The 51914-nt window shown below is 66.4% G+C and carries 41 protein-coding genes, 1 tRNA gene and 1 pseudogene; 19 read left to right on the forward strand and 24 right to left on the reverse strand.

Features of this window, described 5'->3' with window-relative positions:
* Positions 1 to 395 precede the first annotated feature (395 nt).
* The 5 genes from PCA_RS16675 to PCA_RS16700 all read left to right on the forward strand — a co-directional run bounded on the left by PCA_RS16675 (position 396) and on the right by PCA_RS16700 (position 9996).
* Complete coding sequence (locus PCA_RS16675) at positions 396 to 1760, forward strand: TniQ family protein (RefSeq protein WP_181303746.1); 1365 nt, start codon at positions 396 to 398, stop codon at positions 1758 to 1760.
* 1471 nt (positions 1761 to 3231) lie between these two features.
* Positions 3232 to 3645, forward strand: a complete 414-nt coding sequence (locus tag PCA_RS16685) for a very short patch repair endonuclease (RefSeq protein ID WP_343204544.1) — start codon at positions 3232 to 3234, stop codon at positions 3643 to 3645.
* A 468-nt stretch (positions 3646 to 4113) separates the two neighbouring features.
* The gene (locus PCA_RS16690; protein ID WP_181303748.1) at positions 4114 to 5208 is read left to right on the forward strand and encodes an RNA polymerase sigma factor RpoD/SigA; all 1095 of its coding nucleotides are present in this window, start codon (positions 4114 to 4116) and stop codon (positions 5206 to 5208) included.
* Positions 5201 to 8257 carry a helicase C-terminal domain-containing protein gene (locus PCA_RS16695; protein ID WP_181303749.1) on the forward strand — a complete coding sequence of 1019 codons (3057 nt, stop codon included), beginning with the start codon at positions 5201 to 5203 and terminating at the stop codon, positions 8255 to 8257. The genes PCA_RS16690 and PCA_RS16695 overlap by 8 nt, the downstream gene beginning before the upstream one ends.
* Positions 8254 to 9996 carry a hypothetical protein gene (locus tag PCA_RS16700; RefSeq protein ID WP_181303750.1) on the forward strand — a complete coding sequence of 581 codons (1743 nt, stop codon included), beginning with the start codon at positions 8254 to 8256 and terminating at the stop codon, positions 9994 to 9996. Before PCA_RS16695 ends, PCA_RS16700 begins: the two co-directional genes overlap by 4 nt.
* Here PCA_RS16700 and PCA_RS16705 read toward each other — a convergent pair.
* On the reverse strand, positions 9951 to 11585 hold the full coding sequence (locus tag PCA_RS16705; protein ID WP_181303751.1) for an NERD domain-containing protein/DEAD/DEAH box helicase: 1635 nt from the start codon (positions 11583 to 11585) through the stop codon (positions 9951 to 9953). The two genes, PCA_RS16700 and PCA_RS16705, sit on opposite strands and share 46 nt — an antisense overlap.
* An 87-nt stretch (positions 11586 to 11672) precedes the next feature.
* Between PCA_RS16705 and PCA_RS16710 the strand changes: the two genes are divergently transcribed.
* Positions 11673 to 12728 (forward strand): DNA cytosine methyltransferase, encoded by a 1056-nt coding sequence (locus tag PCA_RS16710; protein WP_181303752.1) that lies wholly within the window; start codon positions 11673 to 11675, stop codon positions 12726 to 12728.
* Positions 12729 to 13193: 465 nt separating this feature from the next.
* Here the strand turns inward: PCA_RS16710 and PCA_RS16715 are convergent, their stop codons facing one another.
* Both PCA_RS16715 and PCA_RS16720 read right to left on the reverse strand, forming a co-directional pair.
* Positions 13194 to 13814 (reverse strand): hypothetical protein, encoded by a 621-nt coding sequence (locus PCA_RS16715; RefSeq protein WP_181303753.1) that lies wholly within the window; start codon positions 13812 to 13814, stop codon positions 13194 to 13196.
* A 1097-nt stretch (positions 13815 to 14911) separates the two neighbouring features.
* Positions 14912 to 14984 (reverse strand) — tRNA-Ile (locus PCA_RS16720).
* 131 nt (positions 14985 to 15115) lie between these two features.
* Between PCA_RS16720 and PCA_RS16725 the strand changes: the two genes are divergently transcribed.
* The gene (locus tag PCA_RS16725; protein ID WP_181303754.1) at positions 15116 to 15487 is read left to right on the forward strand and encodes a nuclear transport factor 2 family protein; all 372 of its coding nucleotides are present in this window, start codon (positions 15116 to 15118) and stop codon (positions 15485 to 15487) included.
* Positions 15488 to 15580: 93 nt separating this feature from the next.
* Here PCA_RS16725 and rpoD read toward each other — a convergent pair whose 3' ends face one another.
* Both rpoD and dtd read right to left on the reverse strand, forming a co-directional pair.
* Positions 15581 to 17452, reverse strand: a complete 1872-nt coding sequence (gene rpoD, locus PCA_RS16730; protein ID WP_181303755.1) for an RNA polymerase sigma factor RpoD — start codon at positions 17450 to 17452, stop codon at positions 15581 to 15583.
* Positions 17453 to 17599: 147 nt separating this feature from the next.
* A complete protein-coding gene (gene dtd, locus PCA_RS16735) occupies positions 17600 to 18040 on the reverse strand; it encodes a D-aminoacyl-tRNA deacylase (protein WP_181303756.1) in 441 nt (146 codons plus the stop codon).
* Between the two features lie 82 nt (positions 18041 to 18122).
* Between dtd and PCA_RS16740 the strand changes: the two genes are divergently transcribed.
* Positions 18123 to 19028 carry a lipid A biosynthesis acyltransferase gene (locus PCA_RS16740; protein WP_181303757.1) on the forward strand — a complete coding sequence of 302 codons (906 nt, stop codon included), beginning with the start codon at positions 18123 to 18125 and terminating at the stop codon, positions 19026 to 19028.
* Positions 19029 to 19032: 4 nt separating this feature from the next.
* On the opposite strand, the gene PCA_RS16745 is transcribed toward PCA_RS16740, so the two are convergent.
* The gene (locus tag PCA_RS16745; RefSeq protein ID WP_181303758.1) at positions 19033 to 22875 is read right to left on the reverse strand and encodes a glycosyl transferase family 36; all 3843 of its coding nucleotides are present in this window, start codon (positions 22873 to 22875) and stop codon (positions 19033 to 19035) included.
* A 111-nt stretch (positions 22876 to 22986) separates the two neighbouring features.
* Here PCA_RS16745 and PCA_RS16750 point away from each other — a divergent pair, with 111 nt between their 5' ends.
* Positions 22987 to 24312 (forward strand): glucoamylase family protein, encoded by a 1326-nt coding sequence (locus PCA_RS16750; RefSeq protein ID WP_181303759.1) that lies wholly within the window; start codon positions 22987 to 22989, stop codon positions 24310 to 24312.
* 21 nt (positions 24313 to 24333) lie between these two features.
* Positions 24334 to 25284, forward strand: coding sequence for a phosphogluconate dehydrogenase (NAD(+)-dependent, decarboxylating) (gnd, locus tag PCA_RS16755; protein WP_255436943.1), 951 nt, complete (start codon positions 24334 to 24336; stop codon positions 25282 to 25284).
* A gap of 21 nt (positions 25285 to 25305) precedes the next feature.
* Here the strand turns inward: gnd and PCA_RS16760 are convergent, their stop codons facing one another.
* From PCA_RS16760 to PCA_RS16770, 3 genes are all read right to left on the reverse strand, one after another.
* Entirely contained in the window at positions 25306 to 26316 is a 1011-nt protein-coding gene (locus PCA_RS16760) for a nitronate monooxygenase (RefSeq protein ID WP_181303761.1), read from the reverse strand.
* Positions 26317 to 26323: 7 nt separating this feature from the next.
* Positions 26324 to 27595: an O-acetylhomoserine aminocarboxypropyltransferase/cysteine synthase family protein gene (locus PCA_RS16765; RefSeq protein WP_181303762.1), complete on the reverse strand. Its 1272-nt coding sequence runs from the start codon at positions 27593 to 27595 to the stop codon at positions 26324 to 26326.
* Positions 27596 to 27748: 153 nt separating this feature from the next.
* Positions 27749 to 29518, reverse strand: a complete 1770-nt coding sequence (locus tag PCA_RS16770) for an SLC13 family permease (protein ID WP_181303763.1) — start codon at positions 29516 to 29518, stop codon at positions 27749 to 27751.
* Between the two features lie 165 nt (positions 29519 to 29683).
* Here PCA_RS16770 and PCA_RS16775 point away from each other — a divergent pair, with 165 nt between their 5' ends.
* On the forward strand, positions 29684 to 30622 hold the full coding sequence (locus PCA_RS16775) for a patatin-like phospholipase family protein (RefSeq protein WP_181303764.1): 939 nt from the start codon (positions 29684 to 29686) through the stop codon (positions 30620 to 30622).
* Positions 30623 to 30626: 4 nt separating this feature from the next.
* On the opposite strand, the gene PCA_RS16780 is transcribed toward PCA_RS16775, so the two are convergent.
* The 9 genes from PCA_RS16780 to xth all read right to left on the reverse strand — a co-directional run bounded on the left by PCA_RS16780 (position 30627) and on the right by xth (position 38225).
* On the reverse strand, positions 30627 to 30995 hold the full coding sequence (locus PCA_RS16780) for a DUF488 domain-containing protein (RefSeq protein ID WP_181303765.1): 369 nt from the start codon (positions 30993 to 30995) through the stop codon (positions 30627 to 30629).
* 65 nt (positions 30996 to 31060) lie between these two features.
* Positions 31061 to 31777 carry a glycosyltransferase gene (locus PCA_RS16785; protein WP_181303766.1) on the reverse strand — a complete coding sequence of 239 codons (717 nt, stop codon included), beginning with the start codon at positions 31775 to 31777 and terminating at the stop codon, positions 31061 to 31063.
* 208 nt (positions 31778 to 31985) lie between these two features.
* Positions 31986 to 32852, reverse strand: a complete 867-nt coding sequence (locus tag PCA_RS16790; RefSeq protein ID WP_181303767.1) for a ParB/RepB/Spo0J family partition protein — start codon at positions 32850 to 32852, stop codon at positions 31986 to 31988.
* 9 nt (positions 32853 to 32861) lie between these two features.
* Entirely contained in the window at positions 32862 to 33743 is an 882-nt protein-coding gene (locus PCA_RS16795; protein WP_181303768.1) for a ParA family protein, read from the reverse strand.
* Between the two features lie 46 nt (positions 33744 to 33789).
* Complete coding sequence (gene rsmG / locus PCA_RS16800) at positions 33790 to 34425, reverse strand: 16S rRNA (guanine(527)-N(7))-methyltransferase RsmG (RefSeq protein WP_181303769.1); 636 nt, start codon at positions 34423 to 34425, stop codon at positions 33790 to 33792.
* Between the two features lie 181 nt (positions 34426 to 34606).
* On the reverse strand, positions 34607 to 35065 hold the full coding sequence (locus tag PCA_RS16805) for an SPFH domain-containing protein (RefSeq protein WP_181303770.1): 459 nt from the start codon (positions 35063 to 35065) through the stop codon (positions 34607 to 34609).
* Between the two features lie 359 nt (positions 35066 to 35424).
* On the reverse strand, positions 35425 to 36258 hold the full coding sequence (locus tag PCA_RS16810) for a pirin family protein (RefSeq protein WP_181303771.1): 834 nt from the start codon (positions 36256 to 36258) through the stop codon (positions 35425 to 35427).
* Positions 36259 to 36759: 501 nt separating this feature from the next.
* Positions 36760 to 37449 carry a YecA family protein gene (locus PCA_RS16815; RefSeq protein ID WP_181303772.1) on the reverse strand — a complete coding sequence of 230 codons (690 nt, stop codon included), beginning with the start codon at positions 37447 to 37449 and terminating at the stop codon, positions 36760 to 36762.
* Complete coding sequence (xth, locus tag PCA_RS16820; RefSeq protein ID WP_181303773.1) at positions 37446 to 38225, reverse strand: exodeoxyribonuclease III; 780 nt, start codon at positions 38223 to 38225, stop codon at positions 37446 to 37448. Before xth ends, PCA_RS16815 begins: the two co-directional genes overlap by 4 nt.
* A gap of 267 nt (positions 38226 to 38492) precedes the next feature.
* Here xth and PCA_RS16825 point away from each other — a divergent pair, with 267 nt between their 5' ends.
* On the forward strand, positions 38493 to 38702 hold the full coding sequence (locus PCA_RS16825) for a cold-shock protein (protein ID WP_077480516.1): 210 nt from the start codon (positions 38493 to 38495) through the stop codon (positions 38700 to 38702).
* 123 nt (positions 38703 to 38825) lie between these two features.
* Positions 38826 to 39527, forward strand: a complete 702-nt coding sequence (locus tag PCA_RS16830; RefSeq protein ID WP_181303774.1) for a GPP34 family phosphoprotein — start codon at positions 38826 to 38828, stop codon at positions 39525 to 39527.
* Positions 39528 to 39569: 42 nt separating this feature from the next.
* Here PCA_RS16830 and PCA_RS16835 read toward each other — a convergent pair whose 3' ends face one another.
* Entirely contained in the window at positions 39570 to 41630 is a 2061-nt protein-coding gene (locus PCA_RS16835; RefSeq protein ID WP_181303775.1) for a M3 family metallopeptidase, read from the reverse strand.
* A 103-nt stretch (positions 41631 to 41733) separates the two neighbouring features.
* On the opposite strand from PCA_RS16835, the gene PCA_RS16840 reads away from it, so the two are divergent.
* Both PCA_RS16840 and PCA_RS16845 read left to right on the forward strand, forming a co-directional pair.
* Positions 41734 to 43455, forward strand: a complete 1722-nt coding sequence (locus PCA_RS16840; protein ID WP_181303776.1) for a patatin-like phospholipase family protein — start codon at positions 41734 to 41736, stop codon at positions 43453 to 43455.
* Positions 43456 to 43598: 143 nt separating this feature from the next.
* Positions 43599 to 44129 carry a gamma carbonic anhydrase family protein gene (locus tag PCA_RS16845; protein WP_181303777.1) on the forward strand — a complete coding sequence of 177 codons (531 nt, stop codon included), beginning with the start codon at positions 43599 to 43601 and terminating at the stop codon, positions 44127 to 44129.
* Between the two features lie 6 nt (positions 44130 to 44135).
* Here PCA_RS16845 and PCA_RS16850 read toward each other — a convergent pair whose 3' ends face one another.
* From PCA_RS16850 to aroE, 3 genes are all read right to left on the reverse strand, one after another.
* A complete protein-coding gene (locus PCA_RS16850) occupies positions 44136 to 44690 on the reverse strand; it encodes a hypothetical protein (RefSeq protein WP_255436940.1) in 555 nt (184 codons plus the stop codon).
* Between the two features lie 118 nt (positions 44691 to 44808).
* Positions 44809 to 46551: a peptide-N4-asparagine amidase gene (locus PCA_RS16855; RefSeq protein WP_181303778.1), complete on the reverse strand. Its 1743-nt coding sequence runs from the start codon at positions 46549 to 46551 to the stop codon at positions 44809 to 44811.
* A 183-nt stretch (positions 46552 to 46734) separates the two neighbouring features.
* Positions 46735 to 47562, reverse strand: a complete 828-nt coding sequence (aroE, locus tag PCA_RS16860) for a shikimate dehydrogenase (protein WP_181303779.1) — start codon at positions 47560 to 47562, stop codon at positions 46735 to 46737.
* 80 nt (positions 47563 to 47642) lie between these two features.
* On the opposite strand from aroE, the gene PCA_RS16865 reads away from it, so the two are divergent.
* Positions 47643 to 47924: a hypothetical protein gene (locus PCA_RS16865; RefSeq protein ID WP_343204546.1), complete on the forward strand. Its 282-nt coding sequence runs from the start codon at positions 47643 to 47645 to the stop codon at positions 47922 to 47924.
* Between the two features lie 175 nt (positions 47925 to 48099).
* Here the strand turns inward: PCA_RS16865 and PCA_RS16870 are convergent, their stop codons facing one another.
* Positions 48100 to 49584: a RimK family protein gene (locus tag PCA_RS16870; protein ID WP_181303780.1), complete on the reverse strand. Its 1485-nt coding sequence runs from the start codon at positions 49582 to 49584 to the stop codon at positions 48100 to 48102.
* A 241-nt stretch (positions 49585 to 49825) separates the two neighbouring features.
* Between PCA_RS16870 and PCA_RS16875 the strand changes: the two genes are divergently transcribed.
* Positions 49826 to 50299 (forward strand): N-acetyltransferase, encoded by a 474-nt coding sequence (locus PCA_RS16875; RefSeq protein WP_181303781.1) that lies wholly within the window; start codon positions 49826 to 49828, stop codon positions 50297 to 50299.
* A gap of 318 nt (positions 50300 to 50617) precedes the next feature.
* Here PCA_RS16875 and PCA_RS16880 read toward each other — a convergent pair whose 3' ends face one another.
* Positions 50618 to 51307, reverse strand: coding sequence for a hypothetical protein (locus PCA_RS16880; RefSeq protein ID WP_181303782.1), 690 nt, complete (start codon positions 51305 to 51307; stop codon positions 50618 to 50620).
* A 126-nt stretch (positions 51308 to 51433) separates the two neighbouring features.
* Here PCA_RS16880 and PCA_RS16885 point away from each other — a divergent pair, with 126 nt between their 5' ends.
* The gene (locus PCA_RS16885; protein ID WP_181303783.1) at positions 51434 to 51619 is read left to right on the forward strand and encodes a lipoprotein; all 186 of its coding nucleotides are present in this window, start codon (positions 51434 to 51436) and stop codon (positions 51617 to 51619) included.
* A gap of 10 nt (positions 51620 to 51629) precedes the next feature.
* Positions 51630 to 51914, forward strand: a pseudogene (locus PCA_RS17730) (diaminopimelate epimerase); the annotation flags it as partial.

A 51914-nucleotide genomic window follows, 5' to 3' on the forward strand; every position in this document is an offset into this window, starting at 1 on the left:
CTCTCGCCCGTCACCTACGCCATGGCATCATCAACCACCTCTACTTCCGGGTGACTCGGAAAAACGAGGACGCTTCAGTACGGATATGGAAAGAGGCCTTTTAGCGCAAGGAACGTTACTTCTTGAGGGGAGCCTAGGTTGTGTTGGCCAACTGTCTAGGTGGCTCAGGCAAGCCCTGGTACGGGCGCAGTTGGACGGTGCGAAGCTGCTAACCCAAGCGCATCTTAAAACCAGCGCTCTCCCGCAATCACAGTTTGCTGCCCTACATCGCGAGATCGAAGCGGGAGAGGCCAAGCTGGCCTCTTACTCATCCGGCGAGTTTCAAGCACCCTTCCCGAGTACAACGGTAGCCGAGACCACAAGGCGTCGCCCGGGAACGCGCAAGCCACGGCGCCATGAGCGTGATGCACGGGTTGGCGATGCAGCTCCTTAGAATCCCGGTGGCTTGCGATGAGGGACGAGCCATTGAATCACTACCCTCTTACATCATCCGTCTGGCTCAACAACATGTGATTCCGGCGGGCACCCTGATCACTCGCTTGACGGAGGCGCATCCCATCTCCGGCACAGCAAGCGCAAAGGCGCAGAGTGCACCGTTGGCCTGCCTGACGAGACCGAATCGGACTACCGCCGACGTCGTTCAGATGGTTGCTCTGGCCACAGGCACCGAGCCTATTGTGCTTCGAAGGATGACCTACCTTTTCCTAGAGCAGGCGCTTGGGCGGACGGCAGGTGCATACGCGAAACGCCTTAGATGGTGCCCGGCTTGCCTTAAAGCAGACGTAGATTCCGGCCAGCCGGCCTATCTTCGTCTTCTATGGTCGTTATCTGCGGTGGAAGCATGCGAGATACACGGATTGCGTTTGCAGGAGCGCTGCACGCATTGTGGCCACATCCCGCGGGGTTATGCTCAATGGACTTGCTTAAGCCGATGCCAAAAGTGCAAGAAACAACACGAAGACCGGTCACACTCGAAAGTGTTACCCTCGATACAGCAGTTCGGCCTGGACCTTGCTGATCTTGTGGATGCAATAAGCCGACGCGCTGATAGCTTTCCTCGGGGCGGGGTAACTGCAGGTGTCAAGAAAGTCTTTGACGCAGTGTGGGAGGCCGAGCAGGAGATACGTCTGTGGAACAAGCTCTCCCGCGATCAGTGGATAAAATTGGCACTACAGGACGAGCCAATCAGTCTCACGGCAGCTAGGCAATTGTCCTCGTGTCTCGACGTGCCGCTTCCCCTTTTACTCGAAGGTCATGTTGGCACGGCCGTCTTCAAGTTTGTGTTGGAGAATCCTCCTCCAGCGCTAGCGCGAACGAGTGCGAAGCGCGTAGACCCTAGGAAACTACAGATAGCTTTTGAAGCCATCCTTGCCGAAAGTCATGAGCCGCCTTTGTCGCTCAAGGCCATCGCGACTACCCTCGGCGTCGCACAAAACACGCTGCGAAATCACTTCCCGCGCAAATCGGCCTTGGTTGTCGCCAACTGGTCTGCTTACCGAACGAGTAGACCCGAGCGCTACAAGAACGAAGCGATAGCCGCTGCGAGGTCGCTCTTGTCGACATGGCATGACACTCAAACAGAGCTTCTGACCAAGAAGTCGTTCCTACGCGTTCTACTAAATCGTTCTTCGCTTCCAAAGAACTTACTGCGTGCAGTCATCGAATTCGTCTTAACCGAACAATCCGCCGCCCGACTTATTCTCCATGAGCTAGATGCAGAGACTCGAAATCCACTTGCAAACCGCGCTCCGTTTGCTTGAGGTTCACCCGCACCGAGTTCGCTGCTGGCGGAAGTGGTCATCGTTGCAAATCACCCACGAGGCCATGAAGGCTTGGACAAAGTATCGCGAGCACGGTATGACTCGCCACAGACAACCTAAGTCAGACGTGTGTGGCGTGACTCGACGGGCACAACGGTCTATGGCGAGCTCCTCGCCGGCAGCTGTTTCAGGCCGCTTCCCACGATAGTTTGCAGCTGCATCGAATGTTGTACCGTCAGAGCGGAGCACACCAGTGAATCGAAAAACGCCCGAGTGGGAACTATATGAGCGGGTGGTGGCACGAATGCTTGTAGATCAGTTGGAGACCGATCTTTGCGTTACACCAAACGCGCGCATTGTCGGAAGGGTCACCGGAGTACGCAGGCAAGTCGATGTGCTGATCGAGGCACGGCATGACACCGACAACAGTCGCCGCTTAATCGTGGATGCAAAGAGGAGAGCCCGAAAAATAGACGTCAAGGACGTGGAGAGTTTTCGGGGGCTGATGGAGGACGTGGGTGCGACCCACGGGTATCTTGTAAGCCCAGCCGGCTATACGAAAGCGGCTGAAAAAAGAGCGCAGGCTGCTGTCTCCATCCGTATCTTGCCGTTGGATCACCTGAAGGACTTCGATCCGTCGACATGGCCACGTTGCCAGAGGAAGGGTTGCAAGCACGGTCGCGTTTTCTGGGATGGCTATCCTGAACTCACCATGGTCCTTCAACCGCTTCACGCTTCAGAACCTGTGCATTACCCAGCTGTGCACTATGTGGGAAAGTGCGACCGCTGCGGAAGGTTTCATGTGCAGTGTCTCGTTTGCAATGATATCTTGGCGCCATCGGAAGCCGATAATGATTGCGGCCATCAGTGCAGTTGCAGACCTCCTTGGTTCTGGCTCGCCTCCATCGAAGAGGACGATGATGGTTACGACTCGGCTGAGTTGCATGCGTGCCTGATGACTGGCCAAGTCATAACCGTCGACCGGCGGTCGCTCTAAGTTCGACAGTGAGCAGCCATTTCGCTAGACGCGCAAAAATAATCTGCTTCAAGAAAGGCGCTCTTCGACCAGAAGAAGACCCATGCGTGAGCAGGTAGGTTTGCTCACGATATGTCTGACTTCTATGGGAATTGATGTCCAAAAATCGGACAACTATGCATGGAGGAGCAAAGCGTAACCTATCCTCACATCCACCCAAGCAATGGCGGGAAGATGTCGTTGCTGGTTCCAAGAGGTCGACGCGACTACTACTCTCTGGTACTTGATACAGATGCACGTGCTGCGGGCAAATGCGTCGCGCAGACTTGTGGACATTCCCGACCACAAATCAGATAGCCGTTGCTTGACCTACCCGCCCCTATGGCGAGAACGCCGCTCACTACGAACACAGCAGAGTATTCCGCGGGAGACTGTGCCTGGCGTGCTCTAAAGTACACCGGTGCGGAGGCTTAAAATCGAGTAAAAGGTATTCCCGTGGATAAGGTCTCCCCCACGACAAGAAGCCGGATGATGCGTGCCGTCGGTCGACGCGACACCAAGCCCGAGCTTCTTTTTAGGTCTGCTGCTCATAGGCGAGGCTTCCGCTTTTGCATCTGTCGAAAGGATCTCCCCGGATGCCCGGACGTGGTCTTTCCGCGGCTACGCCTTGCTGTGTTCGTGCACGGCTGCTTCTGGCATAGACATCCAAGTTGCCCTAGAGCGACCACCCCGACAACGAACCAACGCTTCTGGTCCGATAAGTTCGATGCGAACGTGGCTCGTGATCGAAGAAATCGGAAGCTTCTCGAACAGCGCGGGTGGGCCGTCATCGAAGTGTGGGAGTGTGAACTGGCTACTCTGGAAAGCGCCTTCCGGGTCGTAGACAAGCTGCTTCCCCGAGCGTATTGATGGCATGGAACGTATCTATCGTCTAGAGTTGGCAAAGGAAGAGTGCTCGTCAACGGCAGGGGGCCGCACGTGCGCAAGACATATCACGCATGGAGGCCACCGGTGCTCCATGCAAAAGGGGGGAAGCCACGCGGCCCTCTTGCGATAGAGCAAGGGGGCACTCCAAAGAGTCTCGGCTATGTTCCGAGCCCCTTCGGCTTCGACTCACCATCCGTCAATGTCGATTACGCGGTCCGCCCAATAGCCCGGGCGGTCGAGTGTTGGCTCGGAAGCTTAAAAGGCACGACAGGTACCCACGCATCCTTGCGATCTCCAGCCCCTATCGGCCTCCCACTGGCAAGCCGAGGACCCTCTTCTTTATCGGAGCCCCATGGTTGCGCCGACAAGAGCGTCGACGATGAAGCGATCGAATCCGATGACGTAGCAGCTCCACAGTCCAGCGTTCGCGCAAGTTTGCTCGAAAGAGCCATGGCAATTCTTTTTGCCGAGCGCGGACGGGCCGGACAACCTCTCCAGCAGGCGTCCCTTGAGCGGGTGTACTCGCTTCTCAAGCTTGAACCTACGGAGATTTTGCGGATAGCAAAGGATGCGGAAACTGCTGGACTCATGGGCCCAGTACAGGTCGATGATACGGAAGATGAGGCGGCTGAAGATGAAGAGCAAGAGAGACAGCTGGCTGGGTTGCTCGACCGACTCTTGCATCATGAACTCTTGGGTGCCGAGCAAGAGCGCAAGCTCGGACGCGCAGTGCAAAAAGGACGAAAATTTGAAGCCCAGATAGCGAGCGGACAGCTGCCGGCAACCCCAGAAGTCTTACGAGAACAGGCACACGGCCTCAAGGCACGAGAAGCGCTCGTGCTAGCCAACACCAGACTTGCGATGGATATCGCCCGCCGTCATGCCAATCATGCCGTGGAAATGGAGGACCTCCTTCAAGAGGGAATCCTTGGCCTTATGCGTGCGGCGGAAAGTTACGATCCGGACCTTGGATTTCGATTCACTACCTACGCAACTTGGTGGGTAAAGCAGTCAATCCTTCGTGCCATCGGCAATACCGGACGGGTCATCCGACTCCCTATTCACCGGGTTGATCAATTGAAGGCGTTGCGACGTGTCCTACGTCGGCTCCAGGCACAAGCGCCCGCGAGAAGAATTCGGCCGCAGCAGATCGCAGATGAGCTCGGTTGGCCAATAGAGAAAGTCGGAAAGCTGATGGTGCTTGAAGCCGAAAGTTTTGTGCCATTGGACCTGTCCGATGGAGAAGGGCCGAGCCTTATCGACCAGCTTGCTTCTTCCGAGCCTACGCCTGAGGCCTTGGCGATCGAAGTCGACTTCGAGAACTTCATGTCCGTATGGATTTCAGCATTACCGGAGCGCGAAGCAGACATCCTACGGCAGAGGTTTGGTCTGGATGGTCAGAGCCCTGTGACCTTAGAAAGCGTAGGTAAGCAATACAACCTTACACGTGAACGGATCCGGCAGCTGGAAAGCAAAAGCTTGAAAAAGTTAGCTCACCCGGCAAACAAGATGGTCGCGGAAGGAAGGGAATTTTTAAATGACTGAGCACTCGCAGACGGTCAAAAATGATTATTTCAGCAGAGCAATCAAATGGCTGCAGCATGAAATCATCGTAGACGCGAGGGGTGACCGAGCTAGAGAGAGTGATAGTCAGCCTTCGAGCCTGTTCTGGTTAGGTCGATTGTCGCCTGAGATTGATGTCAGCAATGTCGATGACGACCGGTTCGAGCGCTTGGCTCCCTGTGCTATTGGCCTGCGCATACGTCCGTCCCAAGCTGGACCTTGGTCTTTCGGCGTGAGTGCAACCTTCGTCGTATGGTCGAAGCCGGAGCGCGGCGGCACATGGCAAAAAAGTGGGCCTATCAGTGTGAAGCGCGAGATCACAGTCGAAGCAGACTTGGTTACCTCTCGCACGCTTAGTGAGCCCCTCAAGCAAGCCATCGTTCGGGAAACGGGTCGTGAGGATCTTGCAGCAGCGATCGATATCTCGCTTGAGACTCGAGATGGGCGACAGGAGCTTGTCATCCAACTGGTCAATACGTCTGAAAGCAACGAAAAGGCTCCACAGGATCGGAATCTTTACGAGGCCTGCCTGGAGGTGGGTGGACTCACAACCACCCCGTTCGAACTTGAGGGGCTAGAAGACGCCTTCCGATATGACCGGGAACTTCCCGCGATAGGCTTAAACGCGGCTGTCCTGGATCGAGGCGGCAGGATCGCTACCAGCGATGTTCCCGAAGCTACACGATTCCGTCCGACGTTCGTCCCACCTGGGATTGACGAAGCAACGCTATCCTTCGTTCGCCTGGCGGAAGACCCTGTCCAGACGGCAACTTTGCTGCACGCCGCCCATAAGGCATGGGGCCTAGTGCATTGGAGCGAGCAATCTCTTTCGGAGCGTGCAGCAAGGGAAAGGTGGTCCTCCGAAATGGTCGAGGCTGCGGCTGCGGGCCGAACGGCCTTTTGGGAGGAGAACGCTAGATTGGAGCAGGGTCTCCGGCTGCTTGCGGAGGAGGAGGAGCTGAGGCGGGCCTTCAAGCTGATGAATGAGGCGATGGAGATATCCGCGAACGGGAGGTATCACGGCTGGCGCGCATTTCAATTCGGCTTTCTCGTGGCCAATCTAGCTTCGTTGATGGAGCCATCGGAAGCCGAAATCGCAGACATCGTGTGGTTCGCGACTGGCGGTGGGAAAACCGAAACCTATCTTGGTCTGTTGGTCACGGCAATGTTGCTTGATCGCATGCGCGGCAAGCTTTCCGGGATAACTGCATGGAGCCGGTTCCCTCTGCGAATGCTTTCTCTCCAGCAGACGCAACGCTTTGCCGACGCGATCGCGGCCGCCGAGCTTGTTCGCCGACGCTACTTGATCGGAGGCGACACTTTCTCGCTTGGTTTTTTTGTCGGTCAAGGGGCGACCCCCAACGAGTTCAAGGCGGATCCCAAGGAGGACGAGCCGAATGCTTACGACGACGAATCGAACAAGCGATTCCTCATCCTGGATCGGTGTCCGTTCTGTCGTAATACTAGTGTCGACATTGCGTTCGACCTCGAAACCTGGACTTTGCAGCATCGGTGCACAGCGCCGAATTGCGAATGGCCCGAGCAGGCATTGCCGTTCTACATCGTTGATCAAGAAATTTACCGCTTTCTACCGACCGTGGTCGTCGGAACGCTCGATAAGGCTGCGTCAATAGGTATGCAGGCGGCTATGCGGGGCTTCATTGGGAACCCGCTCGGACTGTGTACAGGAAAAGGACACGGCTTTACTTACGCACCTCGCAGCAGCAGGCCTTCAGGTTGTCTCGTACCCGATTGCGCACATGCAGTCACGCCAATATCTAAAGATCCGCGCTTCGCCCCGTCGCTTCGTCTGCAAGACGAGCTGCATCTTCTCAGGGACAGTCTTGGAGCCGTGGATGCCCACTACGAGGCCCTCTACGACCATCTGAGCGCAGCCACCTCCGAGAGAAAGCCGAAGATCTTGGGGTCGTCTGCAACGCTCGCGGGATACGAACATCAAGTAGATACCTTGTACGGGAGGCGGGCGAGAGTCTTTCCTCAACCTGGCCCTGCCCCAGGTGTCGGTTTTTGGACTTCGGACTCCGGCCAGCTGATGCGGCACTACATTGCACTGGCACCGCGTGGCGCTACGGTCGAGCACGCGGTCGATCGCATCCTAACCGTACTTCAGCGCAGCATTCGACGGCTTCTGTCCGATCCCGAAGTGACGTGCCCAGAAATAGGCATACCTGTGGCAATGGCTGGGGAAATCGTTGATCTCTACGGGACCGACGTCGTTTACGGAAACACTCTGCGTGACCTGGATGCGATGACTCGATCCGCAGAGACGCAGGTGCTTGTGGAGGGAAAAGTTACGCAAGCATCACTTACTGGGCGCACGGACTTCGAAGAGGTGCGCCAGACGCTTGCCCGACTCGAAAAGCCACCCGCTCAATTTGATGAGAGGCTCCATCTGATCATGGCGTCCTCAATGATGTCACACGGTGTCGACATCGACCGGCTGAACGTTATGACCATGGTCGGCTTTCCGTTAGGCACAGCAGAATTCATTCAAGCCACGGCCCGTGTAGGGCGCAAATATCCAGGGCTCGTGATTCTGGTGCCCAAGATGGGTCGAGAGCGGGACGCTGGGATTTACCGGACTTTTCCTAAGTTCGTGGAGCATGCCGATCGGTTGGTCGAGCCCATCCCGATTACTCGGCGAAGTCGAAGGGTTCTCCAGAGGACTTTGCCTGGTATGGAACTGGCTCGAATCCTGATGTTGGAAGAACCTGCAGCTGGTAAGTCCCTCGTCATGGCTAGAGCCCTGAAGCAATTCCGGGCTGACGAGAATTTCGACCCGGATGCCGAGGCGGAAGCCTTGATGGAAGCACTAGGCCTGATAGGTGAACTCAATGAGGCACTTCGTAAGGATGTTGCTGAATGGGTGGATGTCTTTATGCGGAACATCAACGACCCGCCAGCTGACGTGAGGTTCAGCTCGGAGGCCAGTCCCGGAAGTGGGCCTATGCGCTCACTTCGTGATGTCGAAGAAAGTGTGACCGTCTATGGCAAGGAGGATCTGCGATGAGGGATGAGCGTAGCGCGTCGCAAATTCAGTTTGGATTCCTTCCTCAGCAGACCGTTGATGTGAAGGGAGGCATATGGAAGGTCGCGTATTGGAACGACGCAATTCCCGAACATTCGGTAGATGCCAACGCTCTTCGCAAGGAGTTGTTACGAACGATCTCGCCTTGGACTCATGCTCAGACGGACAGCGGGTTTGCGGCACACCTGCGCGGTAACTACGCCCTGGAATTGCGTAAGTTGAACCGGGATCGCGGAGTAACACTCAAGCCCTTTCCCGCCATATGGATGTGTAGAGCCCCCAACTGCGGGAGGCTGCATCGACAAAAGGTCGGCAAGTGCCAGTGCGGGTCGTCCGGCAGTCGCGCGCAACTGCCTTTTGTGGGGTACCACGAATGTGGCGCGCTTCGAGAACCCCAACTGCCGATGTGCCCTGAGCACAGGCAGGTTTCCATCCAGTATCCGGGTACGTCTTCGGCACGGGATATCCGTTTCTATTGTCCTGTTTGTAAGAAGACCCTGCGCCAGGGGCTCGCGAACAACGTTCCTTGCGAGTGTGGCCACGGCCGGATGAGCTACAACGTTCATCGAGCCGCAAGCGTATACACGCCGCGCAGCGTCGTGATGGTCAACCCGCCTACAACCCATCGAATTCAGCAACTTCGGGACGCCGGTGGGGAAGCGCGTGCACTGGAGTGGGTCCTCGACGGCATGACCGAGCGAGATGCCACCGATGCGGGTACGACGGCTGAGTCTTTGCGTCAGCAGCTCCGCGCCAACAACCTGCCTGAAGCGCTTGTAGACAGAATGGTCCAAGAAGCAATCGGCTCCGGAGCATTAGCCGGTCCGCCTACATCGCTTGAACTCGACATTCATCAGAAGGAAGTCGCCGAGGCTGAAGCCGTTCTTATGGCCATGGCTGCCGCGCAGTCGCGTATGACACTGGAGGATCTGAGGAAACGTGCCCCCCCCATCTCGCCGTCGGGCGTGCGGTACCACGAAAAATACGGGCGAGCGATCCGGACGGCAGGCATGGAAGCGGTTGAGCTATACGACCGCTTTCCAGTGATGGTCGGCCATTACGGATATACCCGTGGCGGAACCGCTCCCGGGGAGTCGACACTACGCCCCTTCAGGGACAAGAACGGGACCTACGCCGTGTATGGCGAAGTCGCCGAGACGGAAGCACTTCTGTTTAGGCTTTCACCGCTGCGCGTGTGGGATTGGATCGCTAACCGTGGTCTTGCAACGGGTGAGGCGCCTGGGACAGCACGCGAAGCCAGAGCCGCAATATTAAAGTCCGCCGACATGCCGGAATGGGGATACCAGGGAAATGAGCTTGGTTCGGCATTGCTTACAATGATCCATTCGATGGCTCACCGCACGCTTAGGATCCTCGCGGTACACGCGGGCATTGAACGTAACACACTCTCCGAAATGTTGGTGCCAAGCCACTTGGGCTTCTACATCTACGCCGCGGCAAAAGGAGACTTCGTTCTAGGAGGGTTGCAGGCAGTTTTCGAATCTGACCTCGATACATTCCTTAGGGCGCTGGTCAATGATGAGCACCGATGTGCTCTTGATCCAGGTTGTGAACGTGGAGGCGGGGCATGCACAGCATGTCTCCACATCGGAGAGCCGTCTTGTCGGCTCTTCAACCGCCACCTATCGCGAACTTCCCTCTTCGGGGCTGACGGCTATCTGCGGCCCGCAGCTTCAGTAATGGAGCGGGCTGCAGGGTGATCTGAAGGCATCAGTATCACGGCCGCTGCCCTCGCGCGACTGAGGCCGACGAAAGCGGCCACCAATCCTGAGGGCACATCGTGAGACCGGGAGAGAACGAGAAGAACAACGGGTGACTCAAGGCCCTTAAAGCGCGATACGCTTTCGCAAACAACGCCATCTCCTCCAAAGCCGACAACTGGTTGTTCACCGACATAGGCGTTTCGGAGCCGTTCTGCAAGGCGAGGTTCGTCGACGAGGATCGTGAGCTCTGATGCTTCGACTTCTTGGTCTTCCATCAAACGTTGACTCAGCTCCAGCACTAAGGATGCCAGGTCGTCCCCTGGTCCGTAAGTGATCGTGATCACCGGAGCTCCTTCAGCAGCACCTGGCGGCGAAGCGGTTCCGAAGATCGCATTCATGCAACGAACAATCGGCGCTGAGTTTCGGCAGTTGTCAGATAGCTCTAGCTCTCCGAAGTGCTTCAAGCCACTGTGCCAGTCGCGACGCCAGAGTTCCTGGCGGTCGTCGGCAAACACGTACATCGGGCCGTGTTCCGGATCGGACAGCCCCGCTGAGAGCGTCTTGAACCAGAGAGGAGAGAAGTCCTGGCCCTCATCAACGATTACAGCATCGTAAACACCGCTCTTGGCGGCAAAGGTGGCTTCCAGCTCTTTGGCGGCCTCGACGTCCCACCAGCTTTGATCCGGCACTGAAGGAGTCGTCATACCGGCTTGCCGCAAAGCCGAAGTACAGAGGTGATGAAAAGTAGAGACCTCCACTCCAAGGCAGCTGGCAAGATGGTGCCGGATCACACGCGACAGCAATTCGTTGTAGCAGACCATCAGAACCCGCGCCCCTTGCTCCGAAAGAAGGCGAGCTCGTTCGATAGCCAGCAGCGTTTTACCTGTACCGGGCCCTCCTGATACCAACAGTCTGGAAACGGCCCGGAGTCTGGCGAAGCCCCGTTGCTGCGACTCGGTAAGCCGCACGATCTCGGCCTCCGTTTTCCGGAGGCCTATACTGAGAGTGCGTTCGATGGTCACGGTTGGCGCCAATAGGGTGACCAAGCGGTCGAGTTGGCCTGAGGAGAACGGCCGGGACGCACCCCAATGTCTGAAGACGCGGAGTAGCGCCTCTTCGATGGCCGTGAGGTCGCTTGAAAATAAAGTGATTTCCGGGGTGGCCACTGGCCCGAGACAGACGTGCGTCTCTACATCAGGAAAGGCTACTGCATGAACAATCGGTATTTGTGCCAGGGACTGGTCGAACGATGAGAGAAACGCCAACAACGCGTGCTTAGAGTGAGTAGCTTGAACGTACGGATTCTTGATGGCGTGACTATGGCCGTGCCGGTCTACGGAGGTCCAGCGACCGTCCTCGATGACGATTCCTCCTCCCTTTACTTCAAGGACGACAAGGCCGTGCTTACGGTGAGCGACCAGGAAGTCTGCTTCACCGTCACCTTGGCGGCCTGCGCGCAGCGACTGCCAACGGACTGAATGAAAGACGATCCAATCGTCGCTTAGTCGTGCCAAAGCACCGAGCACCTCCCGCTCGGACTGGGGCGGGTGGGTGGCGCCCTCGTCAAGCTTGTATACGATCGCCATCCGTAGTCGCCTCCCCCTCGAGATTTTGTTCGGGATAGGGTAGCCTTTTTGCCAGCAACCTGAAGGCGCCAGCATCTCTCTTACGACATGGAAAACCCTCGCATCAAGGCAGTGGATCTATTTTGTGGTGCGGGTGGCCTGACACATGGCCTCGCGAGCGCTGGTGTTGACGTGCGCGTCGGCGTCGATCTCGACCCGGACTGTCGATTCCCTTACGAAGCCAATAACGCGGCTTCGTTCATGTGTGCCGACGTAAGGGCGTTGTCCGGAAGGCACTTCAGCAGCTTTCTAGAAGGTGCTGAGCTGACTCTTCTTGCTGGTTGCGCGCCATGCCAGCCGTTCTCTACATACAGTCAAGCTCGTGATCCGAAAGCCAGCAGTGACTGGGGCATGCTCCTTGAGTTCGGCCGACTGGTTTCCGAAGTGAAGCCAGACCTCGTAACAATGGAGAACGTGCCACAGCTTGCAGACAACGACGTGTTTAGAGACTTCGTCGCTAAGCTTGAGGGATATCACACATGGTGCGGCGTCGTAGACTGCGCAGAATATGGTGTGCCGCAGCGGAGGCGCCGACTCGTGCTACTCGCGTCACGACTCGGCGAAATTTCGCTGCTCTCTCCGCAAGAGGTCGGCGCCCGCCGACGGACGGTGCGGTCGGCAATAGCTGATATGCCGTCGCTCGCTGCTGGAACGTCGGATCCCTCCGACTCTATCCATGCTGCGGCAGGTATGTCCGAGTTGAACCTCAAGCGAATCCGGGCATCGCTGCCTGGAGGCAGCTGGCGTGACTGGCCGAAGTCCTTGCGCGCAAGTTGTCACCATAGGTCGACGGGTACTGGCTACGGGGCCGTTTACGGGCGCATGGAGTGGGGACGGCCCGCTCCAACAATGACGACCTTGTGCCATGGATTTGGCAACGGGCGCTTCGGCCACCCTGAACAAGATCGGGCGATAAGTCTTAGGGAGGCTGCGATTCTGCAATCCTTCCCAAAGCGATATAAGTTCGTTCCTGAGGGCGAACGAGTGCGCTTCACGTCGGTGGGGCGCTTGATCGGTAACGCGGTACCCCCACGCCTCGGACAGATCATCGGACGCAGCTTCTTCTCGCACGCTCGCGCTAACCCGAAAGCCAGACGGGCTTGACCTCTAGCCCGTCGTGGAGCACTACGAAGTTCTCTAGTTCGTGACTCTACGGATCACTGATGGTGCCCGGTTTGGGTTAAAGCTAGAGTGCCAAAGGTATTAGGCACCCCCCGCGCCCTCGCGTGCGTCCGTACTGCGTTGCGCCGGAGAGGATGACCATGATGCGACGTCGCTGTCGACCATCTCTTCGTGAGTGGAACATAGCGGTTGACCTCAGCCGGTTCGTCATCTTGTATAGCAAACCCAACCAAAGGTTGCTCTGCGCGTGACGTATGCCCGCTATGGAGCCCAAGCGAAAACCTGTGCGGAAAGCCATAGTTTGGCCGAAGGGTACCTGCGAGCATCCAATAGCCGGCAGTCAATATATGCTTTACGGTCGTGGACAAGTACGCAACAAGACAAATCGCTCGTATGGTCAAATTTGTTGCCGACCGAAATACTGAAATTACCTTTCCGTCATTTTATTCAGAAAGGCACATCGTCCGCGGTCGGCGGCTTTGGTTGCGTTGTTTGTCTCGCTGTTGAGGCGGCTTGATCCATCGGGTCAGCTCGACGATTTCCGACGAAGTCACCAAGCAAAGCGTAGAAGTTGACGGGGTGTCCACCGGACGCCGATGACTTTTCACCCATGTGAACATGAACAAGCCGATGGTTCACCAAGTGATCTATGCCTTGGCGTACATATCGAGCTTGCATTCCGCAGTATTCGCGAATCTTCTGATGGGCAATTCTCGCTATGTTGGTTGAATTGTTTCGGAGAGCAAGAAGCAAAATGAGAATTTTTATTGCGCTAAGAGCAGATTCACCTCGATTTGGAAGTTGCCCAAGTGCGCCCCGAACCTGCTCGGGAACCTTAGTGAACGGCGCATTCGAAGTTCCTTCGAAGCCGGTCAATGTATATCGATAGGTGCGACGTGTTCGGTCGACGAGAACCAAGCCAGCATCTTCAAGAATGGCGATTCCATGAACCACCATAGGTCTTGAGCATCCTGTCATAAGTTCAAAGCTGGTGAGCGAGATATCTGTCGATTTCGTTTTGAAATCCAAGACGGACGCAATTGCCAGATAGCACTTGAGCGCCGCCACGTGCTTTCCGGTCGTAGACCCAGCTTTAAACCGGTTCAACCCACCTTCGCGGAAGACCCAGGCGGGCGGGAAATGTCCCCAGCTCATTGGTCACCCCTCTTCTTCTTACGCGTGACAACTCTGCCGACGACGTCCAGTGCTTTCCAGGCGACTAGCAGGGCCAAGACACAAACGATGGCCAGAGCGGCCTCAGGCTTATCGTTGCTCACCATGGACAGGATTTCGTTCATCGGCATGACCAGGGTTGTTGTAATGGACGCACCCTAGGGTATCTACGGCGATGCATCTAGATTGAACACTATCATGTCGCAACAATAAATATTAATAAAAACAATGTTTTATGTGAAAATACACCATCCATAGATAGTAAATGGCACAACCAATTTGGTCATAAAAGGCGGCCTGCCATTTACCATTCGATGGGTTTTTACGGTGCATCGAAACTCGGCTGTGTAAGCGACATTTACCCTCAAGCCGCTGCGTGGGGCTGGTTAGACGCCTGAATGCTCGACATCGAGCGTAGATCGCATGTGGTTGGTTGAGGGTGGCACGCCTCTGCTTACGACGATCAGCTGCCTGGTTTCGAGTCAGTGGCCTCGAACATCATTGGAACAAGGCGCCGGATTTCCGGCCGTCATCGCAGGTTTGGCAGCGCTGTTCGCGGTTTCTAGGCACTGCGGATGGCTGCGCCGGCGCCACAGATGAGGGGGCTGCTCAGCCGCTCATCACGGCTGGTCTATACCGCACGCTTATAGGCGCAGAACAATCAGATATGCCGCAGGAATTTCTGGTTCGGATCGCCCCGGCAGCACCTGCGATGCTGCCCACCGCTTCGGCGTTGCCGGCAAAGCTGTAACAGTGCCTGATCGATGGCGCCAGCGTGGCTATAGGCACGCTGGCCGGCAGTCAAACTACGCTTTACGGTTACGGCCATTTTGTGGTTTCAAGCACAAACCCCTTATCGCTAGCGACAAGCACCTGGCCACGACTGGCTATGGCCGAAGCAGCAAACTATGGTTCCGAAAAACCATAGTTCGTTCTTTCCGCTCAAACTATGGTTTCCCGAACAAACACCATGTGGTTTGCAGCTGGCTGAATGGGCCCACCAGGATTCGAACCTGGAACCAAGGGATTATGAGTCCCCTGCTCTAACCGTTGAGCTATAGGCCCGTCGTGGCTGCGCGGGGCAGTGCGGCATGGTAGCGGCGGGGGGCGCGGGCGTCGAGCGCGCGGGGCTGCTGACAGAACGTTGTCAGTGGGTGGGCATAGTCTGGCGGCTCCATCCCCCTGGAGACACCCGCATGAATACCGAAGCCGTGGCGAAACGATTGGTCGAGCTGTGCCGCAAGGGCGAATTCGAGCAGGCGCAGCGGGAGCTGTTCGCGCAGGATGCCGTGAGCATCGAGATGCCGGGCGCGCCGTCGGGCGCGCTGGGCGATGCGAAGGGACTGGAGGCGATCTACGAGAAGGGCCGCCAGTTCGGCGCCATGGTGGAGGCGATGCACTCCAGCGAGGTGAGCGATCCGGTGGTGGCGGGCGACTGGTTCAGTCTGTCCATGGCGATGGACGTCACGTTCAAGGAGCGGGGCCGCACGCAGATGGCGGAGCTCTGCGTGTACCACGTGCGCGACGGCAAGGTGGTGAGCGAGCAGTTCTTCTACGACATGGGCTGAGCGGGCCGGATGCGACGACGGCCGCTTGCGCGGCCGTCGTCTTGCCCTCTCCCCGGCCCCCTCCCGCATGCGGGAGGGGGGAACTCGAAGCGATCAATCCACGTCGAGGAAGGAGCGCAGCTGCTCGGAGCGGCTGGGGTGGCGCAGCTTGCGCAGCGCCTTGGCTTCGATCTGGCGGATGCGCTCGCGGGTGACGTCGAACTGCTTGCCGACTTCTTCCAACGTGTGGTCGGTGTTCATGTCGATGCCGAAGCGCATGCGCAGCACCTTGGCCTCGCGCGGCGTGAGGCCGGCGAGCACGTCGCGCACGGTTTCCATCAGGCCGGTCTCGGTGGCGGAGTCGATCGGCGAGCTGGCGTTGCTGTCCTCGATGAAGTCGCCGAGGTGGGAATCCTCGTCGTCGCCGATCGGGGTTTCCATGGAGATCGGCTCCTTGGCGATCTTCAGCACCTTGCGGATCTTGTCCTCGGGCATGTCCATTTCCTTCGCCAGCTCCTCCGGCGTGGCCTCGCGGCCGTACTGCTGGAGCATCTGGCGGGAAATGCGGTTGAGCTTGTTGATCGTCTCGATCATGTGCACCGGGATGCGGATGGTGCGCGCCTGGTCGGCGATCGAGCGGGTGATCGCCTGGCGGATCCACCACGTCGCATAGGTCGAGAACTTGTAGCCGCGGCGGTATTCGAACTTGTCCACCGCCTTCATCAGGCCGATGTTGCCTTCTTGGATGAGGTCGAGGAACTGCAGGCCGCGGTTGGTGTACTTCTTGGCGATGGAGATCACCAGGCGCAGGTTGGCCTCCACCATTTCCTTCTTGGCGCGGCGGGCCTTGGCCTCGCCCGAGGCCATGGCGCGGTTGATTTCCTTGATGTCGGTGAGCGGCAGGAACAGCTTGTGCTCGATCGCGGCGAGCTTCTCCTGCTCGGCGTCGATCGCCTCGCGGTGGGTCTTCACGTTGGGCGACCACTTCTGGCGCTTGCGGCCCAGCTCGGCCGCCCATTCGAGGTTGCCCTCGTTGCTGGGGAAGGCCTTGAGGAATTCGGCCTTGGGCATCTTCACGTGCTTGACGAAGATGTCCATCAGCACGCGCTCGTGGTGGCGGATGTCGCCCACCACTTCGCGCAGCTTGCGCACGAAGCCGTCGATCAGCGCGCTGGGCAGCTTGAGCTTGAGGAACTCCTCGGCCATCTGGTCGCGCAGCTTGATGATCTTCTTGTCGGTGATGCCGGCAGCCTTGGGCGCGGCCTTCTGGAACTTGCCGTAGTGGTCGCGCAGCAGTTCCATGCGGCGCTTGACCTCCTCCGGGTCGGGGCCGCTGGTGCCGGCTTCCTCTTCCTCGGAATCGTCGTCGTCGTCTTCCTCGTCGCCCTCGGCGTCCTCGCCGTTCTCGGCGGCGGCGGCCGCGGCTTCCTCGGCCTCGATGCGCGCAGCGTCGGCGGCGGCTTCCAGGTCCAGGAAGCCGGCGAGGATCTCGGACAGGCGGCGCTTGCCGTCCAGGTGCTGGTCGTACTCCTCCAGCAGCAGCTCGATGGTCAGCGGGAAGCTGGCCAGCGCCTGCTGCACCTGGGACAGGCCTTCCTCGATGCGCTTGGCGATGGCGATCTCGCCCTCGCGGGTGAGCAGCTCGACCGTGCCCATCTCGCGCATGTACATGCGCACCGGGTCGGTGGTGCGGCCCACCTCGGCGTCGACGGCGGAGAGCAGCGCGACGGCTTCCTCGGCGGCGGCCTCGTCGTCGCCGGTGTTGCCCGGCGCATTGTCGGCCAGCGGGTCGGCGTCCGGCGCGGCGTCGTGCACTTCGATGCCGACGCCCTTGAGCACCGCCATGATGTCCTCGATCTGCTCCGCGTCGACGATGTCGTCGGGGAGGTGGTCGTTGATCTCGGCGTAGGTCAGGTAGCCCTGCTCAAGGCCCTTGGCGATGAGCGCCTTGATTTCGGACTGTTGCTCGTGGACTTTGCTGTTCATTCAACGACCGCCGCAGGGTTCAAGAACCGGACATTATAGCGATGTGCTGCTTTTTTGACCAGTTTTCAAGTCGGAAAAGTTCACCGGGGCACACGCAAAAATCGCGCCAAATCGCGGGCTTGCGCGCCGGTTGAGGTTTCTAGCCATTCAGCCGGTGTCGAGCCGGAACGTCACCGGCCCGTCGTTGACCAGGCTCACCACCATATGGGCGCCGAAGCGTCCGGTTTCCACCTGGGGATGCGCGGCGCGGGCCAGTTCCAGAAGTCGCCCGAACCAGCGCCGGCCGTGTTCGGGCGCCGCCGCGCTGGTGAAGCTGGGGCGCATGCCGGAACGGGTATCGGCGGCCAGCGTGAACTGGCTCACCAGCAGCAGGCCGCCGCCGGTGTCGGCGAGCGAGCGGTTCATCTTGCCGGCCTCGTCGGAAAACACGCGGTAGCCGAGCAGGCGTTCCAGCATGCGCCGTGTCTGCGGCTCGCCGTCGTGCGGCTCCACCGCCACCAGGGCCAGCAGGCCGGGGCCGATCGCACCGATGGTTTCGCCTTCGACCTCGACACGGGCGGAGAGCACACGCTGGATCAGGGCGATCATGACGACTCGGCGGCAGGCGGAGCGCGCAGCATAAGCGCGCGGCGCGGCCGGGGGAAGCGGCCGCATCCCTTACACTGCGTCGATGCGTGCCGACATGTATCTCGTCCATCTCCTGCTGCGCCTGCTCGCCCTGTTGCCGTTGCGCACCTTGCAGGCCGCCGGCGCGCTGCTGGGCCGCATCGCGCTGTGGCGGCGCACCCGTACCGCACACCACGTGGCGGTGAACCTGGCGATCGCCCGGCCCGGGCTGGACGAGGCCGCGCGCGCCGCCTTGCTGCGCGAGGCGCTGGCGGAGAGCGGCAAGTCGGCCACCGAGATCGTCAAGATCTGGGGCGGCGGCGCCGAACGCGCGCTGCGGCTGGTGCGCGAGGTGCGCGGCGAGGCGTTGTTCGACGCCGCGCTGGCCGCCCGCAAGGGCGTGATCATCGCCGCGCCGCACCTCGGCTGCTGGGAGCTGCTGAACTACTGGCTGTGCCGCAAGACGCCGATGGCGATCCTGTACCGGCCGCCGCGCATCGCCGCGGTGGAGGGCCTGCTGCGCAAGGTGCGCGGCGCGCTGGCGCCGGAGCAGGTGCGCGCCGAGGGCGCGGGCGTGCGCACGCTGTACAAGCGGCTCGCCGCGGGCGGCACGGTGGGCATCCTGCCCGACCAGAAGCCGCGTGCGGGCGAGGGCGAGTTCGCGCCGTTCTTCGGCCGCGAGGCGCTGACCATGGTGCTGCTGCCGCGCCTCGCCGCGCGCACCGGTGCCACCGTGCTGTACGCGTTCGCCGAGCGCCTGCCGCGCGGCGCGGGCTACCGCATCCACTTCCTGCCTGCGCCCGACGGGCTGGCCGACGCGGACCTGGCCACCGCCTGCACCGCGCTGAACCGCGGCGTGGAAGCCTGCGTGAACCTGGCCTTCGCCCAGTACCAGTGGCAGTACAAGCGCTGGTCGGCCGACAACCGGCCCAGCCCCTACGACCGCGGCAACCACGCCCGCACCGATTGACCGCTCAGCCCAGCAACACGCGCACGCGATGGTCGCCGCCGTCGTCCGCCAGCGCGAAGGGTTCTTCCGGCGGCAGCGCCCGGCCATCCAGCTCCAGCACGCGCACGCCGCGGCAGACGCCGCGCGGATTCTCCACGCGTATCGCGTAGCGGGTGGACTGCTGCGCCCCGCGATGGCGGTAATCCAGCTCGAAGCCGGACCAGTGCTTCGGCACGCAGGGATCGATGCGCAGGCGGCCGCCCTGCTTGCGGAAGCCCAGCATCGCTTCCAGCCCCGCGCGATACAGCCACGCGGCCGAGCCGGTGTACCAGGTCCAGCCGCCGCGGCCGGCCAGCCCGCCCACCGAATACACGTCGGCGCAGCTGACATAGGGCTCGACCCGGTAGTGCGCGGCCGCGTCGGCGCCGTCGCCGTGGCGCACCGGGTTGAAATAGCCGAACAGCTCGGCCGCGCGACCACCGTCGCCCAGCGCGACCCAGGCGAAGATCGACCACACCGCGCCGTGCGTGTACTGGCCGCCGTTCTCGCGCACGCCGGGCGGGTAGCCGCGGATGTAGCCGGGGTTCTCCTTCGCGTGGTCGAACGGCGGCGTGAACAGGCGCGAGAGCCGGTGTCCGGGGTCGACCAGCTCGCGCTGGTTCGAGGCCATCGCCTGCGCCGCGTGCGCCGGCTCGGCGGCGCCGGCCAGCACGCTCCACGACTGCGCGATGCTGTCGATGCGGCAGGCGTCGCTGCCGGCCGAACCCAGCGGCGTGCCGTCGTCGTAATAGCCGCGCCGGTACCAGGCGCCGTCCCACGCCTGTTCCAGCGCGGCGCGCTGGGCTTGCGCGTAGTCGCGCCAGCGTTGCGCGCGGGCGCCGTCGCCGCGTGCTTCGGCCAGCGGCGCGTAGGCCTCGATGGTGGATATCAGGAACCAGCCCATCCAGCTGCTTTCGCCGCGGCCGCCCGCGCCCACCGCGTTCATGCCGTCGTTCCAGTCGCCGGTGCCGATCAGCGGCAGGCCGTGCGCGCCGCGGGTGAGCGCGGAATCCAGCGCACGGGCGCAGTGTTCGTGCAGCGCGGGTTTCTCGTCCGACGTGCCGGGCTGGAAGAACGCATCGGTGGCGCCGTCGGGAATCGCCGCGCCGGTGAGGAGCGGCACCGCTTCGTCCAGCACCGCGGCGTCGCCGCTGACCCCGACGTAGTGCGCGGCGACGTGCGCCAGCCACACGCGGTCGTCGCTGACGCGGGTGCGGATGCCCTGCCCGTTCGGCGGCAGCCACCAGTGCTGCACGTCGCCCTCGGCGAACTGGCGGCCGGCCGCACGCAGCAGGTGTTCGCGCGCCAGGTCCGGGCGGCTCACGCACAGCGCCATCACGTCCTGCAGCTGGTCGCGGAAACCCCAGGCGCCGCTGGCCTGGTAATACGCGGTGCGCGCCCACAGGCGGCAACCGACCACCTGGTAGAGCAGCCAGTCGTTGAGCATCAGGTCCAGCGCGCGGTCCGGCGTGCGCACCTGCACCGCGTCCAGCAAGCCGTTCCATTGCGCGGCGACGGCGGCGAGCACGGCGTCGATGTCGATGCTGCGGTATTTCGCCACCAGCGCCTGCGCGCCGGCCGCGTCGGGGGCGTCGCCCAGCAGCCAGCGCAGTTCCAGTTCGGTGTGCGGCGGCAGCTCGATGCGCAGTTGCAGGGCGCCGCAGGGGTCCAGCCCTGCGCCCAGCCGGCCGGACAAGGGCGCATCGCCGTCCAGCGCGGCGGGTCGGTCCAGCGCGCCCAGCGGGCCGAGGAAGGCCGCGCGGTCGCCGCCGATCGCCTGCTGCGCGCCGCCGAGGTCGGCGAACGCCACGCGCTCGCCGAAGTCCGGCCGCCAGCGGTTGCGTGCGAACAGCGCGCCGGTCCGCTCGTCGCGCGCGGTCTGCACGAACGGCGCGGGCACGGAACCGTTCGGGCCCAGCGCCCATTCCACGTATGCCGTGAACGACAGCCGCCGCGGACGCGGCGAACGGTTCGCCAGCCGCACGCGGGCGAGCTTCAGCGCGTCGTCCACCGGCACGCATTGCAGCAGTTCCAGCGCGATGCCGTGGGCGTCGGTCTCGAAGCGGCTCCAGCCCTTGCCGTGGGTGGCCGCGTACTTCGCGCCGGCCACGCGTATCGGCAGCGCGGTGGCGCTCCACAGCGCGCCGTTGTCCTCGTCGCGCAGGTACAGCACCTCGTGCGGGCGGTCGCTCACCGGATCGTTCGGCCACGGCGTCAGCGGGTTCTGCTGACTGTTGATGGCCCAGGCGTAGCCGCCGCCTTCGGCCGAGACCAGGAAGCCGAACGCGGGATTGGCGATCACGTTCACCCAGGGCTGCGGCGTGCAGCGATCGTCGTCCAGCTCGATGCGATAGGCGCGGCCCCCGTCCACGAAGCCGCCGCAGCCGTTGGGAAATTCCGGCGATGCGTGGTCCGCGGTCGGCTCGCGTGCCGGTGCGGTGGCACGCAGCGGCGAGGCGGGTGGCGCAGCGGCGGCGGCGACGGCGGGCGACGGCACGGCTTCGCGATCCAGCAGCAGCCGCGCCACGCAGGCCAGTCCGTCGCGCAGCACGTCGGCCATCGCGCTTTCCCGCAGCGCGAACAGCTCGGCCCTGGGCAGCGCCGATGCCACCTGCAGTTGCGCCTGCTGCGCCTGCACCAGCGGCTCCAGCTGCGCCTGCAGGGCCGCATCGCCCGCATCGAGCAGCACCACGTCCACCGCGAAACGCTGCGCACGCCAGAAGTGCTGTGCCCGCAGCAACTCCTGCGCGCACGGCAGGTCGTCTTCGCCGTGCAGTCGCAGCAGCGCGATCGGGCGGTCGCCGGAAATGCCCGCGGCCCACAGCGTGGGGGCGCCGCCGCGGCCGCGCGCGATGGCCTCCGGCGCAGCGCGCTGCGCAAGGTCGCTGACCAGCAGCGCATCCAGCCACTGCGCGGCGCGGTCGGCTTGCGCGTCGTCGATGCCGAACTGCCGCAGTCGCGCCGTGGCTTGCTGCCGGGCGCCGTCGAACAGGCGCGCCGGTGCGTCCGCGTCGTCGGCGAGCCCGGCCAGCGCGAGCGCGTCGTCGCGCCGCTCGGCCAGCCGCGTCCACAGCAGGATGGCGACCTCGCTGTCCGGCGCCAGCGTGAAATGCCGGCGCTGGGCGAACACCGGATCGAGCACGCAGCCGACGCTTCCGCCCAGCGCCGCGCCGGGCTGCAATGCCTGCGCCTGGCGCAGGCTGCGGCCGCGGCCGAGGAAGCGCATGCGGTCCGTCTCGAATTCCGGCGCGCCGGGCGGGTCGCCCACGATGCGCAAGGCTTGCGCGGCCCAGATCGCGGGCTCGCCATCCGCGCGTCGGCGCCGGCTGGCCAGCAGCAGGCCGCGCCCGGCCTCCCATTCGGTCTGCACGAACATCTTGGAGAACGCGGGATGCGCGTCGTCCGCGGCCGCCGGGCCCAGCACCAGCTCGGCATAGCTGGCGACCGACAGATGGCGCTGGCGGTCGCCGTGGTTGCTCAGCACCAGCCGGCGCAGTTCCACGTCCGCATCGGCCGCCACCGCCACTTCCAGCGTGCAGTGCAGGCTGTGGTGACGGCGGCCGAACGTGGCGCGGCCGGGTTCGAACCGCACGCTGTCGTCGGGCGCGCTGCGGCCGAACGGCTGCTGCGTGGGCGACCAGGCCTCGCCGCTGTCCTCGTCGCGCAGCAGCAGCCAGCTGCCCCAGCCGTCGCAAGCAGCATCCTCGCGCCAGCGCGTCACCGCGAGATCGCGCCAGCGGCTGAAGCCGGCGCCGTGGCGGTCGACGGCCAGCGAGAGTCGGCCGTTGGAAAGCAGGGCGTGTCGGGGTGCGCGGCTGGAAGCGGTCATGGCCTGAACTTCGTGACCAAAGCGACTAGCATGAAAGCTCGCACGCATTCACGGCGTCAATGCACCGTGAACGGCACGCTGGGCAACCGACTTCCACGCTGCATTCCACGCATGTCCACCGTCACCACGCATCGACCGCCGGAATCCGGTCCGCAGTTGCGGCACCTGCAGAGCAGAGCCTGGGCCTATTTCCAGTACGAGACGAATCCGCACACCGGCCTGGTGGCGGACAAGACCGCGCCGGACTGGCCCGCCAGCATCGCCGCCACCGGCATGGCGCTCAGCGCGTACCCGGTGGCGGTGGAGCGCGGCCTGCTGGACGAGCGCACCGCGATCGCGCGCACGCTGGCCACCCTGCGCTTCTTCCGCGACAGCCAGCAGGGCGACGCGGCAGACGCCACCGGATACCGCGGCTTCTACTACCACTTCCTCGACATGCGGACCGGCAGGCGCGCGTGGCAGTGCGAGCTGTCCACCGTGGACAGCGCGTTCCTGTTCGCCGGCATGCTCACCGCCGCGGCCTACTTCCGCGCCGACACGCCGGAGCAGCGCGAGATCCGCGAGCTGGCGGAACTGCTGTACCGCCGCGCGGACTGGACCTGGGCGCAGGCCGCTGACGGCACCATCGGCCACGGCTGGCGGCCGGAAAGCGGCTTCATCCCGCACCGCTGGCAGGGCTACGACGAAGGCCTGCTGATGTACATGCTGGCGCTGGGCTCGCCCACCCACGCGCTGCCGCCGTCCGCGTTCGCGGCCTGGGCCTCCACCTACGAGTGGAAACGCGCCTACGACATCGACTACCTCTACTGCGGCCCGCTGTTCACCCACCAGCTCTCGCACGTGTGGATCGACTTCCGCGGCATCCGCGACGCCTTCATGCGCGACAAGGGCATCGACTACTTCGAGAACAGCCGCCGCGCCACCCTGGTGCAGCAGCGCTACGCGATCGACAACCCGCTCGGGTTCAAGGGCTATGGCGCGCAGTGCTGGGGCATCACCGCCAGCGACGGCCCCGGCGAGGCCACACGCAGCATCGACGGCGTGCAGCGCCAGTTCTACGGCTACACCGGACGTGGCGCGCCATGGGGCCAGGACGACGGCACGCTGTCACCGTGGGCGGTGGCCGCCTCGCTGCCGTTCGCGCCGGAGATCGTGCTGCCCACCCTGCACTACTTCATCCACACGCTGGCGCTGCACGACCGCCACCCCTACGGCTTCGAGGCGAGCTTCAACCCCACCTGGGGCGGCGACACCGCCTGCGGCTGGATTTCGCCGTTCTTCTTCGGCATCAACACCGGCCCCATCCTGCTGATGCTGGAGAACCAGCGCAGCGGCCTGCTGTGGAAACTGCTGCGCGGCAGCCCGCCGATCATGGCCGGCCTGCGCGCGGCCGGCTTCGCCGGCGGCTGGCTGGACGCGCAGGGCCGACGGCGCTGACACTTTCGCGGCGGGCGCATACTGCGCCCCCGTCACCTTCACCACACGCGGAGCAAGACGATGGAACTGGGCATGGTCGGGTTGGGCAAGATGGGCGCCAACATGGCGGAGCGGCTGGCGCGCGGCGGCCACCAGGTCACCGGCTTCGACCCCAGCGCCAACGCGCGCGCCGCGGTGGCCGCGAAGGGCGTGGCCGGGGCCGAATCGCTGGCAGCGCTGGTGCAGGCGCTGCCAGCGCCGCGCGTGCTGTGGCTGATGGTGCCCGCGGGCAAGATCACCGACGACACCGTCAACGCACTGATCCCGTTGCTCTCGAAGGGCGACACGGTGATCGACGGCGGCAACTCAAACTACAAGGACACGCTGCGCCGCGCCGCGCTCTACGCGGAACACGGCCTGGGCTACGTGGACTGCGGCACCAGCGGCGGCATCTGGGGGCTCAAGGAGGGCTACAGCATGATGGTGGGCGGCGACGAGAAAACCGTCGACGCGCTGAAGCCCATCTTCGCCACGCTGGCGCCCGGCGCCGAGCAGGGCTGGGGCCGCGTGGGCCCGGTGGGCTCCGGCCATTTCACCAAGATGGTCCACAACGGCATCGAATACGGCCTGATGCAGGCCTATGCCGAGGGCTTCTCCATCCTAGGCCACAAGAAGGAATTCGGCCTGGACCTGCACCAGATCGGCGAGATCTGGCGCTACGGCAGCGTGGTGCGCTCCTGGCTGCTCGACCTCACCACCGACGCGCTGGGCAAGAACCCCACGATGGACGGCATCGCACCCTACGTGGTCGATTCCGGCGAAGGCCGCTGGACCGTGGACGAGGCGATCGACCTCGACGTGCCCGCGCCCATCATCACCGCCTCGCTGATCGAGCGCCTGCGCTCGCGCGACACCGACTCGTTCGCCGACAAGCTGCTCGCCGCGATGCGCAACGAGTTCGGCGGCCACGCGATCAAGAGCGAGCCGAAGTAGGGAGCGTTTCGCGCCGCCCGCTCAATCCGCGGGCCGGAGCCGCGCCAGCGTGGCTTCGGCCTCGCGCACGAGCTGGGCGACGCGTTCGCCGGCGTGGACGATATCGTGGATCTGGCCGACCGACTCGCCGGCATAGATCGCCATGTCGTCGATGCGGCCGGTGGCGTCGATGGCAGGCGAGTCGGTGGAGAACGGATAGACCGGCTGGCCGCCGTCCTGCCAGGCGATCGGCTGGTCCTTCTCGGCCTCGGAACAGCCGTCGTAATCCCCTCGCGTGACGGCGTTGGGCAGCACGCGCACCGGCGCGGCGATTTTCCAGTTGCGCGCGAACACGGTGGTGCGCACGGTGTCCTCGGCGCGCGCCGCCACCAGCCGCTGCCGGTGGTGCGGATGGGCGAAGGATTCCTCCGTCGCCAGGAAGGCGCTGCCCAGGCTCACGGCCTGCGCACCGAGCGCGAGCGCAGCCACCAGCGCAGCGCCCGAGGCGATGGCGCCGGAAGCGGCCACCGGCACTTCGCCGGCAAGCGCGACGATTTCCGGCAACAGCGCGAACGTGGATACCTCGCCGCGCACATGGCCGCCGGCATCGACGCCCTGCGCGATCAGCACGTCGCAGCCGGCATCCAGCGCCAGCTCGGCATCGCGGCAACTGCCGACCTGGTGGATCACCTGCACCCCTTCGGCCTTGAGGTGCCGGACGAGGTCGCCGTCGACCTCCCAGAACAGCGCCATCGCAGGCACGCGCAGGCGCAGGCAGGCATCCACCTGGGCGCGCAGCAGCGACTGCTCGCAGGACGCCGGGATGAGGTTCACCGCAAAGTGCAGGTCGTCGCGCGTGGCCGCGCGCAACGCGGCGACCTCGCGCTCGATCAGGGCGACCGGCTCGCGCACCATGCCCATCACGGCGAAGCCGCCGGCGTTCGCGACCGCCGCCGCCAGCCGGCTGCGGGCGACGCCGCCCATGCCGGCCAGCATGATCGGATAACGGCATCCGAGCCGGTCGAGCAGCGGCGTGCGCAGCGCGGCGTGCATGCCCTGCCTATGCGGCCGCCAGCGCCTGCTCGATGTCGGCGATCAGGTCGTCCACGTGCTCGATGCCGATGCACAGGCGCACGAGGTCGACGCTGACGCCGGCGGCCTTCAGTTCCTCGTCGTTGAGCTGGCGATGCGTGGTCGTGGCCGGATGGCAGGCCAGGCTCTTCGCGTCGCCGATGTTCACCAGGCGCTTGATGATGGCGAGCTTGTCCATGAAACGCGCGCAGGCCTCGCGGTCGCCCTTGATGCCGAAATTGAACAGCGAGGAGGGAATGCCGCCGTCCATGTATTTCTGCGCCAGCGCATGGTCGCGATCGCCTTCGAGGCCCGCGAAGTTCACCCAGCCCACCTTGGGATGCGCCTTGAGGTATTTCGCGATGGCCAGCGCGTTCGCGCAATGACGCTCCATGCGCAGGGACAGCGTCTCGATGCCCTGCAGGATCAGGAATGCATTGAACGGCGAGATCGCGCCGCCGGTGTTGCGCAGCGCCACCGTGCGGGCGCGGGCGATGAACGCGGCGTCGCCGAAGTCGTCCACGTACACCACGCCGTGATAGGCGGGCTCGGGCGTGGAGAACTGCGGGAAGCGCGGGTTGCCGCGCCACGCGAACCTGCCTGAATCGACGACGATACCGCCGATGCTGTTGCCGTGGCCGCCGAGGTACTTGGTGAGCGCGTGCACGACGATGTCGGCGCCATGCTCGATCGGCCGGCACAGCGCGGGCGTGGGCACGGTGTTGTCCACCACCAGCGGCACGCCTTGCGCGTGGGCGACCCTGGCGATGGCCGCGAGATCGACCACGTTGCCGGCCGGGTTGCCGACCGATTCGCAGTAGACGAGCCTGGTCTTGTCGTCGATGGCGCGCGCGAAGGCATCCGGGTCGCGCGCATCCACCAGCCGCGCCTCGATGCCGAAATCGCGAAGCGTGTGGCGGAACAGCGTGTAGGTGCCGCCGTAGATCTGGCTGGTGGCCACGATGTTGTCGCCGGCCTTCGCCAGCGTCAGCACCGCGGCGGTGATCGCGGCCATGCCCGAGGCGAACGCGAGCCCGGCGAGGCCGCCTTCGAGCTGCGCCACGCGCTGCTCCAGCACGTCGGTGGTCGGATTCTGGATGCGCGTGTAGATGTTGCCGGCCACCTTGAGGTCGAAGAGGTCGGCGCCGTGCTGGGTGCTGTCGAAGTAGTAGCTGGTGGTCTGGTAGATCGGCACGGCCACCGAATGGGTCTGCGGGTCGCCGGCAAAGCCGCCGTGGATGGCGATGGTTTCGCGTTTCATGGGAGTCCTCGAAAGCTTTCCGGGAGCGCCGCATGCGGGATGCATGCGGCGACCATCCTGCACTCTAGTGCGATATCCGTGCACCGCGTCGGCGCGCGCATAGTCCGGTCGCTCATATCCACATGCCGGGACGCGCGGATGCGGGAGCGCGCCTCACGCCGGATGGAACGGCCAGAACCGCGGGATCAGCCACATCGACAGCGCGCAGAACATCGCGATCAGCGGGATGCCCACCTTCATGAAGTCGGTGAAGCGGTAGCCGCCGGCGTAGTACACCATGGTGTTGGTGGGATAGCCGACCGGCGTGGCGAACGAGGTGGCGGCGGCGAACGCGACCGCCACCACGAACGGGCGCGGGTCGGCGTGCACGGCGTGCGCCACGCTGGCGGCGATGCCGACCATCAGCACCACCGAGGGGTTGTGGCCCATCAGCTCGGTGAGCAGGGCGGTGAGCAGGTACACCATCAGCAGCGCGGCGAGCGGGCCGTGGTTGCCCACCAGCCCCATCCCGGCCTGCACCACGGCATGCGACAGCCCGGTGTTCTCGATCGCGGTGCCCAGCGGCAGGATCGCGCCGAGCAGCACGATGATCTTCCAGTCCATGCCTTCGTACACGTCCTTGCGGCCGAAGCAGCCGGTGAGCGCCATCGCCGCCGCGCCGCAGATCGCGGCCACCGGGATCGGCAGCCAGCGCAGGCCCGAGACCACCACCACGCCGGCCATGATCGCCGCCGCCACGATCGCCTTGCGCGACATGCGCCGCGCATCGTCGCGTTCGCTGAGCACGATGAAGGCGTCGTCGCCGCGCAGCTGCGGCATGCTGGCTTCGTCCACCAGCACCAGCAGCACGTCGCCCACCGCGAGGCTGACGTCGCTGAGCTTGTCGCGCAGCACCTGGCCGCGGCGGTGGATCGCCAGCGCCACCGCGTCGGGGCGGCGGCCGAGGTCGGTCTCGGCCAGCCGCCGGCCCTCGGCCAGGCTGGCCGGCGCCACCATGATCTCGGCGAGCACGCGCGGATGGTCGGCGTCGCGCACGTAGCGGCTCTCGGGCACGTTGCGCAGGTGGGCGCGGCGCTGGAATTCCTCGATCTTCTCCCAGTCGCCACGCACCAGCAGCACGTCGCCGGCCTCCATCTGCTGCGAGCGCGGCGACCACATGCGCCGCTCGCCGCGCAGCAGTTCCAGCGGATGCACGCCGTAGCGCTCGCCGAGTTGGGCGTCGCCGATGCTCGTGCCCACCAGCGGCGACTGCGCGGTGAGCACGAGTTCGGTGACGTACTTGCCTATCTCCACTTCCTCGATCTCGTCGGCATCGATGTGGCGCGGCAGCAGCCAGCGCCCCACCAGCATCAGGTAGACGATGCCGGCCACCGCCAGCAACGCGCCCATGCCGGTGAACTCGAACACGCCGAAGCCGGGCAGGCCGTGCTTCTGCGCCAGCGAATCGGCGAGCAGGTTGGACGAGGTGCCGATCAGGGTGCACACGCCGCCCATCTGCGCGGCGTACGCCATCGGCATCAGCACGCGCGCCGGCGAGGTGCCGGTGCGCTGGCACACGCGCAGCGCCAGCGGCAGGAAGGTGGCGACCAGCGCGATGTTCTTCACGAACGCGCCCAGCGGCGCGATCGCCAGCATCAGGGTGAGCGTGAGCAGCCATGGCCGGCGAATGCGCATCAGCAGCCGGCTGAGCGGCTCCAGCACGCCCGAGCGCTCGATGCCGATACTGAGCGCGAACATCGCCGCCACCGTCACCGTGGCCTCGTTGCTGAAGCCGGACAGCGCCTCCGCGGGACTGACGATGCCCAGCACCACCAGCGCCGCCAGCACCAGCAGCGCCACCAGGTCGATGCGCAGCTTCTCGCTGGCAAACAGCGCCATCGCCACCGCGACGATGGCCACCACCGCCCACGCCTGCCAGCTCATTCGGCGGCTTCCGCTCGAACGCGCGCCTGCGGCATTCCGTGTGATCTCGGCATCGTGGTCATCCTGGCGCACCCGGCATCGGTGCCAGGGGCATGCTACGCGACGGCGGCAGCGGCGCAAAACGCGGGCCTGCCGCATCCGGGCGATCCGGCGCAAAATGCGCGCATGAGCACCACCTCTCCCAGCAAGCCCGGCGGCGTCCGCCGACAACCCACCGTGGCGCTCGCGCTGGGCGCCGGCGGCGCCAAGGGACTGGCGCACATCGGCGCGATCGAGGAGCTGGAGGCGCAGGGCTACCGCATCACCGCGATCGCCGGCAGCTCGATGGGCGCGCTGATCGGCGGCGTGCATGCGATGGGCAAGCTGGACGTTTACCGCGACTGGGTCAGCGCGCTGGCCAAGCTGGACGTATTGCGGCTGGTGGACTGGACGTTTTCCGGCGGCGGCCTGATCAAGGGCGAGAAGATCATCGGCACGCTGCGCGGGCTGATCGGCGACGCATTGATCGAGGACCTGCCGCTGGCGTTCACCGCGGTCGCCACCGACATCGACCGCGAGCGCGAGGTATGGCTGTCGCGCGGCCCGCTGTTCGACGCGATCCGCGCCTCGATCGCGATCCCCACGCTGTTCCGCCCGCACCACCTCGACGGCCGCCGGCTGGTGGACGGCGGCCTGCTCAACCCGGTGCCGGTGACGCCGTTGATCCGCGAGCCGGCGGATTACCTGATGGCGGTGAGCGTGGATGGCGCGGCCATCGAACCGGTGCCGCCGCCGGCGCCGACCGGCGACGAAACCGCCGACGCGCCGGGCTACCGCCAGCGCATCGGCGCGTTCATCGGTCGCATGATCCCGCACGGCGGCAACGACGATCTGCCGCGCGAACCCGGCGCGCTGGAGCTGCTCACCCAGTCGATGGACCTGATGCAGGCGAACCTGTCGCGGCTGCGCCTCGCCGCCTACGAGCCGGACCTGCTGATCCAGCTGCCGCGCAACATGGCCAGTCCCTACGAGTTCTACCGCGCCCGCGAACTGATCGAGCTGGGCCGGCAACAGGCGCGCGAGGCGCTGGCGAACTGGCCGCAGGCGATCGCGCCCGAGCGCTGAGCGCTCAGCGCGGCCCGTGCGTGTGCAGCCAGTTTTCCAGGTAGGCCTTCATCACCACCGCGTTGTTGTGCTCCTCGTCGCGGGCGCCGTAGAGCAGGGTGACGGGATGCTTCGCGGCGCGTTCGGCCAGCGGTCGCCAGTACTCGGCGTGTTTGTCCAGCTCGCCGGCGTAGCGCTGGCGGAAGCCTTCCCAGCGCACCGGGTCGTGGCCGAACCACTGGCGCAGCGCGGTGGACGGCGCCAGCTCCTTGGCCCACAGGTCCAGCGGCACGTCTTCCTTCTTCAGCCCGCGCGGCCACAGGCGATCGATCAGCACGCGATAGCCGTCGGATTTCGCGGACGGCTCGTAGACGCGTTTCACGGCAATGCTCATGTCGCACTCCCCGATGGGAATGCATCCAAGCATACGCCCGCATCAGCGTGCGGGCGTGATGCAGGTCAGAGCTCTTCGACCTTCGTCACCTTGCCCCGGCGCATCAGCCACGCCACGCCGCGCAGGTCGGCCAGGCCCACCCACAGGCGGTCGAGCATGCCGTACTTGGACACGCCCGCGGTGCGCGGGCGATGGCCCACCGGCACGCTGGTGCTCTGGAAGCCGGCGCGCTTCACCAGCGCGGGCAGGTAGCGGTGCATGTGGTCGAAATAGGGCAGGCGCAGGAACACCTCGCGCTCGAACAGCTTGAGCCCGCAGCCGGTGTCGGGCGTGGCGTCCCTCAGCATGCGCGAGCGCACCGCGTTGGCGACCTTCGAGGAGATGCGCTTGTTGAAGCTGTCGCGCCGCGTGGTGCGCCAGCCGGCGAACAGCTTCACCCCGGGCGCCGCGGCGTCGCGGGCGGCGAGCAGTTTCGGGATGTCGGCGGGATCGTTCTGGCCGTCGCCGTCCAGCGTGGCGATCCACGTGCCGCGCGCCGCGCGCACGCCGTTCCACACCGCCGTGCTCTGTCCGCTGCGGGTGACGTGATGCAGCACGCGCAACTCGGGATGCTGCGCCTTCTGCGCATCGAGCACCGCGCGGCTGTCGTCGGCGGAGTCGTCGTCGACGTAGACCACTTCGTAGTCGAACTTGCCGCGCAGCGCAGCGGCGATCTCGGCGAGCAGCGGCGGGATGTTGTCGCGCTCGTTGAACACGGGTACGACGACGGAGAGCTGGGGCATGGGGCCGGTCCGGAAACGGTCAGTGGCCATTATCGCCGATGCGGGTGACCAGCGGAGAACGGCCCGGCGCCCCGCCGTTCGCCCTGAGCGCAGGCTCGCAGAGCCGAAGTCGAAGGGCTGCCCTTCGACTTCGCTTCGCTACGCTCAGGGCGAACGGGGCAACAAGGTGGGCACGGGAAACGGAGCAAACAGGTGGGGACGTGTTGCCTCAGCGCAACTTGCCGAGGATGCCTTCCAGCTCGTCGTTGCTGTGGTAGTGGATCACCAGCTTGCCGCGGCCGCCGCTGCCCGTGGCGACTTCCACGCGGGTGGCGAAGCGTTCGCCCAGTTCGCGCTCCAGCGCGTCGATGTTGGGATCGCGGGCGGGGGCGCGTTTGGCCTTGCCCCTGGGTTCGGCCTGGGCGCGGCGGGCGGCGTCTTCCAGTTCGCGCACCGACCAGCCCAGCGTCGCCGCCTGGCGGGCCAGCGGCACGGCGATGGTTTCGTCCAGGGTGAGCAGGCAGCGTGCGTGGCCCATCTCCAGCTTGCCCTCGTCGAGCAGCTTCTTGATGGCGTCGGGCATCTCGGTGAGGCGCAGCAGGTTGGTCACGGCGGCGCGCGAGCGGCCCACCGCGTCGGCGGCCTGCTGGTGGGTGAGCTCGAAGTCGCCGATCAGGCGCTTCAGCGCATCGGCTTCTTCCAGCGGCGTGAGGTCCTGGCGCTGGATGTTCTCGATCAGCGCCATCGCGGGCACCGCGACTTCCGGCACCTCCTTCACCAGCGCGGGAAGCTCGGCGAGCTGGGCGCGCTGGGCGGCGCGCCAGCGGCGTTCGCCGGCGATCAGCTCGTAGCTGTTGCGGCCGATGGCGCGCACCACCACCGGCTGGATCAGGCCCTGCGCCTTGATCGACGCGGCCAGCTCGTCCAGCGCCTCGTCGTTCCAGTGGCGGCGCGGCTGGTACTTGCCGGGCTGGATCTGCTGGATCGGCAGCGTGCGCAGCTCGCCTTCCTGTTCCAGCACCGGCGCGGCGGCGCCGTCGCCGCCCAGCAGCACGTCCAGCCCGCGTCCCAGTCCACGTTTCTTTGCAGCAGCCATTCCTGAGCCTCAATCCTGGTGGTTGGCGGCGGGGGCCTTGAGGCCCACGCCCAGCGGACCCGGCGCGGGCTGCGCGGGGACATCGGCCGGCTCGGGCGGCTCGGGCGCCCCGACCGGCGCCGGCGGCAGGCCGCGCTCGCGGCGGATGATCTCGCCGGCCAGGCCGATGTAGGCGATCGCGCCGCGCGAGCTGCGGTCGTACAGGTGGATCGGCTGGCCGTGGCTGGGCGCCTCGGCGAGCCGCACGTTGCGCGGGATGATCGAGCGCAGCACCTTGTCGCCGAAATGCGTGGTGAGCTGGGCCGAGACCTCGTTGCCGAGGTTGTTGCGCACGTCGTACATGGTGCGCAGCAGGCCTTCGATCTCCAGCTTCGGGTTCAGCCGCTGGCGCACCGCCTTGACCGTCTCCAGCAGGCTGGACAGGCCTTCCAGCGCGAAGTATTCGCACTGCACCGGAATCAGCACGCCGTCGGCGGCGGTGAGCGCGTTGAGCGTGAGCAGGTTCAGCGAGGGCGGGCAGTCGATCAGGATGGTGTCGTAGCGGCTGCCCACCGCGGCAAGCTGTTCCTTCAGCCGGTGCTCGCGCGCCAGCGTGTCCATCAGCTTCAGTTCGGCCGCGGTGAGGTCGCCGTTGCCGGGCAGCAGGTCGTAGTGGCCTTCGGTGGCGACCACGGCCTCGGCCGCCGTGGCCTCCTCCAGCAGCACCGCGCAGCCGTTCGGGCGCGCCGTGTGCTTGTCCACGCCGGAAGCCATGGTGGCGTTGCCCTGCGGGTCCAGATCGACCAGCAGCACGCGGCGCTTCGCCGCGGCCAGCGCCGCCGCGAGGTTCACTGCCGTGGTGGTCTTGCCGACGCCGCCCTTCTGGTTGGCGACAGCGATGATGCGTGCCATGTGGTCGATCGTGTGCGCGAAAGGGGACCTAGATTAGCAGCCGGATTCAGCTCGCGCTGCGGCCCAGCACCACCAGGCTGCGTTCGGCCTCCAGCCCCGGCACCGCCAGCGCGTGGATGCCGCGCAGCACGAAACCGGGCGGCACGCCGGGCAGTTCCTCGTCGGGCGCCCTGCCCTTCATCGCCAGCCAGATGCCGCCGGGCGCCAGCAGGTGGCCGCCCCAGGCCAGCATGTCGGCGAGGCTGGCGAAGGCGCGCGCGGTGATGCAGTCGAAGCTGCCCTCGACCTCCTCCACCCGCGACTGCACGGCGCGCACGCCTTCCAGCCGCAGCGCGCGGATCGCCTCGCGCAGGAAGCGCACCTTCTTGCCATTGGAGTCCACCAGCAGGATCTGCCGTCCTGGCGCGGCGATCGCCAGCGGGATGCCGGGCAGGCCGGGGCCGGTGCCGAGGTCGGCCAGGGTCCCGCCCTGCACGAACGGCAGGATCGCCAGCGAATCCAGCAGGTGGCGGGTGACCATCTCGGCCGGGTCGCGCACCGCGGTGAGGTTGTAGGCGGCGTTCCAGCGTTCCAGCAAGGCCTGGTAGTCCAGCAGGCGCTGCACCGCATCGGCGGGCAAGGCGAGGCCCAGCGTGGCGAGGCCCTGTTCCAGGCGTTGCTGCAGGGCGGCGCGGGCGGTCATGCGGAATCCTGTGGCGGGAATGGGCCGGGCAGTATCCGGCAGAATGGTCCTGGCGATCATCATCATCGCCACGGCCGCACGCCCCGGAAAAAGGAAAACCCGCCGGGTGGCGGGTTCAAGGCTTGCTTCGGCCCCTCACACGCGGCGCTCTCGGGCGGCCTGCGCGAATCCTGCTGAGGACTCAGGCGAAATCCAGCTCCACCCGGGTCACCATCACGCCGCGCGCGCGCAGCATGCCGTTGAGGCTCTGCTTGAGCTGCTGGCCCAGCGCGCGCCGGTCGTGCGCGGCCGCCTCGGCCTCGCCGTTCAACGCTTCCAGCGCGCCGCGGCGGATCAGCTGGTCGGCCTGTTCGATCACCGCGTCGGCCCGCTCGGGCTCCAGCACCTGCCAGTACACGGTGCCGCGCACGTCGCGCGCATCGGCCAGCGGTTCCTCGAAGCGCAGCACGCGCCCGCCCAGGTCGATGCGATGCCCGACCCGGTCCAGCAACGGCAACACCACGTGGGTGCCCGGCTGCAGCAGCCGCACCGGCTTGCCGTGGCGGTACAGGCTGTAGACCTGTCCGTCCGGCACATGCTTCACCGCCAGGACGGCAAGCGCGAGCAGACTGAGGGTGGTGGCGAGGATCAGGGCAAACATGATTTTGAAATCAGTGAGTTACATGTAAAATGTCGTGTGGGACTGCAGGTTGATGATACAGTCGTATGTGCCTGCGAAGATTAATCTTAATTTAACGACGATTCCACGCCACTTGCAAGTCCTTGTATCGCGGCGGTTTGTCGGTCCCGACTGGCTGCGGAAAGCCATGCATCGGCCGTACCAAATGGGCTGGCCGCAGGCGTGCACAGGGTGGTTCGGCGCCTGATTGGGCGGGCGGTCACGCCCCGGGTGTCGATCCGGTGCGTTTTTTCCGTATTCGGGCTGCCCTCGCGGACGGCTTCGCCGTGCCACGCGCCACGCCCCGGCCCGCGGGCCGGGGCAGATATGGACCCGTTGGGTCAGAACTTGCCGGCGCGGAAGTCGGCGATCGCCTCGTGGATCTGCTCGGGCGTGTTCATCACGAACGGTCCGTAGCGGGTGACCTGCTCGTTGAGCGGCCGGCCCGCGACCAGCAGCACCCGCGCCGGCGCCTCACCGCCGCCGATGCGCACGCTGTCGCCGGGCGACAGCACCGCCAGCTCGCTGCGGGCGAGCCTGTCGCCGGCCACCTGGGCATCCGCGCCGTCGAACACGTAGGCGAAGGCGTGATGCCCTTCCGGCAGCGGAACCTCGATCTGGGCGCCCGGTTCGACCGCGATGTCCAGGTACACCGGCGCGGTGACGATGCCGGCCACCGGGCCGGTGGCGCCGGCCAGCTCGCCGGCGATCACCTTCACGGTGACGCCCTCGGCCGGATGCACCACCGGGATGCGTTCGGGGCCGATGTCCTGGTAGCGCGGCGCGGTCATCTTGTCGCTGGCGGGCAGGTTCACCCACAGCTGGAAGCCCCACATCAGGCCGTCTTCCTGTTGCGGCATCTCCGAATGCAGGATGCCGCGCCCGGCGGTCATCCACTGCACGCTGCCGGCCACGAGGTCGCCGCGGTTGCCGTGGTTGTCGCCGTGCTGCATGTGGCCGGCCAGCATGTAGGTGACCGTCTCGAAGCCGCGGTGCGGATGCTCGGGGAAGCCGGCGATGTAGTCGTCGGCGCTGTCGGAGCGGAACTCGTCCAGCAGCAGGAAGGGGTCGAGCATGTCCAGCCCGGGCTGGCCGATGATGCGCTTCAGCTTCACGCCCGCGCCGTCGGCGGTGTCGATGCCGCGGATGCGGCGGATGATGCGGCGTTCGCTCATGGCGATGCTCCGGTGAGTTGATGCCGCCAAGATGCGCGCGTGCGGGGCGTTATCCAAGCCGCGCCGTCGGAACAGATTGTTTCGCTGTGCGAACCAGGAGGCCCGCGGGATGCTCTGACTTTGCTCGTCATCCCAGCGAAGGCTGGACAAGCGCAAAGCGCGCAGAACGCCCGCAGGGCGGCCCCGAAGGGGCGAGCGCAGCGAGTCATCCAGTGCCTGCAGGCCATGGAACACAAAGGCACTGGATGACCAGCTTCGCTGTTGTGAAGCGCCTCCTGCTTGACCGGCCCTTCGGCCGTTGAAAGCCGCAGGAATGACGGGGGGGCAGTCGATTAGTCGGACCTTCCCAAGCCAAGGCTGTGATTGATTGTCCAAAAAGCGCTTTCCGGCGCTTTTCGGACTCGCCCGGCCCGGCCGATGGCCGGCTCGGGCTCCGCCAGCCGATCGCTGAGCGATCGGCTGGCGTGGGGGTCATCCATGGCCCGCGGCTTTCGCCGTGGCTCAGTGCACCCAGTGTCCGCTGCGGTGGCGCGGCGGCGCGTTGTCGCCGCGGGGTTCGGGTTCGGTGTGTCGCTGCACCATCGCCTCGAGTTCCTCCTCGGTGACGGGCTTGGCCTGCCAGTACTGGCCCACGGCCTCGAGCACGGCGGGCACCTGGGCCAGGCACTCGTCGTATTCCTCGTCGCTGAGCTTCTCGAATTCGGCCTCGGAGCTGAGCACGCCGTCGTCCACCGCCAGCGCCATCACCGGGCCCAGCAGTTCCATCAGCTGGGGGTCGTCGGCGAGGCGGCTTTCCCACAGCACGGCGCGCAGGTCGATGCCGCGGCTGAAGCCTTCGCACCAGCCGGCGGCGGAGAGCTGCGGGCCGGTGTCGGTGTCGACCTCGCCCAGCACGGGCTCGTAGGCGTCCACGTCCAGCTCGGCGCTGATCGAGTCGTTGAGCTTGGCCAGCAGCTCCAGCACGCGGTTGCCTTCGGCCTCGTCGGCGAACGGCTCGTGCAGCACCTCGGGCAGCCATTCGTCCGGCAGCACCTGCAGCGGTCCCACCGCGAGCGCGCTGAGCAGGCCGTGCACGCCGTCCAGCAGCAGGCGGCCGTCCTCGCCGCTGGTGTGGGCGCGCAGGTAGCGGTCCAGTTCGTCGAGTTCGTTGTCGGTGAGGGAGCTGGGCCAGTCGGTCTTGCTAGTGTTCATCGAATATCCAGTTGCACGGTCACCGGCGTGTGGTCGGAGGGGCGCTCCCAGCGCCGCGGTTCCCGATCGATCGCCGCGGCGACGGCGGCGGGTTTCAAGGCGTCGCCGAGCAGGATCAGGTCGATGCGCAGGCCCATGTTGCGACGGAACGCGGCTTGCCGGTAGTCCCACCAGCTGTAGTGGCTGCCGTCGCTTTCGAACAGCCGGAAGCTGTCGTGCATGCCCAGGTCGGTGATCGCCTTCAGCGCGGCGCGCTCGGGCGGCGAGCACAGGATGTCCTCGCCCCAGGCGACGGGGTCGTACACGTCGCGGTCGTCCGGCGCGATGTTGAAGTCGCCCAGCACCACCAGGTGCGGGTGGCGCTCGATCTCGCGGGCGAGGAATTCGCGCACGCGCTCCAGCCAGTGCAGCTTGTAGGCGTATTTCTCGTCGCCCACCGCCTTGCCGTTGACCACGTAGAGGTCGACCACGCGCAGGCCGCCCACGCTGGCGGCGAGGATGCGCCGCTGCGGGTCGTCCAGCCCGGGAATGTCGGTGACCACGTCGGCGAAGTCGCCGAGCGCGTCGCGGGCGAGGATCGCCACGCCGTTGTAGGTCTTCTGTCCGGAAAACACCGCGCGATAGCCCGCGGCGGCCAGTTCGGCCGCGGGGAACTTCGCATCCTCCAGCTTGGTTTCCTGCAGCGCCACGATGTCCGGCTGCGCGTCCGCCAGCCACTGCGTCAGCTGCGGCAGGCGCACCTTCAGCGAGTTCACGTTCCACGAGGCGATCTTCATGCCGGCATTGTAAGTGCCTGTCCGTGATCTCCAAACCCCGCCGCCGCGGCCCGGGAGCGCCAGCGACGGGCGACGGGAAACCCCCGCGTAGCGGCCCGGGCCCGGGTTGCCGGTAGCTGAACCGCCCGTAACGCAGCCCGGCATCCGACGGGTTTTCCATGTAAGCTCGCCGTGGCAAGGGCCGGGGAGGACTCGGATTTCCTGCTCCATATTGCGGCCAGGCGCTCCGTCCGACCGCAAACCATTCATGTTTCAAAGGTATGTGTCATGTCGGAACGTCAGAGCGGTACGGTCAAGTGGTTCAACGACGCCAAGGGCTTCGGCTTCATCACCCCGGAAAGCGGTGAGGACCTGTTCGTGCATTTCCGCGCGATCCAGGGCAACGGCTTCAAGTCGCTGCAGGAAGGCGAGCGCGTCACTTTCGTGGTCACCAAGGGTCCGAAGGGCCTGCAGGCCGAGGAAGTGCAGAAGGCCTGAGCCTTCGGCACTCCGTCGCCTGGGAAAGCCCGCCGCAAGGCGGGCTTTTTCTTTGCGCGCCTGTCGGCATTGCAATCGCCGGCGCCGGCCTGCAGGCTGGCGGCATCGCCCATGGAGGTTGCCATGCTTGCCGACGATCTGTTGCTGCTCGCCCTCGACGACGAACGCGGCACGGTGCTGCCCCAGGCGGCGCTGGGCCTGCCGTATGGCCTGGCCGGCGGCGTGCTGATGGAGCTGGGCCTGCGTGGCCTGCTGCGGATGGACGGGGAAAAGCTGTCCGCCGTCGGCACGACCGGGGACGCGATCCTGGACGACGCCTTGCGCGACATCGAGGCCAGGCCCGGCAAGACCGTCGCGCACTGGATCGCCCGCCTCTCCGGCGGGTCGCCCGGACTGCGCCAGCGCCTGCTGGACCGCCTGGTGGCGCAGGGCACGCTGGAAAAGCGCGAGCAACGCATCCTGCTGCTGTTCCATCACACGGTGTATCCGGAGCGCGACGGACGCGTCGAGCACGACGTCCGCGCCCGCCTCGACGACGCGCTGCTGCACGGCGCGCGGCCGGATGCACCCATCGCGGCCTTGATCCATCTCGCCACGGCGTGCCAGCTGCTGGACGCGCTGTACCCGAAGGCGCAACACGCCGCGATAAAGGCCCGCGTCGCGCAACTCGACGATCCGCAACGCCTGGCGGCCGACAGCGTGGCGAACGCGGTCCAGCAGGCCCAGGCGGCCGCCGTCATGGCGGCGATGAGCGGCGCCATCGTCGCTTCCACCATCGCCGCGACGTCCGCGGCCTGTGCCGCCACCAGCGCGAGCTGCCACTGAAGGCGGCGCGGCAAGCCGTGGCGACCTGACGCGCTCAGCGCGTCATTCGAGCAGGCCGTGGCTGCGCAGCAGGGCCTCCGACTCGGGCTTGCGGCCGCGGAACGCGACGAAGCTTTCCAGCGCGGGGCGGCTGGCGCCCACGGACAGCACCTCGCGGCGGAAGCGTTCGCCGGTGGCGGGATCGATCACGCTGCCGCCTTGCTTCGCCGCGTCCTCGAACGCGCCGAACGCGTCGGCGCTGAGCAGTTCGGCCCACAGGTAGCTGTAGTAACCGGCCGCGTAGCCGCCCGCGAAGACATGCGAGAACGCATGCGGGAAGCGCTGCCACGCCGGCGGGTGCAGCACCGCCACCTGCTTGCGCGCCTCGCCCAGCACGGCCAGCGCGCGGGCGCCCCGCGCGGGGTCGTAGCCCAGGTGCAGGCTGAAGTCGAACAGCGCGAATTCCAGCTGGCGCACCAGGAACAGGCCGGCGTGGAAATGCCGCGCCGCCAGCATGCGCCGGAACAGCTCCTCCGGCAGCGTTTCGCCGGTCTGCCAGTGGCGCGCGAACAGGTCCAGCGCCTCGCGGTTCCAGCCGAAGTTCTCCATGAACTGGCTGGGCAGTTCCACCGCGTCCCACTCCACGCCGTCGATGCCGCCGATGGAGGGCAGGGCGATCTCGGTGAGCAGGTGGTGCAGGCCGTGGCCGAATTCGTGGAACAGGGTGAGCACGTCGTCGTGCGTCAGCAAGGCGGGCCGGCCCTCGGTGGGCGGCGCGAAGTTGCAGGTGAGGAAGGCCACCGGCAGCTGTTTCGCGTCGCCGTCGTCGAAGCGGGCGCGGCACACGTCCATCCACGCGCCGCCGCGCTTGCCGTTGCGCGCATAGAGGTCGACGTAGGCGCCGGCGAAGACGCGGCCGTCGGCGTCCTGCACGTCGTAGTAGCGCACGTCGGGATGCCACACGTCGACGCCCTCGCGCGGCGCAAGGCGGATGCCGTAGAGCTTGTGCACGATGGCCCACAACCCGTCGATCACCGCGGGCAGCGGGAAGTAGGGCTTGAGCTGTTCCTCGTCGAGGTCGTAGCTGCGCTGGCGCAGCTTCTCGGACGCGTAGGCCACGTCCCAGGGCTCCAGCATGTCCAGCCCCAGCTCGCTGCGCGCGAAATCGCGCAGCGTGGCCAGCTCGCGCTGCGCCACCGGCTTCGCGCGCGCGGCGAGGTCGTGCAGGAATTCCATCACCTCGGTGGGCGAGCCGGCCATCTTGGTGGCCAGCGATTCCTCGGCCGCGTTGGCGTAGCCGAGCAGCTGCGCGGCCTCGTGGCGCAGCGCCATGATGCGTTCGATGCGCGCGGAGTTGTCGTACTTGCCGGCGTGCGGGCCCTGGTCGGAAGCGCGCGTCTGGTAGGCCCAGTACACGCGCTCGCGCAGGCCGCGGTTGTCGGCGTAGGTGAGCACGGCCTGCACGCTGGGCTGCTTCAGCGTGACGAGGTAGCCGTCCAGGTCCTGTTCCTTCGCGTACTGGCGCAGCACCGCGCGGCCGGACTCGGGGATGCCGGCGAGGTCGCGCTCGTCGGTGACGTGCTCGTGCCAGGCATCGGTGGCGTCGAGCACCGCGTTGGAGAACTCGGTGGACAGCTTGCTGAGCTCCACGCCGATCTCGCGGAAGCGCGTGCGCGCGGGCTCCTCCAGCGCCACGCCGGACAGCCTGAAATCGTGCAGCGCATGTTCCACCAGCGCGCGCTCGGGCCGGCCCAGCGCGGCGAACGCGGGCGCGTCGGCCACGGCCTGCACGGCGGCGTAGAGCTGGCGGTTCTGGCCCTGTTCCAGGCCGTAGTCGGTGAGCTTTTCCTCGGCCGGGCCGTAGACCTCGCGCAGCGCGGGGCTGTCGGCCACCGAATGCAGGTGCGAGACCGGCGCCCAGGCGCGGGCGAGGCGTTGTTCCAACCGCTCCTGGCCCAGCATCACGTGCGCGAAATCGCGCGGCGCATCGGGTGCGGCGAGCGCCGCGATGGCGGCGCGGTCGTCGGCCAGCAGGGCGTCGATCGCCGGCGCCACGTGCCCGGGACGGATGCGGGAAAACGCCGGCAGCGCGTCGTCGGCCAGCAGCGGGTTGTCATGGTTCATGGAAGCTCCTTGTCGACGCGAAGCGTGGCGAGCGGACCGGGCGAAAGCAAGCACGGAGGCGTGACGGATTCAGCTGTCATGCCGGGGGCGTAGCATCCGCGGCATGTCGCCGACCGAGCTGGCCGAACTGATGGGTCGCACCGCGCTGTTCGCCCACCTGGGCGATGCGCAGCGTGCGGCGCTGGGCCGGCAGATGCGCTGGCTGTGCGTGCCCGGCGGGCAATACCTGTTCAAGGCGGGCGATCCGGCCGACGCGCTGTACCTGCTGCGCAGCGGCAGCCTCGGCGTGTTCGACGGCCCCACCACCCTGCTGCACCAGCTGGCGGCCGGCGAATGCGTGGGCGAGGCCAGCCTGCTCGGCGAGGACGGCCACCGCCTTTCCGTGCGCGCGCTGCGCGATTCCGAACTGCTGCGGCTGGACCGCAGCGCGTACGAGGCGCTGATCGAGCACCATCCCCGCGCGATGCTGGACGTGGCCCGCGTGGCGATGCAGCAACTGCTGCAGGACGGACAGCGCGACAGCACGCCGGACAAGCCGCGCACCTTCGCCATCCTGCCGGTGGACACCGGCGTGCCCGTGCGTCCGCTGGCGCTGCAGCTGGCGAAGGCGCTGGAGGCGCACGGCAGCTGCACGGTGATCGACGCCGAAGCGGGCGCCAACCGCGGCAGCGACTGGTTCGCCGAGCGCGAGGCCGAGGCACGCTTCGTGATCTACCTCGACAGCACCGGCGATGCGCTGTGGCGCCAGCGCTGCCTGCGCCAGGCCGACGTGCTGCTGCTGCCCGCGCTGGCCGCCAAGCCGGCACGGCCCTGGCCGGAGGCCGCGCCCGGCCATCCCTCGCGCGTGCGGCACCGCCCGCGCCACCTGCTGCTGCTGCACGCAGGGCGCCAGGTGCAGCTGGGCGTGGCGCAGCGCTGGCGCGCGCAGTTCAGCGGCGCGCTGCAGCATCACCACATCCGTGGCGAGGACGACGTCGCGCGCGTGGCGCGGCTGGCCAGCGGCCATGGCCGCGGCCTGGTGCTGGCCGGCGGCGGCGCGCGCGGACTGGCCCACCTCGGCGCGCTGAAGGCGCTGCGCGAGGCCGGCCACGTGTTCGACGCGGTCGGCGGCACCAGCATCGGGGCGATCATCGGCGCCGGCGTGGCGGACGGCTGGGATACGCCGACGCTGATGCGCAAGTACCACGCCGCCTTCGTGCGCGGCCGCCCGCTGTCGGACTGGACCCTGCCGCTGGTGGCGCTGACCCGCGGCCGCCGCGCCGCGACGCTGATGCGCGAGGTGTTCGGCGCGATCGACATCGAGGACCTGCCCACGCCGTTCTTCTGCGTCTCCACCAACCTCTCCGGCGCGGGCCGCGTGGTGCACCGGCACGGGCCGCTGTGGCTCTGGCTGCGCGCCTCCAGCGCGATCCCCGGCGTGCTGCCGCCGGTGCTGAAGCACGGCGAGGTCTACGTGGACGGCGCGCTGGTGGACAACCTGCCCACCGACGTGATGGCCGCCGACGGCCTCGCCCACATCACTGCGGTAAGCATCCGCGCCGACATCGAACTGCGCGGCGGCGTCGACGATTTCGCCACGCCGCCATGGTGGCGCCTGCTGCTGCAACAGCGCAGCGAACCGCGCTGGCCACGGCTGGTGTCCACGCTCACCCGCGCCGCGATGGTCAACAGCGAGGAGGCCGGCGAGCACTGCCGCGCGCTGGCGCAGCGGCTGATCACGCCGCCGCTGGAGCATGTCGGTTCGCTGGACTGGAAGGACTGGGAGAAAGCGGTGGAGGCGGGCTATCGAGAGACGATGCGCGTGCTCGAGGCGGAGCGCAGGTGACTCTTTCCGGGAGAGGGCCGGAGGAGAAGTTTCGGCCACCTCTGCGATTCCGCTTCGACCGCGCCCTCACCCCAACCCCTCTCCCGGAGGGAGAGGGGCTTTTCAAGGGAGAGGGGGTTTGGCGGTGCGGCTAGAATGAGGCGATGACTACCTTGCGCAGCTACAAGGGCATCGCGCCCGTCATCGGTGAACGCGTCTATGTCGACCCCGCCGCCAGCGTGATCGGCGACGTGGTGCTGGCCGAGGACGTGTCGATCTGGCCCGGCGCGGTGTTGCGCGGCGACGTGAATCACATCCGCGTGGGCGCGCGCAGCAACATCCAGGACGGCGCGATCGTGCACGTGGCGCACGCCGGCCGTTACGGTCCGGGCTTCCCCTGCCTGATCGGCGCTGACGTCACCATCGGCCACGCGGCGGTGGTGCATGCCTGCACCATCGAGGACGGCTGCCTTATCGGCATGCACGCCAGCGTGCTCGACGGCGCGGTGGTGAAGAAATACGGCTTCGTCGGCGCCGGCGCGCTGGTGCCGCCCGGCAAGGTGGTGGGCGAGCGCGAGCTGTGGCTGGGCAACCCGGCGAAGTTCGCGCGCCGGCTCAGCGACGAACAGGTCGAACAGCTGCTGTATTCGGCCGCGTATTACGTGCGGCTGAAGGACGACTACCTCGCCGGCTGAGCGTGCTCACTGCGCCGCGGCGGATGCCCCTTCGCGCTGCACCGCCATCGCCGCCGCCTCCTCCGCGTGCTTGCGGTCCAGCAGCCGTCGCTGGGCATCGAGGTAGCCGCCCAGCAGGGCGAGCTTGTAGTCGTTCGCGTGCAGTTCGTAGTGCGCCGGGTCGTACTTGTAGTTGCCGGCGTCGTAGGCGCGCAGCAACTGCAGCTCGCGCTGCGCGTCGTCGAGGTCGCCCGCGGTGATCGTCTGCTCCAGGTCATCGCAGGCCGGCTTGAACGCGTCGCGCAGCCTGGCGAGCGCAGTGCGGTTCTGCGGGTCCATCTGCAGCACGCTGAAGTAGAACTCGAATGCGTTGCTGCCCACCGGGGCCACGCGGCGCCCATCGCGCAGCGCGTCGGCCGCCAGGCCCAGCAGGATACCCACGCCGCTTTCGTCGTGCGCCGGCACCGCGCTGGCACGGGCATTCAAGCGCCACCAGCCGCCGCCGGCCACCAGCAGCAGCAGGACCAGAAGTCCGCCCAGCCATACCGGGCGGCGCGAAAAGAATGAAGCTAGACCTTGCATGATGCCCCCTGACCGGAACCGCGATCGCGGCCGTCCCCCCGGGGGGACGGCCGCGACCGTGGCGGCAAGCTAGCGGTGCATCATGTCAGTGCGATGACTTGCCCCGGCGCGGCCGGCGTTACTGGCTGTCGCCCTGGTCGGGGGAGCCGTCCGGATGGCTGAACCAGTTCACGCTGTTCTGCCCGTTCGGGCAGGACGAGCCGCTGCTCCAGGCGGTGACCACGCCCGCCGCCGAGCTGACGTTGGCGGCGTAGCAGCTGCCCAGCGTGTCGTGGTACGTGAACGCCTGCGAGCTGGACTGGCCGTCGTGGCCCACGAGGTTCCAGTTCGCGTCGTAGCGCAGCGTGTCGGTGCTGCCCAGCGTATTGCCGACCTGGTCGGTGAACTTCGCGATGCCGCCGCCGAACCCGCGCGAACGGACCAGGCGGTAACCCTGCTGCACCGAGGTGGCGATGTAGTTGTGGCCGTCCGCGGGCGCCTCCTGGTCGTAGTCCAGGTGGAACGGGTAGCTGACCTGCTGCTGGTACTGGCTGACGATGGCCGGGCCGATCTTGCTGCGGCTGGTGCTGCTCACCGTGGTGAGCTGGTCGGTCACCTGGCGGTAGGTGTTCGCGTTGATCGTGAAGGCCTGGGTGTCGGCAAAGCCCACGGCCTGGTTCACTGTGCTCTTCATCGGGCCGCGCGAGGTGTTGACGTTGCCCTCGATCACGAACTGCCGCGTGAGCCTGGTGGTGATGGCGCCGTTGCCGCTGCCGTCCAGCGTGCTGCCGATGGTCGGCACCGGCGGCTGCCCGACCAGGGTGTTGCGGGTCACGCTGCCGGTGACCTGCTGCGAACCCGCGTCCTGGAAGAGCAGCAGCGTCGCGGCGCCGGAGAAATAGTTGTTCGCGCCGACCACGCTCACCGACACCGTGTGCTGCGCGCCATCGCTGAGCATGCCGGCGAACGGGCTGAGATCGACCCGGTAGGGCATGAAGTTCAGCGTCTGCACGCCGGTGACCGGGCGCCACAGGTAGGGATCGACGCCGCCGCTGTAGACCCACGGATACACCGGCGCCACGCCGGCCGGCTGGCCGTCGATGCTGACCTCGGCCTCGCGGAAGTTGCCGCCGCCGCATTCCTGCACCTGGCCGGCGTACTGGTCGGGCACGCAGGTGTACCAGAACTCGTCGTCGTGCTGGCTCTGGGTGAACACGTCGAGATAGGCGCGCTCCACGTTGCGCGGCAGGCTCAGCGTCTTCGACATGCTGCTGGTGGAGCTGTCCAGCTCGGTGGTGCTGCCCACCGGATCGCTGCCCAGCGGGATCACCTGGTCGGGCACGCGCGGCGCGGGCGCCTGCGCCGAGGCCGGGTAGAACAGCAGCCGCGCGCTGCCGTGGTACACGCCGGTGTAGGTGCTGTCGACGGCGTTCCACAGGATCGCCTGGCCCTGGCTGGCGTTCCGGAACAGCGCGCTGTAGTCGGTGAGGTCGCGCTCCACGTGCCAGCTTTGCGGCTGGCTGTGCGACGGCTCCTCGGTGGTGCCGAAATACAGGTTCACGCCGTTCAGCCAGATCTCGGCGGTGCGGTCGTAGTTGCGGCCCGCGGTCACCGAGAAATCCGCCTCCAGCACCACCTTGGACCAGTGCGTGCCGCAACCGGCGGGTGGCGCGTAACCGTAGGGACGCGTGCCGAAATCGTTGAACACGTCGTTGGCGAACAACTGCACCACGCACGGCGTGCCCGCCGGACGCGGCACCGCCGGATCGGCGACCGTGACATTGGAAGAACCCACCGGACTGCTGCCCGCACCGGCGGCGAACGCATTGCAGCCAACCCATGACAACCCGGCGACGGCCAGGCAGCGACTGAACGTACTCATGCGCAACATGCGGTTATCCCTCGGCATGCAAGCCTGCATGCGACGCTCGCGCGTTCGCCCGACAAGCCTGGTCATCCCCTGCGGCACGCATGCTGGCACCGGGATTTTTAAACTGGGTCAAATTCGACTGCGCATTTTCTTGCGCAAATCTTCATCGATGCAGGCGCGATTTCCGCGGCGCGATCAGCCGTCGCGCAGCGACTGGTACACCGGCTCGGTGTCGGGGCGCGTGCCGTGCCACAGCGCGAACGCCTCGGCCGCCTGCTCCACCAGCATGCCCAGCCCGTCCCACGCATGGCGCGCACCCGCGGCCGTCGCCCAGGCGATGAAGCCGACCGCCGCGGCGCCGTAGGCCAGGTCGTAGCAGGACGCGCGCGCGCCCACCAGCGACATCGGCAGGTTCAGTCCGCCGCCCAGCACCCCGGCCGACGTTGCGTTGAGGATGAGGTCGTAGCTGCCGAGGTTCGCAAGATCGTCCCAGTAGCGCGTGTGCACGCGGGCGGGTTCGCCGATCGCGTCGGCCAGCGCGTCGGCGGTTTCCGGCGTGCGGTTGACGATGGTCAGCGTCTCCACGCCCGCATCCAGCAGCGCCCAGGCTGCGCTGCGCGCCGCGCCGCCGGCACCCAGCAGCAAGGCGTCGCGACCGCGCAGGTCGGCGCCGTGGCGCTCGGTGAGGTCGCGCAGCAGGCCGGCGCCGTCGGTGTTGTGCGCGGCGAGCCGGCCACCGGGCAGGGGGGAGAGCACGTTCGCGCTGCCGGCGCGCGTGGCCGCCTCGCTGCGTTCGTCCGCCAGCGCGAACGCGGCGCCCTTGTGCGGCAGCGTGATGTTCGCGCCCGCGCCGCCCGCGGCGAAGAACCCGCGCACCGCGGCGGCGAACGCCTCCGGCGTCGCGTCGATGGCGCGGTACTCCAGCGCGATGCCGGACTGCTGCGCGAAGGCCTGGTGGATGCGCGGCGACAGCGAGTGCGCGACCGGATGGCCGAACACGGCGAACTGGGATGGCTGGCTCATGCGGTGCTCCCGGTGTGGAAGCCCCATTGTAGGTGGCGGCACGCCACGCGCCGATCCGCCGCGCCGTCGCAGGCCGTGAGATGACGGCCACGCATGCTGCGTCCACCACCTGCGAGGACGCCGCCATGCGCAACCCCACCATCGACCGCCGCCGCCACGACCGCCTGCTGGGCATCGCCCTGGCATGGCTGGCCGGCGGCGGCGCGCTGCTGCTCACCACCCTGGTGCCGGCGCATACCGCGCTGCTGGGCTGGGCGCCGCTGCTGTGGCTGCTGGCGGCGCCGCTGGCGCTGCTGCTGATCCTCGAACCGGGCCTGCCGCGGCAGCTGCTGATGCATAGGCACGCGCGGCGCCGGTACTGATTCCATCTGGCAGTGGAACGGCCGCGACAGGCAGGTCGCGGTGGGTCGCCGGGCGCGGGAGCAGGATGCCTTGCGTCGCCCGGCAGCGTGAGGGAACACGCCAGCCGCCGGCTGTTGCAGGAAGGCAACGGCCGGCGCGGCCCGTTTGCGCGAGCGCAGCCGTGCCGGTGCGCCCTCAGGCGCCGATGCCCTGCCGCTTGCGCTCCATCCGGCGCAGGAATTCCTGCATCACGCGCAGGTACAGCTCGCTGCCCAGGTGCGCGTCCTCGACGCCGGCATCCACCGAGGGGTTGTCGTTGACCTCGATCACCACCGGCTTGTCGCCCACCTGCTTGAGGTCCACGCCGTAGAAGCCGTGGCCCACCGCGCTGGTGGCCTTGAGCGCCAGCTTCAGCACCTCGGGCGGCGCCTGGTCCACCGGCAGCGTCTCGAAGCCGCCGGATTTCGCGTCGCCCTTGGCGGCGTGGTTGTAGATCTGCCAGTGGCCGCGCGACATGTAGTACTTGCACGCGTACAGCGGCTCGCGGTTGAGCACGCCGATGCGCCAGTCGAACTCGGTGTACACGTATTCCTGCGCCAGCAGCAGCGCGCTGTGCTGGAACAGTTCGCTGCTGGCCTTGTCCAGCGCCGCCTCGTTCTCCACCCGCACCACGCCGCGCGAGAACGAGCCGTCGGGGATCTTCAGCACCAGCGGGTAGCCCAGCCGCGCGGCCACTTCCTTCATGCCCTTGCTGTCGTCGCGGTAGAGGATCTCGGTGCGCGGCACCGCGAGCTTGCGCGAGACCATCAGGTCGTTGAGGAAGATCTTGTTCGTGCAGCGCAGGATCGAGGTCGGATCGTCGATCACCACCATGCCTTCCTTCTCCGCGCGGTGGGCGAAGCGGTAGGTGTGGTTGTCGCTGGCGGTGGTCTCGCGGATGAACAGGCCGTCGTACTCGGCGAGGCGCTGGTAGTCGTTCTTGCCGATCGTGTCGACCTCGATGCCGAGTTCCTTGCCGGCGGCGACGAAAGCTTTCAGCGCCTTCTTGTTCGACGGCGGCATCTGCTCGTTGGGGTCGACCAGCATCGCCAGGTCGTAGCGGTACAGCTTGCGCGCGCGCGGCTTGCGCCACAGCTTGCGCGAGAAGCGGTCAAGCTCCTCGGCGAACGCATCTTCCTGGGCGTCGTCCAGCGTGTGCAGGCCCACCGGCTTGATCGAGCTGACCTGCCACACGCGGTCGCGCTCGAACTCGATGCGCAGCAGCGGGCAGGGAAAGGATTCGAACACCTGCCGCGCCAGGTCCTGCAGCGCGGGGTAGGCGGTCTCGCCGAAGTAGACCAGGATGCCGAAGTCGGTGGTGTCACGTCCGCCCGCGGGCAGGAAGTGGGTGAGCTTCTGGTTGAGGTCCTCGATGTCCACGCCGTACAGCGAGCGCCGGCGCAGGTCGTTCACCGTGCGCACCGACGGCATCACCCGGTGCCCGCGCGCCTCGGCCAGCAGCGACACGTAGTAGCCGGTGCCCAGGTACTTGTAGCTGCGGCAGAGGTTGAGGACGTGGGTGCGTTCGTCGTCGGCGCCCGCCGGCTCGCGCAGGTAGTCCATGGCGCTGACCACGTCCACGGACGGGTAGTAGGAGCCCCAGTCGGAGGCTTTCTCGACCACGATGACCAGACGGGCCATGTCACCACTCAGGCTTGCGATTGCGGGGGGAAACGCCCTGCGCACAGGGCGGCGGGGACGCGCGAGCGCGCAGTGTCGCATGCCGCGGGCCGCGGCAATGAACCTTTTCTGAGTGCCCGCGCCGCGCCGCGATTGCCGCCCCGGCGCCCGGGCACTACAGTCCGCCCGGCTTGCCGCCGGGCCGGCGCCTTTCGGGCGCCGCCCGGCGGCTTGCATCGCCCGATTCCAGGAAGCCCTCCCCATGCCGACGGCCAACATGCGCATCCGCTCCGCCGAGCTTTCCGACCTCGACGACCTGGTGGCGCTGGAGCATCACAGCTTCGAGAGCGACCGGCTGAGCCGCGCGCAATTCCGCCGCCACCTCGACAGCGACAGCGCGAAGGTGCTGGTGGCCAGCACCGGGCCGCACCGTTTCCTCGGCACCGTGGTGCTGTTCTTCCGCAAGCGCAGCGGCGTGGCGCGGCTGTATTCGATCGCCACCCACCACGAGGCGCGCGGCCAGGGCGTGGGCAGCGCCCTGCTCGACGCCGCCGAACAACTGGCGCGCCGCCGGCGCTGCCGCGCGCTGCGGCTGGAAGTGCGCACCGACAACCCCGGCGCCGTGCGCCTGTACGAGCGACTGGGCTACCGCCGCATCGGCCATGCCGCGGGCTACTACGAGGACGGCGCCGACGCCTGGCGCTACGAGAAGCTGCTGGTGGCGCAGGCCGCCTGACAGGGCCTGCGAGCTTGCCGCGCAGGCGGCGAGAGCGGGTTTCCGTTCACCATCGACTGCCTTGCTCGTCATCCCAGCGGCTTTCAACGGCCGAAGGGCCGGTCAAGCCGGACAAGCGCAAAGCGCGCAGAGCGCCCACGGGCGGCCCCGAAGGGGCGAGCGCAGCGAGTCATCCAGTGCCTGCACGCCGGAACACCAAGACACTGGATGACCAGCTTCGCTGTTGTGAAGCGCCTCCTGCTTGACCGGCCCTTCGGCCGTTGAAAGCCGCAGGAATGACGAGCGAAATCAGACCAGTCTTGTGCGCGCGCGATGCGGCTACCGACCCAGCGGCGCGCTGATGCGCTGCTGCGTGGCCGCATCCGGCCGCGCCACCAGCGCACCGCTGCGCGTGAGGCTGACGCTGTAGTGGCCGCCGTCCACCAGCGGCAGGAAGGTGCCGCTGCCGTAGACCGCGTCCACCATCGGCAATGCGCGCGGATACTGCCGGTGCAGGTCGAGCAGGTCGAAGCCGTCGGCGGAACCGAGGCCGGTCACGGTGCGCGGTGCGCTCGCTTCCCGGGCGGGATCGTCGTAGCGGCCGTCGATGCGGTCCAGCCGGTACAGCGGCGGCAGCCCGGCGAGCAGGGCAGGCAGTTTCCACCGCAGCACCACCGCCTCGACGCGCCAGTCGTCGCCAGCCAGCTGCAGCTGGCGCGTGTCGCCGTCGGGCCACGACAGCGTGACGGCCCAGCGCTGCGGCGAAAGGATGCGCGCGTCGATCTCCACCACCGGGGTTTCCTCGCCCAGCAGCCGATAGCCGCGCAGCGCCCAGCCGCCCGCACCCAGCAGCACGGCCAGCGCGAAACACGCCACGCACAGCAATCCATGCCAGCACGCGGCCAGCCGCGCACCGGCATCGAGGCGGCGCCGCAGCGTCAGCAGTTGCAGCAGGCTCAGCAGCAGCAGGACCGCCGCCAGCACGAGCAGCGCCGTGACGGGCAGGCGCAGCAGCTCGATCAGGTTCATCGGGATTTCCGCGGGGAAGGCCCGCGCATGATAAGCCGCACCCGCACGCTCGCTATACTGCGTGCGTCATCGGCGCCTGCGGTGCCGTCCCGCCCATTCCCCCAGGCAATCCACGGGTACCCGACCATGCGCCGTCCGCTGCTGCTGCCGCTCTGCCTCGTCACCCTCGCGCTTGCCGGCTGCGGCAACAAGGGCCCGCTGTACATGCCGGACAATCCGCATCCGCCGGTGTACGTGCCGCCCAAGGCCCAGCCCGCGCCGGCCGCCACCCAGGCGGCGCCGGCTCCCGCGGCCAGCAGCGCCACGCACTGAGCGCTGGCGGATGCTGCGCTTTTCCAAGATGCACGGCCTCGGCAACGACTTCGTCGTGCTGGACTGCCGCGCAACGCCGTTCGCGCTGGACGTGGCCGGCATCCGCGCGCTGGCCGACCGCCACACCGGCGTGGGCTTCGACCAGTTGCTCAGCGTGGAGCCGGCGCGCGATCCGTCCTGCGCGTTCCATTACGGCATCTGGAACACCGACGGCTCGCCCTCGGGCCAGTGCGGCAACGGCGTGCGTTGCGTGGCCGCATGGCTGCATCGCGCCGGCGTGCTGGCGCGATGCAGC

This window comes from Rhodanobacter sp. PCA2 (assembly GCF_013620825.1).
Taxonomy (GTDB): Bacteria; Pseudomonadota; Gammaproteobacteria; order Xanthomonadales; family Rhodanobacteraceae; genus Rhodanobacter_A.

Coding starts and splice junctions, on each gene's coding strand:
- xth (WP_181303773.1), bottom strand. CDS start 38,225: ATGAAGATCGCCTCGTGGAACGTGAACTCGCTGAAGGTGCGCCTGCCG.
- PCA_RS16790 (WP_181303767.1), bottom strand. CDS start 32,852: ATGGCTGCTGCAAAGAAACGTGGACTGGGACGCGGGCTGGACGTGCTG.
- PCA_RS16750 (WP_181303759.1), top strand. CDS start 22,987: ATGTCCACCGTCACCACGCATCGACCGCCGGAATCCGGTCCGCAGTTG.
- PCA_RS16700 (WP_181303750.1), top strand. CDS start 8,254: ATGAGGGATGAGCGTAGCGCGTCGCAAATTCAGTTTGGATTCCTTCCT.
- PCA_RS16770 (WP_181303763.1), bottom strand. CDS start 29,518: ATGAGCTGGCAGGCGTGGGCGGTGGTGGCCATCGTCGCGGTGGCGATG.
- PCA_RS16760 (WP_181303761.1), bottom strand. CDS start 26,316: ATGCACGCCGCGCTGCGCACGCCGCTGCTCGACCGGCTCGGATGCCGT.
- PCA_RS16740 (WP_181303757.1), top strand. CDS start 18,123: ATGCGTGCCGACATGTATCTCGTCCATCTCCTGCTGCGCCTGCTCGCC.
- PCA_RS16835 (WP_181303775.1), bottom strand. CDS start 41,630: ATGAACCATGACAACCCGCTGCTGGCCGACGACGCGCTGCCGGCGTTT.
- PCA_RS16840 (WP_181303776.1), top strand. CDS start 41,734: ATGTCGCCGACCGAGCTGGCCGAACTGATGGGTCGCACCGCGCTGTTC.
- PCA_RS16850 (WP_255436940.1), bottom strand. CDS start 44,690: ATGCAAGGTCTAGCTTCATTCTTTTCGCGCCGCCCGGTATGGCTGGGC.
- aroE (WP_181303779.1), bottom strand. CDS start 47,562: ATGAGCCAGCCATCCCAGTTCGCCGTGTTCGGCCATCCGGTCGCGCAC.
- PCA_RS16705 (WP_181303751.1), bottom strand. CDS start 11,585: ATGGCGATCGTATACAAGCTTGACGAGGGCGCCACCCACCCGCCCCAG.
- PCA_RS16725 (WP_181303754.1), top strand. CDS start 15,116: ATGAATACCGAAGCCGTGGCGAAACGATTGGTCGAGCTGTGCCGCAAG.
- PCA_RS16855 (WP_181303778.1), bottom strand. CDS start 46,551: ATGAGTACGTTCAGTCGCTGCCTGGCCGTCGCCGGGTTGTCATGGGTT.
- PCA_RS16780 (WP_181303765.1), bottom strand. CDS start 30,995: ATGAGCATTGCCGTGAAACGCGTCTACGAGCCGTCCGCGAAATCCGAC.
- PCA_RS16880 (WP_181303782.1), bottom strand. CDS start 51,307: ATGAACCTGATCGAGCTGCTGCGCCTGCCCGTCACGGCGCTGCTCGTG.
- PCA_RS16695 (WP_181303749.1), top strand. CDS start 5,201: ATGACTGAGCACTCGCAGACGGTCAAAAATGATTATTTCAGCAGAGCA.
- dtd (WP_181303756.1), bottom strand. CDS start 18,040: ATGATCGCCCTGATCCAGCGTGTGCTCTCCGCCCGTGTCGAGGTCGAA.
- PCA_RS16785 (WP_181303766.1), bottom strand. CDS start 31,777: ATGCCCCAGCTCTCCGTCGTCGTACCCGTGTTCAACGAGCGCGACAAC.
- PCA_RS16865 (WP_343204546.1), top strand. CDS start 47,643: ATGACGGCCACGCATGCTGCGTCCACCACCTGCGAGGACGCCGCCATG.
- PCA_RS16675 (WP_181303746.1), top strand. CDS start 396: ATGAGCGTGATGCACGGGTTGGCGATGCAGCTCCTTAGAATCCCGGTG.
- PCA_RS16875 (WP_181303781.1), top strand. CDS start 49,826: ATGCCGACGGCCAACATGCGCATCCGCTCCGCCGAGCTTTCCGACCTC.
- PCA_RS16775 (WP_181303764.1), top strand. CDS start 29,684: ATGAGCACCACCTCTCCCAGCAAGCCCGGCGGCGTCCGCCGACAACCC.
- PCA_RS16815 (WP_181303772.1), bottom strand. CDS start 37,449: ATGAACACTAGCAAGACCGACTGGCCCAGCTCCCTCACCGACAACGAA.
- rsmG (WP_181303769.1), bottom strand. CDS start 34,425: ATGACCGCCCGCGCCGCCCTGCAGCAACGCCTGGAACAGGGCCTCGCC.
- PCA_RS16805 (WP_181303770.1), bottom strand. CDS start 35,065: ATGTTTGCCCTGATCCTCGCCACCACCCTCAGTCTGCTCGCGCTTGCC.
- PCA_RS16765 (WP_181303762.1), bottom strand. CDS start 27,595: ATGAAACGCGAAACCATCGCCATCCACGGCGGCTTTGCCGGCGACCCG.
- PCA_RS16710 (WP_181303752.1), top strand. CDS start 11,673: ATGGAAAACCCTCGCATCAAGGCAGTGGATCTATTTTGTGGTGCGGGT.
- PCA_RS16885 (WP_181303783.1), top strand. CDS start 51,434: ATGCGCCGTCCGCTGCTGCTGCCGCTCTGCCTCGTCACCCTCGCGCTT.
- PCA_RS16690 (WP_181303748.1), top strand. CDS start 4,114: ATGGCAATTCTTTTTGCCGAGCGCGGACGGGCCGGACAACCTCTCCAG.
- PCA_RS16810 (WP_181303771.1), bottom strand. CDS start 36,258: ATGAGCGAACGCCGCATCATCCGCCGCATCCGCGGCATCGACACCGCC.
- rpoD (WP_181303755.1), bottom strand. CDS start 17,452: ATGAACAGCAAAGTCCACGAGCAACAGTCCGAAATCAAGGCGCTCATC.
- PCA_RS16870 (WP_181303780.1), bottom strand. CDS start 49,584: ATGGCCCGTCTGGTCATCGTGGTCGAGAAAGCCTCCGACTGGGGCTCC.
- PCA_RS16745 (WP_181303758.1), bottom strand. CDS start 22,875: ATGACCGCTTCCAGCCGCGCACCCCGACACGCCCTGCTTTCCAACGGC.
- PCA_RS16825 (WP_077480516.1), top strand. CDS start 38,493: ATGTCGGAACGTCAGAGCGGTACGGTCAAGTGGTTCAACGACGCCAAG.
- PCA_RS16795 (WP_181303768.1), bottom strand. CDS start 33,743: ATGGCACGCATCATCGCTGTCGCCAACCAGAAGGGCGGCGTCGGCAAG.
- PCA_RS16830 (WP_181303774.1), top strand. CDS start 38,826: ATGCTTGCCGACGATCTGTTGCTGCTCGCCCTCGACGACGAACGCGGC.
- PCA_RS16845 (WP_181303777.1), top strand. CDS start 43,599: ATGACTACCTTGCGCAGCTACAAGGGCATCGCGCCCGTCATCGGTGAA.